Source organism: Clostridium frigidicarnis (genome assembly GCF_900111985.1).
GTDB lineage: Bacteria > Bacillota > Clostridia > Clostridiales > Clostridiaceae > Clostridium_Z > Clostridium_Z frigidicarnis.
This window is the reverse complement of record NZ_FOKI01000008.1, coordinates 115344-173014: the sequence shown is the minus strand read 5'-3', so window position 1 is coordinate 173014 and position 57671 is coordinate 115344. Positions and strand designations below refer to the sequence as shown.

Here is a 57671-nt window from a genome sequence, read left to right as displayed (position 1 = left end):
AAGCTTAGGAATAAATAAAGACAAGCTAGTTGTCTTTTATTCAGATGCATTTAAAGGACCAGGAGCAGATGGAAGGGCAGTTTGGCAACTTAAAATGGCAGGATTAGATAATGTAAGAATTTTAGCTGGTGGTCTTACAAATTGGAAAGAACTTGGATATGATGTAAGCAAAGAACCTATTGAAGCAACTCCAACAAATGAGATAGTTGATTTAAAAGAATACGATGAGACTTACTATACTACAAAAGAAAGAGTAGAAGAAAATTTAGGAAAAGAAGTATTAATAGATGTTAGAACTAAAAAAGAGTTTGAGGGTTCTCAAAATGCTGGAGAACCAAGAGGAGGACATATAGAAGGAGCTGTTCATATAGAATGGTTAGAGCTTTTAAATAAAAATGGTACTCCTAAATCTCCAGATGAAATTAAATCTATTATGAAGGAAAAGGCTGGAGTTACTGTTGATGATGACTTTACAGTATACTGAACTATGGGTATAAGATCTGGATATGCATCCATGATACTCAGAGCAGTTGGCTTTGATAAAGTTAGAAATTACGAAGGTTCTATTTACGAATGGAGCGGAGATTCTAATATGCCTATGGAAAAATAAATTTCAAATATTAAATCTAATATAAAACGTAAAAGCTATAAAATTTAGGCTCTGCCTTATTTTATAGCTTTTTTTACTTTATAAAAATTTTAAAGTCTAAAAGATTGATGAAATAAGGGCTAAGAGCGATCTGGAATTGAAAATTAATGATAAACTCTTTTTAGAAAGATTTCTAAAATAAAATGTTTTTAAAGAAAATCTAAGATTTTCAATCCTAAATTTTTATCCTGGAAATCTATAATTTTCAACCAAAATTGTAAATTATTAATCTGTAATTATTTTTGTGATTTTAGCTTGTTAAACATAAATGTAATATATGTGGAAAAATGTTATAATTTTATAGAGACGTATTTATCAATGCAAAATTTATAACATGGGGAAGATATTGCGAAAAAATAATGACTTAAAAAAGGCCAAGCAATAAGTATTTGTAGAACAGTTTAGAAATGCTTAGGACACTTTTTAATATTAAGTTTCATTAGTTATTCATAAATTGTAGAAGTTTAAAAATTAAAAAGATTATGGTCGCATTATATTAGAATACTCAATTAAATAATTAGGAATCCATTAATAAAGCTAAGTTACCCTGGGTCTCCTGCACAAGAGTGGTTTTCCTCACACAAAAGAAAGCATATTACAGATATGTTTCCATTTCAATAAAATCTTCATATACAGTTTTTTCTTTAAAACCGACAGATTTGTACAGTTTCTGAGCTGTAACGTTAAAGCGGTTAACTCCAATTGTAAGATACTTACACCCCTGAGATTTCAAATATTCAAGACCCTTCATCATCATAATCTTGCCAAAACCTCGGTGCTGATATTTTTTGTCGATTAGTACACTTTCTATGTAGTAATTTTCATTCTTCTTATCGATTTTAAATGCCACCAAGCCGATAGAACGCATACCTTCCATGAGTACAAACAGCTTCTGTTTGTATGCATAAGCGATACAAATGGCCTGCTGCGCATTTCTCATATATTCCAGTTGTTCATCGTCTATGGATAAGTCCATTGCATCCCACAGGTTCGTTTTACCGTAAGGAACCAGTTTCGTATTTTTGGGATAGACAAATGTCGCGGTTGCCTCTTTGCGAAATTCTTTGCGGAACTGGCTTAACCTATCTCCGTTTGCGCAACGTACAATAAGTTCGCTGTTGGTCAGATGAAGAAGCCCTATCTTCGCTTCCCAATCCAGATAAAGGTAACAACTCCAACCGAGATTACCATAACAGAAATCACGCGCACTGAGCAATCCAGACACAGAATTAAATGCAATGCTCTGCTCAAAAGTAGCTGTGGTAGTAATGGCTTTCCAGGCTTTTTCAGACAGCAGCTTTTTTTCCAAAACAGTAACAAGCAATTTCTCAGCCTCAGCATAATTCATTGCGAATGTATATTTCACATCTGCTTCGTATTCACTATTCATGTAGATAGTCATGTGATGGACTGCATACGGTTTTGTGTTGACTTTTAAATATTCGCCGCTAATGTCGAGTGGAGCAAAGATCGCAGTCCTCACATAGTTTGGCAAGTTTTTCCCTGAAGCCCGCTCAATAACTTCGCGGATGAAAACCGTTTCTGTCATGTTATCAAGATCGTCTGTTGGCTCAGTTCCTGGTATACAGGTTAGTTCTTTTCCGTTTACGTAATCAATTGCATCTCCAAATGTCCATGGATGCGTAAAAATCTTACGATCTACAAGGTTACGCTTTTGGTCACTTAAAGCTTGATATGCATCATCTGTCTGTTGCACTTTCATGATTCCACCGTTAAAAAAATCTGGAATGCCACTCTGCTTTAAGCAAAGTTGCTTGAGTGTAATTTCGGAAGCGTGAGTATATTCAGGAATATACTTGTCCAGCTTATCCATAAGATTAAGCTTTTTATCATCGATTAACTTCCCGATACACAACCCCATTAAAAATCGACTGTTAAAAGATAGCAGATAAGTACTTTTCTCTGTAATGGGTAACTTTTTCTCTCTATCTGCAAGACCGTAGAAATTCTTGTGATAACATTTACCATTTTTATAAACAGCGACTGCTCCAGCGGCCCCCCATACTTTAGCACATTTATCTATTCCTTCACTTAATTCTATTTTATTAACCATCTGATATAACCTCCTCGCTAAGTTCCTGTTTATATATATTAGTTAAGTAAAAATCTAATGCACGATATAATACAAATATTGTGGGATTGTGATGAGTTCAATGAAGCTTCAAAAAAGACTGCACAAAGTCAAAATCTAGTATTTGATTATAAATACAAAGTTTCCTGGTTTGAGATATAGATATATTGGATTTGAAATATTTAATTATGCAAGAGGGGATATAATAAAAAAATAATAATTTAAAAAGGTCTAAGTAATAAAAAATAACTATTCAATTATTTGTAGAATAGTTTAGAAATGCTTAGGTTATTTTTCATATAAAGTTTTATTGACAATTAACATATTATAGGAAAAAAGAATGAAAGACATATTATAAAATTTGAATAACTTATTAATGTTCGTTATATAACGAACATTAAATTAAAATAAACAAATAACGTTGACAATAAACTTGGCGTATGTTACCTTATAAGTGAAGAAAGAACATTTAGAATATTAAATGTTCAAATGGTTACATAATAATATTACCTAAGATTAGGAGAATTTAAAATCTCCTAGCAACTCTTAGATTGGTGGGAGGTTTAACATGGATAAAAGGGTTTTTTATGTTGAAAAGAAACATGGTTTTACAGTTGAGGCAGATGAGTTAAAAAATGATTTTATTGAAAATCTCAGTGTTAATTTGGATAAAGTTAGAATTATAAATAGGTATGTGATATATGGGGTAGACAAAGATGCTTTAGATAAAGCTAAATTTACTATTTTATCAGAAAAGACAGTAGACAACCTATATGAGGATAGCATAGAGTTAAACGGATGTGAACATTTTGCAGTAGAATATCTTCCAGGTCAATATGATCAAAGGGCAGAGGCAGCTAGAGAATGTATAGAATTAATAACAGAGGGTATAAAACCTGAAGTGAAATATTCAAAGATAATAGTATTGAATGGAAATTTAAATGAGAAAACAATAGATGAAATAAAGAAATACTACATAAATCCAGTTGATTCAAGAGAAGCATCATTAGATATAGAGGATATAGAAAAAGAAAATATAAATGTAAAACAAGAAGAAAAAATAGAAAAATTTATAGATTTAAATGAAGCACAATTAAAAGCAATTCACAAAGACTTTTCATTAGCAATGACCATAGAAGATTTAAAACTTTGCCAAAGTTACTTTAAGGATGAGAGAAGAAATCCGTCAGTAACAGAAATCAAAGTAATAGACACCTACTGGTCAGATCATTGCAGACATACAACATTTTTAACATCAATAAAAAATATAGAAATTGAAAATAATAAATTATCAAAACCTATAAAAATTGCATTAGAAGAATATATGAAGTCAAGAGACTTTGTTTATGATAAAGATAGAGATATTACATTAATGGATATTGCAACTATAGCAGCTAAAGAACTTAAGAAAAAGGGAATTCTTAATGATTTGGATGAAAGTGATGAAATTAATGCCTGTACAATAAAAGCAAATGTAGAAACAAATAAGGGAATTGAGGAGTATTTAATATTATTTAAAAATGAAACTCACAATCATCCAACAGAGATAGAACCTTTTGGAGGAGCTGCAACCTGTCTTGGAGGAGCTATAAGAGATCCCCTTTCAGGAAGATCATATGTATACCAAGCTATGAGGGTAACTGGATGTAAAGACCCAAGAACATCTATTGAGGACACAATCAAAGGAAAACTTCCTCAAAGGGTTATTACAAAGAGGGCTGCTAAAGGATACTCATCATATGGAAATGAGATAGGATTAGCTACGGGAATGGTTTCAGAAGTTTATCACGATGGATTTGTAGCTAAAAGAATGGAGATAGGTGCTGTTATAGGTGCAACTCCAAGAGAAAATGTAAGAAGAGAAGAACCAAAATCTGGGGACATAGTTATTCTTTTAGGTGGAAGAACTGGAAGAGATGGATGTGGTGGGGCAACAGGATCTTCAAAGGAACACACAGAGGAGTCTATAAATATATGTGGTTCTGAAGTTCAAAAGGGTAATCCGGTAGTAGAAAGAAAAATTCAAAGATTTTTTAGAAATCCTAATGTATCTAAAATGATAAAAAGGTGTAATGATTTTGGAGCAGGTGGGGTATCAGTGGCAATAGGGGAACTTGCAGATGGTCTTGATATAAATCTAGATGTGATTCCTAAAAAATATGAAGGATTAAATGGAACAGAGCTTGCAATTTCAGAGTCCCAGGAAAGAATGGCAGCTGTAATTGAAGAGAAAGATTACAAAAGATTTATAGCTTTAGCATTAGAGGAAAATCTTGAAGCAACTAAGGTAGCTGTAGTAACAGATTTAAACAGAATGAGAATGTTTTTTAATAGAAATACAATAGTAGATTTATCTAGAGATTTTTTAAACTCTAATGGAGCAAAAAGTTATATAGATGTAGTAGTTAAAGAACCTAAAAATGAGGGAAATTACTTTAAAAACAGTATGTATAAAGGCAATTTTAAAGAGTCTTTAGAAAATATGTTAGGTGATTTAAATATATGTAGTAAAAAAGCTTTAAGTCAAAGGTTTGATTCTACCATAGGAAGAGGATCAGTGCTTATGCCATTTGGAGGGAAATATCAATTAACTCCATCAGAAGGAATGGCAGGGAAAATTCCAGTATTAAATGGAGAGGTTTATGATTGCACATTGATGACCTATGGGTACAATCCTAATATTGGAGTGTTTAGTCCATTTCATGGAGCATTTTATGCAGTTATAGAAAGCGTTGCAAAAATAGTTTCAATGGGAGGAGATTATAAAAAAATTCATTTAACATTCCAAGAGTATTTTGAGAAGTTAGGAAAGAATAAAGAAAAATGGGGTAAGCCTTTTGCAGCCTTACTAGGAGCATTTTATGCTCAGAAAAGTTTAAATATTGCTGCAATAGGTGGAAAAGATTCAATGTCGGGAACATTTGAAGATCTTACAGTACCACCTACATTAGTATCCTTTGCTGTAGCATTAGAAAAGGTCAAAAATGTAATAAGTCCAGAATTTAAAACTTCAGGAAATATGATAGTTAAAATAAATACTAAAAAAGATGATGAAGAAATAATAGATATAAAGGAATTTAAGAAGAATTTAAGTGCTATTACTAAGCTTATACATGAAGGAAAAATAATATCATCCTTTGCATTAAGACATGGTGGAATAATGGAAGGAATATGTAACATGGCTTTTGGTAATAAACTAGGAATAAAAATAGAAGATAGCATAGAAGAAAAAGAGTTATTTAGAGAAGAATATGGTTCATTTTTAGTAGAGATGCCTAAGGAGTTTATAAAAGCCTTAGATTCCTTAGACATTACAGTAGTAGGAGAAATAAAAGATTCTAAGGCTATAGAATATAAAGACTTTAACATTGATATAGATGAACTTTTAAATATATATGAGAAGCCATTAGAAACAGTATTTAAACTTAAGACAAAAGATAATAATGAAATTATAGAGAATAAATATTTTAAGAAAGATAAGAAATATTCAGTATTTATAGATAAGGCTAAGCCAAGAGTATTTATACCAGTATTCCCAGGAACGAACTGTGAATATGACTCTCAATATGCCTTTGAAAAGCAAGGAGCAAAAGTTAATACTGTTGTATTCAAAAATATCACAGGTGATGCACTTAAAGAATCAATAGAAGAGTTTAGAAGAGAGATTTCAAAATCACAAATAATAATGCTTCCAGGAGGATTTAGTGCAGGAGATGAGCCTGAAGGTTCAGGTAAATTTATAGCTACAGTTTTTAGAAATCCTAAAATAAAAGAAGAGATAATGAATCTTTTAAATAATAGAGATGGATTAATATTAGGTATATGCAATGGATTTCAAAGTCTTATTAAATTAGGTCTTGTACCTTATGGAGAAATAAGAGATATAGAAGAAAACATGGCAACATTAACTTATAACAAAATAGGTAATCATATGAGTTCAATAGTAAGGACTAAAGTAGTATCAAAATTATCTCCTTGGTTTAACGAAGTAGAAATTGGAGATGTTCATAATATTCCAATATCACATGGAGAAGGTAGATTTGTTTGCTCAGAAGAAATGGCTAAAAAATTAATAGAACATGGACAGGTAGCTACTCAATATGTGGATTTAAATGGAAATATAACTTTAGATATGCCATACAATCCTAATGGATCAGTACTTGGAATAGAAGGAATAACCAGTATTGACGGTAGAATACTTGGAAAAATGGCTCATAGTGAGAGAATAGGAGAAAGTCTTTATAAGAATGTACAAGGAAATTATGATCAAAAGATATTTAAATCAGGAGTAAGTTATTTTACTAAATAGATTTTGAATTTGTGGAAAACCTAGAAAAACTTAAAATCACATAGTGCTTTTTAGTTGAAAGTTAAATGTAGAAAGTTGAGAGTTAAGGATGAAATCTTCTTAGGAATATTTCTAAAAAAAATGTTATTAAAGAAAAGCTGAGATTTTCAACCATCACTTTCAACCTTCAACTTAATATTTAGAAAGTCAGTGTTTTTAATTAATATTTTCAATTTTTAAATGTCAATTCTCAATTTAAAGGAGTGGTTTTATAATGAAGGTAGCAATATTCTTTGGTAGTAAGTCAGATATAGATGTTATGAAGGGAGCTAAAAAAGCTTTAGATGAATTTAATATAGAGAGCAAAGCTTTTATATTATCAGCCCATAGAGTACCAGAAAAACTTATGGAAACTTTACACAAAATTGAAGATGAAGGATTTGAAGTGATAATAGCAGGAGCAGGACTTGCAGCTCACTTACCAGGGGTAATAGCATCACATACAACAATGCCAGTTATAGGAGTTCCAATAAATGCAGCATTAAATGGACAAGATGCATTATATTCAATAGTTCAAATGCCAAAATCTATTCCAGTAGCTACTGTTGGAATAAATAATAGTTATAATGCAGGAATGCTTGCAGTAGAAATACTTTCTATAAAATATCCACAATTAAAAGATAGTTTAAAAGATTTTAGAAAAAACATGAAAAAGAATTTTATAAAAGATAATGAAGAGTTTGAATTTTAATTAGGAATATTATTAATTTAGAATACACTAATCATTAAATGATCCTAAAAGTATAGATAAACAAAGTTTAAAAATAACGAATGGAGTGAATTTTATTATGGAAAAAAGAGAAATGTTATATGAAGGAAAAGCAAAAAAAATATATGGAACTGACTGTGAAGATAAGGTGGTAGTTTATTATAAAGATGATGCTACAGCTTTTAATGGAGAGAAAAAAGGTCAAATAGAAAGTAAAGGTATATTAAATAATGCAATAACATCAAAATTGTTTGAACTTTTAGAAAGTAAAGGAATACCTACTCATTTTATAAAAAAATTAAATGATAGAGAACAACTTTGTAAGAAAGTAGAAATAGTTCCTGTGGAGGTTATTGTAAGAAATGTAGCAGCTGGAAGTATGGCTAAAAGATTAGGAATTGAAGAGGGGACAAAGCTTAAAACAACAGTTCTTGAAATAAGCTATAAAAACGATGATTTAGGAGATCCTCTAATAAATGATTATCATGCTGTTGCTATAGGAGCTACAACTTTTGATGAATTAGAAAAGATATATGGAATTACAAGAAAAATAAATGAAATATTAAAAGAGTTTTTCTTAAATCAGGGAATAAATCTTATAGATTTTAAGATAGAGTTTGGAAGATATAATGGAGAGGTAGTTCTTGCAGATGAAATTTCTCCAGATACATGTAGATTCTGGGATGCTAAAACTAATGAAAAACTAGATAAAGATAGATTTAGAAGAGATATGGGAAATGTTAAAGGGGCATACGAAGAAATATTAAATAGAATGAGTTAATTTGCATAAGAAAGGAATTGAATTTTATGAGACCACCTATACTTGATATGGAAATGGATAAATTTAAAGAAGAATGTGGTGTCTTTGGAGCATATTCAAAGGATGGTATGGATGTTTCTGCATTAACCTATTACGGATTATATGCACTTCAACATAGAGGAGAAGAAAGCTGTGGTATAGCTGTTCTAAATAATAAGGAAATACAATGTACCAAGGGAATGGGACTTGTTACAGAAGTATTTAAAGATAAAGGGAAACTGGACAAGTTAAAAGGAGAGGCAGCAATAGGACATGTAAGATATTCTACATCAGGAGATAGCTGTGAATGTAATGCCCAACCACTTTTAACTCAAGGGAAACTAGGAAGCATGTCTATAGCTCATAATGGAAATTTAACTAATGCAAATGTAATAAAAGAACTTTTAGAAGATTCAGGGTTTATATTTCAAACATCTATAGATTCAGAGGTTATACTAGGGCTTATAGCAAGATATGCAAAAAAAGGAATAGAAAAAGCTATATTTAGTACAATGCAAGCAATAAAGGGATCATTTGCAATTGTACTTTTAACAGACACTCAACTTATAGGAGTTAGAGATCATAATGGCATAAGACCTCTTTGCATAGGTAAAATAAATGAAACATTTATTTTATCATCAGAAAGTGCAGCACTAGATTCTGTAGGAGCTGAATTTATAAGAGATGTTGAGCCTGGAGAAATAGTAATAATAGATGAAAATGGATTAAGAAGTTTAAGCTATTGCGAAAGGACAAGTTGTGAAACATGTTCCTTTGAGTATATATATTTTGCAAGACCGGATTCAGTTATAGATGGGATAAGTGTTTATGAATCCAGATTAAGAGCAGGTGAAATTCTTTATGATGAATGTCCAGTTGATGCGGATATAGTAATTGGAGTTCCAGACTCAGGTATAGCAGCAGCAGTAGGCTTTTCAAAGGCATCTGGAATACCATATGAAATAGGTTTTGTTAAGAATAAATATGTTGGAAGAACATTTATAGCTCCCTCTCAAGAATTAAGGGAAACTTTAGTAGGGGTAAAGTTAAATCCACTTAAACATGTTATTGAAGGGAAAAGAGTTGTAGTAATTGATGATTCAATAGTAAGGGGTACAACTTCAAAAAGACTTGTTGATGTTTTGAAAAAAGCAGGGGCTAAAGAAGTTCACTTTAGGGTGTCTTCACCAGCAGTAAAGTATCCATGCTATTTCGGAATAGACACACCTTATAGAAGCCAGCTCATAGGAGCAAATCAAGATGTAGAAGAAATAAAAGAATCCATAGGAGCAGACAGTCTTCAATATATAACTATGGAGGGGCTTTTAAAATCATTAAAAAAACATAGAGGTTTTTGTCTTGGATGCTTTAATGGAGAATATCCATTAGCACCTCCAACTGAGGAGTTCTGATTAATATAGTTGAAAGTTGAAAGCGGAGTGTTGAGAGTGAAGGATGTTTTTCACTTTGTTTAAAAAACTAATAATTAAATTTTAGATTCTATGTAAAAAATCAACTATAATTTGTAATTTTCTATTTTAAATTATAAAAATAGTTCAAAAAGGCTCTATAAGGGTTTTAAGTTATAAGTTTTGAAGGCATGTGTTAGTTCAAAAATTAGAGATTATAAGAGGTGGAAGTTGAATATTGATAGTGAAAGGTGCTTTTTATTTTGTTCAAAAAACCAACCATAATTTTCAATTTTCAATTCTCCACTTTCAACTCAATGAAAGGTGTGATATATATGATTAGCTATAAAGATTCAGGAGTTAATATAGAAGAAGGTTATAAATCAGTACAACTTATAAAAGAGTATGCAGGTAAGACAATGACGGATTTAGTTTTAAATGGTATAGGATCTTTTGCAGGAATGGTGGAATTACCAAAAGGATATAATGAACCAGTTTTAGTATCAGGAACTGATGGAGTTGGAACTAAGCTTGAAATAGCATTTAAAACTAAGAAATATGACACTGTTGGAATAGATTGTGTTGCAATGTGTGTAAATGATATTTTATGTCATGGAGCTAAACCATTATTTTTCCTTGATTACATCGCTTGTGGAAAATTAGATGCTAATGTTTCTGCTGATTTAGTTAAAGGTGTATCAGAAGGATGTATTAAGTGTGGAGCTGCATTAATTGGAGGAGAAACTGCTGAAATGCCAGGGTTTTATGGTGAAGGTGAGTATGATATAGCAGGATTCACTGTTGGAATAGTTGAAAAGAGTAAAATAATCGATGGAAAAAATGTTCAAGATGGAGATATAATAATAGGATTAAAATCATCAGGAATACATTCTAATGGATATTCATTAGTTAGAAAGTTAGTTAAAGATTATAATGTGGAGTTTAATGGAAAAACCTTAGGAGAACATTTATTAACTCCAACAAAAATATATGTAAAACCTATATTAAATCTTTTAGAGAAATATGAAATAAAGGCAATGAGTCATATTACTGGAGGCGGATTTATAGAAAATATCCCAAGAATGCTTCCAAAGGGAAAAACTGCTGTTATTGATATAAATTCTTATGAAAGAAATGAAATTTATGATTACTTAATAAGCCTTGGAGCTGATGAAAAACACATGTACAATACCTTCAATATGGGAATAGGATTTGTAATTTGCATAGATAAAGGTATTAAAAATCAGGTGATGGATTCGCTTAGAGAAAGTGGAGAAGAATCTTATGAAATTGGATATATAACCTCAGGGGAGGAAGGAATATGCTTAAAATAGCTGTACTTATATCTGGAGGTGGAAGTAATCTTCAATCAATAATAGATAATGTTAATAGTGGAAAAATAAATGGAAATATAGAAATGGTAATAAGTGATAGTGAAAATGCTTATGGAATTGAAAGGGCAAAGAAGTTTGATATTAAAACTTATGTTCTTGATAAGAATAAATATGGGAAAAATCTTTGTGATGAAATATTGAAGATTACTAAAGGAAATGTAGATTTAATAGTACTGGCTGGTTTTTTATCTATCCTAAAAGGAGACATCCTTAAAGAGTTCAAAAATAGAATAATAAATATTCATCCTTCCTTAATACCAAGCTTTTGTGGAAAAGGCATGTATGGCATTAAAGTACATGAGGCTGCTATAGAGTCAGGAGTTAAGGTAAGTGGATGTACTGTACATTTTGTTAATGAAAAAATAGATCACGGAGCTATACTTCTTCAAGAAGTGGTTCCAGTATATTTCGAAGATACAAAAGAAAGTCTTCAAAAAAGAGTTTTAGAAAAAGAACACATATTACTACCAAAGGCTATAAGTCTTATATCAGAAGGAAGAGTTAAAATTGTAGATGGTCATGGAAAAATAGATTAATTAGTATGTGTAAAAATTTTAGGAGGTTCAAAGATATGAAAAAAAGAGCTTTAATAAGCCTTTATGATAAAGAGGGAATATTAGAATTTGCAAAGTTTTTAGAAGAGAGAAATGTTGAAATAGTGTCCACTGGAGGAACCTTTAAATATTTGAAGGAAAATGGAATAAGTGTTATAGATGTAAGTAGTGTAACCAATTTTCCTGAAATGTTAGACGGACGAGTAAAAACTCTTCATCCTAATATTCATGGAGGAATACTAGCTTTGAGGGATAACGAAAATCATATGGCTACTCTTAAAGAGCATAATATAAACATAATAGATTATGTTATAGTAAATCTTTATCCATTCTTTAAAAAGGTAAAAGAAGATTTAACCTTTGATGAAAAGGTTGAGTTTATTGATATTGGCGGACCAACTATGATAAGATCTGCTGCTAAAAACTTTAAACAAGTTACTGTTATAACTGATAAAAATGATTATAAAGTAGTAATGAAAGAAATTGAAGAACAGGAGAACTTATCACTTAAGACCAGAAAATATTTAGCTTCTAAGGTGTTTAATCTAATGGGAGCATATGATTCTTGTATAGCAAATTTTTTAATGGAAGATAGTGAAGAATATCCAGAGTATTTAACTTTATCATATAAAAAATCTAAAGATTTAAGATATGGAGAAAATCCACATCAAAAGGCAGTATACTATGTGGATACAGTGAAAAATTCAGCAATGAATAGGTTGGAAATTCTTAGCGGAAAAGAACTTTCATACAATAATATAAAAGATTTAGATATAGCTTGGAAGGTTGTATGTGAATTTCATGATGAAGTGGCATGCTGTGCCTTAAAGCATAATACACCATGTGGAGTAGCAATAGGAAATGATGTATATGATAGCTATATGAAAGCTTATGAATGTGATAAAATGTCTATATTTGGTGGAATAGTTGCATTAAATAGAACTGTAGACGAAAAAACAGCAAGAGAAATGAATAAGATTTTTTTAGAAATAGTTGCAGCACCAGATTTTACAGATGAGGCATTAAAGGTCTTAAAAGAAAAGAAAAATTTAAGAATTATAAAATGTTTAGAAACTCCAAAAGGTGAAAATGGCCTTGTAAGTGTTGATGGTGGAATACTTATGCAGAATGAAGATAGAGAATTTGTAAAAGAATTAAAGGTTGTAACGGAAAAATCCCCAACTGAAGAGGAATTTGATGAATTGAGGTTTGCAATGAAGGTTTGCAAATACGTTAAATCTAATGCTATAGTAGTATCAAGAAATAAAATGGCAGTAGGCATAGGGGGAGGACAAGTTAATAGAATATGGGCAGCTAAAGAAGCATTAGAAAGAGGAGAGAATGCAGTGGTTTTAGCATCAGATGCATATTTTCCATTTTCAGATGTGGTTGAAGAATGTAGTAAATACAACATAAAATCTATAATTCAGCCAGGTGGATCTATACATGATGAAGATTCAATTAAAGCTTGTAATAAACTTGGAATATCTATGGTCTTTACGTCTATGAGACATTTTAAACACTAAGGGGGATTTTTTATGAAAGTATTAGTTATCGGTGGTGGGGGAAGAGAACATGCAATAGCCTGGAAATTAGCAAGTGATAGAGAAATAGAGAAAGTATATGTAGCGCCAGGTAATGGAGGAACAGCACTTGAAGATAAGTGTGAAAATGTAGATCTTTCAACTACAGAAGAACTAATAAATTTTGCAAAGAATAATGATGTATACTACACTGTTGTAGGACCAGAAGATCCACTTACTAAAGGTATCGTAGATGATTTTGAAAAAGAAAATTTAAAGATATTTGGACCATGTAAAAAAGGGGCTATTTTAGAAGGTAGCAAAGCTTATTCAAAAGAATTTATGAAAAAATATAATGTGAAAACTGCAGAATATGAAATATTTAATGATATAAAAAGAGCAGTTGAACATTTGAAAAATTGTGAATATCCAGTAGTAATTAAAGCAGATGGGTTAGCAGCGGGTAAAGGTGTTGTCATATGCAATAATTATGAAGAAGGAAAATATGTATTAGAAGACTTTATGGTTTTAGGCTCTCTAAATAAAGCAGGAAAAACAATTGTTATAGAGGAGTTTTTAGAAGGGATTGAAGCATCAATTCTTTCAGTTACAGATGGTAATACAATAATACCTTTTATTTCAGCAAAAGATCATAAACAAGTTTTAGATGGAGATAAAGGATTGAATACAGGTGGAATGGGAGTAATAGCTCCTAATCCATACGTTACAGAGGACGTTTTCAAGTCATTTGAGGAAGAAATAATGTATCCAACTCTTAAAGGATTAAAAAGTGAAAAAATAGATTTTAAGGGGATAATTTTCTTTGGAATAATGATTACTAAAAAGGGAATTTATCTTTTAGAATATAATGTGAGAATGGGAGATCCTGAAACACAGGCAGTATTAAGTCTTATGGAAACTAGTCTTCATGAAGTAATAAAAAATACGTTGGATGGCAACTTACATAAAACAAAGATCCTATGGAAAAATAAAGTAGCAACCTGCGTGGTTATATGTTCAGGTGGCTATCCACTTCAATATAAAAAAAATAAGAAGATATTAATTACAAAACCTAAAGAAAAGGTATTTATAGCAGGAGCTATACTAAAAGAAAATTCTTTATACACAAGCGGAGGAAGGGTATTATCTGTTGTAGCTGTAGATGATACAATAGATAAGTCTAGAAAAAAAGCATATGCTGCAATAGAACACATAGATTTCCATGATATGTTTTACAGAAAAGATATAGGGAAATTTAAATAAATTTTTTATATGAAAATAAGGTATGTGTTAAAAATTTAGTTTGTGAAAAGAGCAACATCTGAAAGAAAATTTGTTTTATAAGGCCATGAATTTAAGGGATTTAAACTTTAATTTCATGGTCTTTATCTATTTTGAAATAAAATAAACTATATATGTTATATGAATAATATTTAAAGTTATAAATGTTCTTATAAAAATCAATTATTATTTAATCTTATGTAAGAATTGTAATATAACCTATATAAAAAATAAATTATATTACATAAGAGAGTAAATAAATATATACCTGATACATAAATAGGTATATTATATAATTGTACAACTTATAAAAATTTATTCAATGTCTAACATTATTATGAAACTAATTCTTAAGTTAGGCATAAGCATTGCTATAGGCACAAATGAGTTATTTTAAAACTCAAAATAAAGTAAAACATTCTTTTTAAGAAAAATCTTATGAATCTAAGGATCATTTAAAGTAAAATGGGGTGGAGTATTGTATATAGAATTTAAAAACATTAAAAGCGTAATGAAATTTTTAAAAGAACATACCTATGGTCATGTAAGCAAGGACATATGGGATTGTAATTTGTGGTTTTATGGAAAGGTAGAAAATTTAAATAATAAGATATTTTATACTGATAAGATAAAAAATATAAAACTTTATAAATTTGAAGATGTCAGTGGAGTTTTACAAGGGGTTGCAGTAGTTTCTTATAATAGATTTTGTGTAAACGTATATTTAGATGTATTAAACACTATAGATTTAAATGAATTTTTTCATAGTTTATTAAATGAAAGTGAAAACAAACCTATATGGGTAAATTGTTGCAGAGATTATGTGGCAAATACTGTTATTAAAGAATTCAATGGAAAAGTAAATGAAACCTTATCAATGCAATACTATTTTAAGGAGGATTTTAAAGAAGACAAATTTTATAATGCTAGAGAATTAACAATAGCTGATAAAGATTACTTTGATTATAATTGGCATCACATGAAAGCATCCATGGAGCAAGGAATAAGATTTTTTGCCATAATAGAAAATAATAAAATAATATCTTTAGCGGGGCTAGCTCCTTTTTCAACTACTAGAGCAGAGATTGTATGTGTTAAAACAAAGGAACAATATAGAAATAAGGGATTCAGTAAAGCTTTATGCAATTATGTTATCAATGAAGGATTTCAAGAGTACTCTGTGTTAACTTGGACAACTCATTGTAATAATAACAAAAGTATTAGTTTAAGTAATGCATTAAACTTTAAACACCTTATCAACACCTATCAAATTATTATAAATAGAAGTAAATCAGTCTAAATTATCATTATTTTTTTTATCATCGTATAGTATGCTTTTACAGAAAGTAAATATTAAATTTAATGTTGAGCTAGTAAAAGCAAAAAGTAACAAACCAGTTCTATATAAAGTTATATCAGTAAGATTATATGACTTTAAAAAAGTATAACCTATTAAAATAGCTACAATTTCTGATAAAAGTTTAATTATGAATCCTAAAAATTCGTTATTCCTTAGCATATTAGATATTACTTTATGATTAAATCCAATGAATATTAAAAATATTTCTATAACCAATGCAGAGATAGTTAATGTAAAGGATAACACTAGTATTGATGAAAATCTACAGTGAGATATTTCATGAGGAATAATATATTTAACAAATAAAATTCCTAATACATTAAATAATGTAGGTGCAATGAAAGGGACTAGCAAAACTAAAACTAAAAATATTATTAGTAGAAATTGAAAAAATATGTTCATAGTAATCTCCTTAAAAATAGTTTTATGTTTCTATATAAAATACATATGATGCAGAATAATAAAGTATTACAAAAGATTAATCTGTATTTGGAATTTGAAAAAGAGTACATAACTTGTATATAATACATATAATGGTATTAATGAAACTATATAATATAAACTAATTAGTACTATGCTAAAAAAATTTTTAGGAGGAAATCATATGTATACTAGGAATTCTTCAGACTTAAAGAAAGATTCAATAAAGAAATTAGCTAACAATTGGCCTATGGCAATATTAGTTAGCTTTCTTACCTATTCATTATTAGGAGGGATAAATTTTAATAATGGGCTTAGAAAGGCTGATATTAAGATATTTTCATTTCAATTTCAACAAAACATAGATTATAATTTTGGACGGGGAATAACATCAATAGTTTTATCAATATTATTAATGATAGTTATAGGATCACTATATAAGGGTGCTAGTTTTTTCTTTTTAAACATTGTAAGAGGGAAAAAAGGAACTTTTGGTCAATTTTTAACTGGGTTTAATGGATGGGGAAGAGCATTTCTTGCTAATTTATTAATTGCAATCTTTGTTATGTTTCTTACCATACTTTTAATAATACCAGGGATAATAGCTATATATAGATATTCAATGACTTTTTATATATTAAATGATTATGATGATATATCAGCATTAGATGCAATAGAGTTAAGTTCAGATATGATGAGGGGGCATAAATTTGATTTGTTTTGTGTACAGTTAAGTCTAATAGGATGGGCTATACTTTCAGTTGTTACTTTGGGAGTGGGAGGTATATTCCTTTCACCATATTATAGAACTATTGTAGCTGAATTTTACGAAGATGTTAAATTTGATTATGAAAAAAATAAGTAGAATTAAAATTATTAGTATGTAGAATTTTTATAAGACTATAAAGCATGAGGTACATAAAAAATAACAAGTCAAAGATGTGATGTATATTGACTTATTGTTTTTGAATGTGCCTAAATAAAACAAAGTATAAATAGGGAATATGTAATAAAAAAATTACATACTCCCTAAGTTATTATTAAAGGGTATATTAAACTTGTATAGTTTTACCATTTGATTTTTTATTATAAATACCTGCCAAATAAATACTCAATTCTTCGATTTTCATGAAATTAATACAATTATTTGTGTGGTAACATAATATAGAAACTTTAGCCAATCATTATAAATAAAAAAATATGATAAAAATAAAAAATTGCAATAAAATCTTTGAAAATTTTAAAAAATAATGTTAAGATAAGTATAGAATATGTTTTTGTGTCAATAATATAGTTTGATATGAAAGATTATTCTAATCTTTACTTAATATTAGGAGGTAAGATCTTTTGGATAGAGATAGACTATTGGAAATGGATCCCTATGTTTTATTAAGTCTAATCAATATGAAATTAAGAGATGAATTTACTTCCCTAAGGGATTTTTGTACATTTAATGACATTAATTCGGAGTGTATTATTAAAAAATTAATGAAATTAGGATATGTTTACGATGAATTATTAAATCAATTTAAAGTAGCTTAAAGCATCATATTTTTGATGCTTTTTTTATTTTTAAAATTATTATAAAATATTATAATAATTTTTTTTGCTTAAATTGAACATTTTACATATAAAATTAGTCTAATATATGAATGGCTTAGCTAAGGGATAAGAGAAGAGGGGTGATGATTTGGAAATAGGATCTAAAGTAAGGTCTAAGATTAGGAAGGAATCTACTATATCTTTAGCAAAAAAAGGTGATAAAGAAGCATTTTTAGTTTTAATTCAAGACAACAAGGTATCACTTTACAGAATTGCTAAAGGTATATTAAAAAGTGAAAATGATATAGAAGATGCATTCCAAAACACAATTATAAAGGCATATGAAAAAATTCATACATTAAAAAATGATAACTATTTTAAAACATGGATTATAAGGATTCTTATTAATGAATGCAATAATATTATAAAATTAAATACTAGGGTTATACCTATGGAAAAATTAAGAGAAAATGTTTATGAAGATAGTTATTGTAGTAGTGACATACGAGAAGCAGTTGATTTATTAGATGAAGATTTAAGAATTGTTATATTACTTTTTTATTATGAAGATATTCCTCAAAAAGAAATTGCGAAAATTCTAAACCTTAAGCATGGAACTGTGAGATCTAGGATTTCAAGAGCTAAAGAAAAGCTTTACGAAATTATAAAAGAAAGTTAAGGAGGGGTTATCTATGGAAAAAGATTTAATGGAGAAAATTTTAAAAGATAATGTTAAAAAAGATGATTTGAAAATTCCTGAAACTTTAGATAAGCTTATAAACCAAACCATAGAAAAATTGCCAGTTAAAAAGTATAAAAATTATTATATAGCAAAAAGAACAGCCACTATAGCAGCTGTTTTAATAATAGGTATAAGTATATTTGGAATAACAATGCCAAGCTATGCTGAGAATATACCATTTATAGGATCTATATTTAAAAAATTAAGTTATGAAAACTCATATAAATATTCTTCTGAAATAAATAAAAGTCAGATAAGTAATGATACAAAGGTAACAATAAATGAAGTGATTTATGATGGATTAGATATAAGTTTAGCATATACAGTAGAAACTAAAGAGCCTATGGAATATGCTCCCCGTATTATGGAAAAAGATTTAAAGATAAATGGTAATTTAACTACATTTAGTTCAGGAGGAAGAGGAAGTTTTTTAAATGACAGAACAACTTATATAGGTGTTGAAAACTTTAGAGTATCTAGAAATGGAATGCCAAAAGAACTTCAAGAAGAAGTCTTTTTAGGTGGATATGTAGAAATACCAGATGAATTTGAGTTTGAGATAAATATAAAAGAGTTGTGGGGTATAGAGAACGGTACTTGGAATTTTAAATTTAATGTTACCAATGAAAAACTTAAAGGAAATTATAAAGAAATAGATATTAATGTAAATCTAGATAATATTGAGGAGGGTATGAATATTAATAAGCTTATATTGACGCCTATAAATACATCTATCCAAGGAAATCACAAAACAATAAATACAAATGAAGAAAAAGAAAAAAATATTTCCTTTGTGGCAATAGATAATATGGATAGAATTCTATTACCAAAGGATAGTAGTGGTTCAGCTGGGGGTTCAGGATTAAGTTATTTTGGGAATAAGTTTACTAATCCATATAAGGATACAAAATCAATAACTTTTATACCATATGAAATGATACAAGATGTTAATATAATAAATGAGGTTAATAGCTATGATTTAAAGAATAGTATAGATAAGAAGCTTGAACTTGATAGTTCTGGAGAGTTAGTAATAGATAAAATAGAATTTCTAGATAATGAAACAAAAATATATTGTAAGACAGCTAATCCTTATCTTATGGGCTTTATGCCAATATATGTTGAGGATAAGGAAACAGGAGAGGCAATTAACATAGATAAAATGCCTCAGATAACTGAAGACGGGTATTATGTATTAAGTTTAGAAAAAATGTATGAAGATAAAGAATATACATTAAAAGTAACTAAAAATCTAGACTGTAATTATAAGATACACAAAGAGTCAAGTTTTACTGTAGATATTAAATAAACTAAATTTTAATAAAATGATTTATATAAGTTTTAATAAAGTCCATACATTAAATTTGCTTGAGATTTTAGGTTACACTAAGTAATATTAATGAATTTTATTTGAACTTTTATGTATAGGCATTTAAAGGTTTATACAAAGTTAAATAATATAATGTTTTTAAACTTATCATATAAAAGCAGGACTTCACATATGCTGAATGTCCTGTTTTTTAATAAATAGATTTAAAGTATAAAATTATTATAAGTGAGACTTTGGTTATGTTTAGGCACATGAAAGAAAATAACAATTCAAAGATACCATGTATATTGACTTTCTATTTTTTTGAATGCGCCTTAATAGAAATACAAATGAGATTTATCTATGAGTTAAGTTGTAACAACGTTAGGATTCCTAAAACAATTTTTTGTTATTATATTTAATATTATTATCAATACAAGAAAAGACTTTTATTGATAACATCTATACTTTTCTATGGTTATATAAAGAACATCTATTTCCCAATATATAGATTATATGGTATATTTAACTCGAATAACCGTTAATATTAAAAACTTAGGGGGGGATAGTTTTGTTTAAAGAAAATAAAGGAATTATATTAACTGGACTTATAATAGGAATTATATCTGTACTTTTAGTTCATTTTGGTAATCCAGGTAATATGGGAGTATGTATCGCATGTTTTCTAAGAGATATGGCAGGAGCTTTTGGATTACATAGTGCAGAAACAGTTCAATATTTAAGACCAGAAATCATAGGTATTGTTTTAGGAGCATTTTTAATGGGGGTGCTTTCTAAAGAATTTAGCCCTAGAGGGGGATCATCACCATTTATAAGATTTATACTAGGCTTTATAATTTTAGTTGGAGCTTTAATGTTCTTAGGATGTCCAACTAGACTTATATTTAGACTTGCAGGTGGAGATTTAAATGCAATTCTTGGACTTGTAGGATATGCTGTAGGAATAATTATAGGTATATTCTTTTTAAATAAAGGATTTTCTTTAAAAAGAAGCTATAAGGTTACTAAAGTAGAGGGATACAGTTTTCCAGTACTTAATATATGCTTAATAATACTTTTGGTAGCAGTACCATCAATTTTATTATTTAGTTCAGAGGGACCAGGATCTAAACATGCTCCATTGATGTTTTCTCTTGTATTAGGAGGAATTGTAGGAGTTTTATGTCAAAAAACAAGATTATGTACTGCTGGAGGAATAAGAGACTTAATAATGTTTAAAGATACCTATTTATTTAGTGGATTTATAGCAATATTTATAGGAGCTTTAGCATTAAACTTAGTATTTGGAACATTTAATTTAGGGTTTGTAAATCAACCTATAGCACATACTGATGGTTTGTGGAATTTCTTGGGTATGGTAGTTGTAGGTTGGGGATCTATACTTTTAGGAGGATGTCCTTTAAGGCAGCTTATATTATCAGGAGAAGGAAATGGAGATTCTATGATTACTGTTATGGGAATGGTAGCAGGAGCAGCTTTTGCCCATAATTTTAAATTAGCTTCAAGTCCTAAAGGACCAACAACTAATGGAATGATAGCAGTTGCTATATGTTTAGTTCTTTTATGTGTAATATCTTTTATGGCTATAGAAATAAAAGCTAAAGTTAAAATGAAAGGAGATGTGTCTGTATAATGAAAGTAGATGCTAGGGGAATGTCATGTCCAACTCCAGTTCTTATGACTAAAAATGCCACAAAGAACAATCCAAATGAATTAGAAATATTAGTGGATACTAAGGTAGCCATTGATAATGTAACAAGGTTTTTAAATCATTCAGGTTATAGTACATCTTGTGAAGATAATGAAGAGTATTTTACAATAAAGGCTAAGAAATAGTGGAATATATAGCTATATTTTATAACCATGCAGGTGCTATTAAGTTTTCAAGAATAATAGATGAAAATAAAATAAAAGGACAATTAATTCCAGCACCAAGAAAACTAAGCTCAAATTGTAACGTGGCATGCAAATTTTACATTAATGATCATGATATGTCTTCATTGATTTTTAATGAAGTAGAAAAAATCTTTAAAATAGAAAACAAAAACTTTAGTTTAATATATGAAGATGAACTTTAAAAGACATTAGGTGAATTTGTGTAAAACCAAATTTGCCTAATGTCTTTTTATTAATGGTAAACAATATAGAAGAATTATTTGGGAAAATTTCCAAGGAAATAAACAATGTATTAAAGCAAGCTGTAGAAGCAAATAAAAGAGTTATAGAAGAAAAAGATACAGTAGAAGAATTTATATAAGATGTAATATAATTATAGTGTGAATTTTTTTAGTAAAGAGAGGAAGTTTATAATATGGAGATATTAAATAACTGCAATTTATGTGGTAGGAAATGTGGAATAAATAGAAATTTACATAAAGGACCATGTAATAGTGATAGTAAAATAAACATAGCAAGAGCTGAACTTCATTTTTGGGAGGAACCATGTATTTCAGGAGATAATGGTTCAGGAACAGTATTTTTCTCTAATTGCAATTTAAGGTGTGTTTTTTGTCAAAATCATTGTATAAGCCAAGAGGGAAAAGGTAAGGAGGTGTCTATTAAAAGGTTAAGTGAAATATTCTTAGAGCTACAAACTAAAGGAGCTAATAACATAAACCTTGTAACACCAACTCATTATGTTCCTCAAATAATAGAAGCATTAAAAATTGCAAAGAAAAAAAAATTGAAATTACCAGTGGTATATAACTCTAACGGATATGATTCAATAGAAACAATAAAAAGTTTAGAGGGATTTATTGATATATATATACCTGATTTAAAATATTTTGATAATAAATATGCAAACAAGTATTCTAATGCCAAGGATTATTTTAGTGTGGCAACAAAGGCTATAGAAGAGATGTACAATCAAGTTGGTAAAGCTAAATTTTATAGTAATGGAATAATGAAAAAAGGAGTTATAATACGACATTTAATGTTACCAGGTCTATTATTTGATTCTAAGAAAGTTATAGATTACATATATAAAACATATAAGGATAAGGTTTTTATAAGTATTATGAATCAATATACTCCAATGCATAGAGCTAAAGAATTTAGTGAAATAAATAAGCCATTAAATCCTAAACATTATGATTCGCTAATACAATATGCATTAGATATAGGTGTTACTAATGCATTTATACAAGAAAATGGCACAAATTCACAATGCTTTGTACCAGACTTTAACTTCCAAGGACTATAATATAACCAAAAACTTTCTAGATTGTATGTAGATATATATAATAATTAAATACATATACTAAAGAATATATATGTTGCAATCTAATAGGAGGAGTTGTCAATGAAAATTAAAGCTGCAGAGAGAGAATATGAAAAGCTACAAAGTCAGTTAAATCATATTAATGAGATAGTGAGAAATAGCAAAATAGAATCATTTTATGACCATGATAAAATGATTAGAAATAAGTTGGTCTTATTATTTCAAATAAAAACAGCTATAAAAAAGGCGAAAAATAATAAAAGACTTCTTCAAATAGATAATACAATAGAAAAATTTCAAGATCTGTTAGATTATATATCAGAGGAATTAATAAATGATTACAATAATACCCATAATACTGAGTTTTCATTTTTAGTATTAAGAGATTTATATTATGACAGTTATACATCCTCGGGAATAATTTCAGTACTGGTAAATAGGTATATTCCTAATACTGTAAACAAAAAGATAGAATTAATTTTTAAGGAAAATCCAAAGGATGAGTACACAGAAATAAGAAAAATAAAAAGAAAGTTCTATTTGCATTTAGGAGAAACCAATACGGGTAAAACATATAGAGCTATGGAATGCTTGAAACAGTGTAAAAAGGGTGTATATCTTGCACCACTAAGAATTTTAGCATTAGAAAACTATGAAAAGCTTAAAGGAGAAAATATAAAGTGTAGTCTACTAACTGGAGAAGAGGAAATAAAGACCCCAGAAAGTACTCACGTATGTTCTACAATAGAAAAACTTAATTTAAAAGAAGAATATGATGTGGGGGTAATTGATGAAATTCAGATGATAGGAGATCCAAGAAGAGGGGCCTCATGGACAAGGGCTTTATTAGGATTAAATGCAAAAGAAATTCATATATGTGGAGCATTAAATGCAAAGGACATAATTATAAAACTCTTAGATGATTTAGAAGAAGAGTATGAATTAAAAGAATATAAAAGAGATATACCACTAATAGTGGAAGAAAAGTCATTTATATTAAAAAATATTAGAGAAAAAGATGCTCTTATTGTTTTTTCTAAACGAAGAGTATTGGAACTTGCAAGTTATTGTATAGAGCAAGGAATTTCTTGTTCTTTAATATATGGTGATTTACCTCCAGAGGTTAGAAGAAATCAATATGAAGAGTTTTTAAGAGGAGATAGCAAGATAGTTATATCAACGGATGCAATAGGGATGGGTGTTAATTTACCAATACAAAGAATAGTATTTATGGATATAAGAAAATTTGATGGGGAAGAAGTAAGAATTTTAAACTCTCAAGAAATAAAACAAATATGTGGAAGAGCAGGACGTAAAGGTGTATACAACAAAGGATATGTGAGTGCTTATGGTGGAAATATAGATTTTATAAAAGAAGGTTTAAATATTAAAGATACAATTCTAAAGAGAGCTATATTAGGTCCAAGTGAGGACATATTACAAATAAAAGAAGCTTCATTAATTGATAAATTAAAAATTTGGAGTGAGAAACCTGTATCGAATGGATTATATAAAAAAATGGATATAAGTGAAAAGATAGAAATATTAGAAATTATAAAAAAATACAAATTAAAAGAAGAAGATCAGTGGAAAATATTATGGATACCTTTAGATATAGAAGATGAAAGTATTATTAATGAATTAAAAAGACATATAGAAGATAAATTTATTTATGAAAAACAAGAAATATTGAAGCCTAAATATAGAGGAGAAACATTAGGACAAATGGAGCTTTATTATAAAAAAATAAATTTATATTATTCTTTTAATAAGGCATTTAAATTATCCTTTGATAATCAGTGGGTGAATAAGGAAAGACAAAAAGTAGCTACAATAATAAATTATTTACTAATAAACATACAATAAATTTAAGTGAAAACTTTATGATAATTAAACTTAAGGAAGATGCTCTTAATGATATATCTGGAAATATAGTTTACGATAAAGGATTCTTTGAACAAATTTAATTAATTATGAACTTAAAAGGATACCCAGCTGGGTATCCTTTTAAGTTAGCTGCATTTACAAAAGAGCCAATAAATATGGATTCTCTAGCTTTAATCCTTTGAGTCTTGTGTCATTTATTTTGCATATCCAATATATTTTTTCATAGGTAAAATTAATTTACATATAAAATATTATGTAAATTAATTTTAAAAGTAAACTAAAGTTCAGTGGCAATTAATAAATTATCAAAGGAAATTAACATAGAAAAGTTTTTAGTATGAAATAAATTGAACTTTATAGTATAATTAACGTATTAAGACACATGTATGCAAAATTATATTTATTTACACATAAAATTATTAAAAATCTTACATAGTATTAATAGTACAAAGTCCTATTAGGAATACTAAATATGAGTTAATGTTTTTAAATAATAGAACATCAGATAAATAATAGAATTTAGAAATTTGTAAGGAGGAATAAATTATGGAATTTTACAACAATTTGGGGATGGCAATGGAAAATTTAATAAAAAGAGGGGCTTTTTTAACATGTAAAACAGGTGAAAAAATAAATACAATGACAATATCATGGGGATATGTTGGATTTAGTTGGAGGAAGCCGTACTTTGTTGCAATGGTAAGACCAGAAAGATATACAAATAAATTTATGAATGAGGGGGAAGATTTTACGATAAGTATTCCATATAGTGATGATATGAAAAATGCACTAATGATTTGTGGTACTAAATCGGGAAGGAATATAGATAAAGAAAAAGAAGCTAATATAGAATTTATATCTTCAAAAAGTGTAAAATCACCTATAATAAATAATTGTAATATGTATTACGAGTGTAAAGTATCATATGTAGACCCTTTAAAAAGTGATAACTTACCAAAGGATATAAAAGAGAAATTTTATAACGGTGATGGAGATCACATAATGTATTATGGTGAAATTGTAAATAGCTACGAAAAATAGTCTTTTAATTTGTAGGAGTTTTGAATTATAAGGAAGAACTATCATATAAATTATAATGCCAAATGGGGAGTAATATATATTACTTTCCATTTGGCATTGTTATTATATAAAATTAATTTCAAAATATAGGAAAATTTACAAGACTATTAGCAATTTTTTAGCACATTATTATATTCATATGATATAATAAATATGTCTATTAAAAAACATCCAAAATTTACTAAAATTACATTATATATTATTTTTTATTATTATTTATATATGTATGTTTTGGAAATGTTTTTATTATTATGTATAACTTATAAAGTGCTTTCTAGCTTCAAATGATGTTTATTTAAGAATAATATATTACTTTATTTTGAAGATTAGGAAAACTTGTTTTAAAAGTAATTAGATTATTTAAAAGCAAAAAGGGAAAGTTAGATTTAATTAACAATGGACAAGTCATCAGTGATAAGTAAGGGGCCAACTGTATGAGGTGTAATTATTTATGGATGAGTATATCTTAATTTAGAGGTGTAAGTATTAGAAATGATAGACAAAGAGTTTAAATAAGCAGTTAAGGAGAGAAGTATATGCAAGAGAGCATTAAGATAAAGAATATATTTCAGTATATGCTAGCATTAAAAAAGCTAAATGAAAAGACAATATATAATATTAAAGATTACAATGGTAAGGGTGAAAACATAATATTTTTAAATAAATACCCTAAGTTTAATAAAGGAATTGTAATAAATAAGAATAAAGAAGATGACCAGTGGATAGAAGTATATAAAAGTGTTTTAGATGACTTTCCTACGATAGATCCTACTTTATCAGAGTACCTAAAACTAGATTTAGAGAATCCTTTAAATAAACCAGAGATAACTAATGAGGGAAAAAAACAAAAGCATATAATAGAATTATATAAAGACCTTGAATTAGCTTGGGATTCTTTTGGTAAAAATAATTTTAAAAAACAATTGTCAAATGAATTATACTCAAAATTATTTGATGTCTATCAGCTTTTTAAAGCTTCAGGGGAAGAATACGAAATTTTGTTTAGTGATGTACTTTTAGCTATAAATATAGATGAAAGCCAAATACTACATCCTATGATAACTAACAAGATGGAACTAATTTTTGATGGAGTTTTAAATAAGTTTACTCTTCTTCCAAGCGAAGAATTTTCAAGAATAGAATATGATTATTTAGATAATATATATGTGGAAGGATTTCAAAGACTTTTAGATTTTAAAAAATCTAAAGAAAATGAAGTTTTTCAAAGTGTTGACTGTAAAGATGAGGAAACTTATAAGGTTTTAGGAGAGATACTTTCAATTATAAATCCTATGGAAAATGTTGAAAATATTAAAATACTTAATGATGATATATTAAATGTAGACATATCAAAAGAACCTAAAATATATAATATTCCAATAATATTAGTAAGAAAAAAGGGAACAAAAACTCAAATAGAAGACTTAAAAGATATAATAAATTATATTGATGACAATAAAGATATTCCAGATGTAATTACTAATCTTGTGGCGTCAACTAATAAAAATATAATTAAAGTAAATGATAAATGGACAAGTGTTGGAAAGGACTTGTTATTTCCTTTACCAGCAAATGAAGATCAAAGAGATATTGCAAGAAGATTAAGTAGTAATAGTGGAATAGTAGTACAAGGACCTCCTGGAACAGGAAAAAGTCATACAATTGTAAATTTAATATGTCATTTATTGGCACATGGAAAAAGAGTTCTTGTTACAAGTCAAACAGAAAAAGCATTATCTGTTTTAAGAGATAAAATTCCTGGAGAAATAAGAGATTTATGTATAAGTCTTTTAGGTAGTGATAGAGATGCATTAAAAGATTTGGATAATTCAATAAGAATTATAACAGATAATTTATCAATAAATAAAAATACTCTAAAAAAAGAGATTGATGAAGTAAGATTTAAATTAGATAAATCTAGAAAAACTCAACAAGAAATAATAGAGAAATTAAAGGACAATGAGGAAAGAAATAATTCTCCTATAATGGAAAAGGGAAAAGAATATTCTAAATTAGACATAGCAAAGTGGTTAAAAGAAAATGAAGATAGCTTAGGATATATAAAGGATAAAGTTTCTCCTTATGAAATTCAGCCTATAAGTGAAGATGAGTTTGAAGAAATAGTAGAAATATTAAAAGAAAATTCATTGATTGATTTATTAAGAGCTAAGGATATTGTTGAAATAAAAGAAAAAATGCCTGATTTGGATGAATTAAAGACTGTGTTAAAAGAATACAAATCCTTAAGTGAAAAATATAAAGAGTTAAGAAAAAGTACTGAAGATTTAACTTATGACAATAATACTGATTTAGATAATATATTAAGTAATCTTTTAATATATGAAAAATCTCTCTTAGAAATACAGGATTTGGGATATGATAAGTTTTTTAAAGAACATAATTCAACTCCAATAGTGGAAGAACTTACAAGACAATTTGTAAACAAGGTATCTCCTATGATAAAGGAGATAAAAATGCTATCTAAAGACTTGCAATTTGCAGAAATGCAAATCCCAAATGGAAATATAGCTGAAATCAAGGCGGATTTTGAAAGAGTCTATGAAGAAATGTCTTCTAAAGGCAAACTAGGAATGATATTTAAACTTAAAAATAGTAAGGTTAAGTATATAATTGAAAATTGCAAAATTAATGGACAGGTTCTTAACAATGAGTCACAATGGAAATTATCTAAAAAGTATATTGATAAAATTTCAAAAGAAAATGAACTTTTATTAGTATGGAATAATTTTTCCAAAGAATTTAAGTTAAAAAAGTTTGAAGATGCTAGTATTTTAAATATTGGGGCAATGGGAGATGCATTAGATAAAATAAACAAAATAAATAAATTCAAGGCTATAACTTTAGCAGCTTTAATAAGAAATACACCATTTAAACTAGATGATTATGATTTATATAATCTTAGTGATATTAAAAAGCTGAAACATAAAGTTAATGATTTAATAGAACTTAGAAATTATGAGGAATTAAAAAAATATTTAAATAAAATTAAAGAAAAACTTCACGGAAACAAGATTACAAGTAATATACATGAAATAATAAATGAAATTGATATAAAGAAACTAGAAAATCTTTATAAGGAGATAGATAAACTAATTTCTATAAATTTAATTTCAAAGAAGTTTAATAATACAATTTATAGATTGAAAAAGACACTTCCAAATCTTGCGAAAGATATGGTTGAGAATAAGGATTTATCTAAATACACTAGTTTTACTAACGCATTTAAATGGATTAGATGGAATAATCTTTTGAATGATTTAAGTGATGAGAATAAAGCAAATTATGAAAATAAGTTAAAAAATCAAAAGGAATTAGAAAGTACGTTAATTCTAGAACTTGTTTCTAAACAAACATGGTTTAATCAAATATCTAGAATAAACGATGAAAATAAAAGAAGTCTTTATGCATGGATGGAAGCAATAAAGAAAATAGGAAAAGGGACAAGTAAGTACGCCAATTATTATAAGAAAATAGCGCAGAAAGAAATGGATAAATGTAAAAATTCCATTCCTGTTTGGATTATGCCTATTAACAAGGTAATTGAGAATATAAAAGTAAACAAAGAGGCTTTTGACGTAATTATTTTTGATGAAAGTAGTCAAAGTGATATATTTGCACTTCAAGTTTTATTTAGGGGTGAAAAAGCCGTTATAGTTGGAGATGATAAACAAATAAGTCCAACTCAAATAGGAATAGAAAAAACTGAAGTTATAAGATTAATTAATGAATATTTAAAATATGTTCCAAATAAAGAATGGTTTGATTTGGATACAAGCTTTTATAATACTGCTTTAAGAGTATTTCCAGATAAACTTATGTTAAAGGAACACTTTAGATGTGTACCAGAAATAATAGAATTTAATAATGAGTTTAGCTATAATAATGAGATTATTCCATTAAGATATCCAACACCTAGGGAAAGGTTTGAGCACCCAGTAGTTTGTGTTCATGTAGAAGATGGCGAAAGACATAAAACAAAAAAGGAAAATATTAAAGAAGCCAAAGCTATTGTAAATACAATAGTTAAATGTTGTAAAGATCCTAAGTATGACAACATGACCATGGGAGTTATTTCACTTCTTGGTAAGGAGCAAGGACAACTTATAGAAAAACTTCTTAAAAATGAGCTAGGTGAAGAGGAAATTGTAAAAAGAAAAATAATTTGTGGAGATGCATATTCATTCCAAGGGGATGAAAGAGATGTGATATTCTTAACTATGGTAGTAGCTAATAATGCTAGGTTTGCATCTCTAACAAAAGATGATGACAAAAAAAGATTTAATGTGGCGGTAAGTAGAGCTAGAAATCAAGCATGGCTTTTTTATTCAGTAGATTTAGATGATTTAAATCCGGCATGTGTTAGACATAATTTATTATCATATTTCTTAAATCCTAAAGAGGAAATAAAAGAAGATGAAGTTAAAATATTTGAAGATTCCTTTGAGGAAGAAATATATAATAAAATAGTTGAAAAAGGCTATATAGTTAACACGAAAGTTAAAGCTGGTAAACATATTATAGATTTAGTTGTTGAAGGCAAGAACAATAGATTAGCAATAGATTGTGAAAGTAAAACATGGAAAGGCATAGAAAAGTGGCAAGAAGATATGGAAAGAATTAATCAACTTGAAAGAGTTGGTTGGGAATTTGTTAAGATTAGAGGATTTCAATTCTATAGAAATCCAGATGAAGCTATGAAAGATGTTTGGGAAAAATTAAATAAGTTAAAAATAGAACACAATAATTAGTCAACTTTATTAATACCACTAAGTAAAATAACTTAGTGGTATTTTTAAAAAGAAGCTTTAAAAAGAAGCTTTATTTAGAAGAATTCATTTAGAATAACTATGTATGTTATGAAGTTATTTAGAAGTGATTATAGGGGAAGATTATCAATGGTAATGGTGGGATAAATACAAAGGAGGTAGATCTTATATGAGAAGTGAGATTTCAATAGATGATATTGTTAATGGTATTAGTGAAAGATGTACAGGATTAAAGGATTTATTAAAAAGTTTAGATCCTATTGTATTGGCTCAGCTAAGAGAGAGTAAGAAAAAAGAAGATAGAATTTTAAAAAGATATAATCATATGAAAAGAGTAGCCTTAATATCAAAAGAAATAATATTTGAATTAGAAAAAATAGGTTATAAATTTAGTCAGGATGAAATAAAAGCAACTATACTAGGAGCATATGTACATGATATAAAGAAATTTCATAATGATAATAGTCATAGTTACCTTGGAGCTGAATTTATAAAAAGTGATGAAAAGGTTGGGAAAATATTAGGATCATATAAGGATTTAGTATCAGATATAGTAATGTACCATAAAGAGGGAGAAAAGAAGAAAAAGGGAAATATGAAAGTAATTAATGAGAAAAACTCCATGAGAAGAATTGAAATAAGAATAGTACAAGATGCAGATAAGATAAGCAGCATTTATAAGGAAAATAAAAATATTGAAGAAGAGATGTTTAGTATTCTAAATGGAAGAGGCTTGAACTTTAAGGAGTCTAAGAAATATTTAAGATTAAAAGTTTGTAGTATGTTAGATAAATAACAAATGTATTATTTTTTCAATTTAAAAAGGGTACTTATTATTTAGAAACAAATAAACTGAAAAGTAATGTATTGATAATAGTGAAATATTTTTATATGATGGCTATCACTTGTAATATCATCATAATTAAGATTTGTTCTATTTGAGGGCTTGAAAAGGCAATACAATTGGTATATGAATTAGAATATAATGATATAAGATAAAAAATGAATATAATAGATTATGTGATAAATAATCTTTAGGAAACTAAATGTTTTAGTTAATGTAACAATATAATAAATAATATCTTAAAGGTGCTTTTCCCAAGAAATAGTGTGAAGTTTTATATAAAAGATAATATATTAGAGTATAAGGACTTGCATTATGTTTTACACAAAGGAGGAAACCTTTATGGATAGAAATTATGATTTGAGAAAAGATGAGATTGATGAAAGAGATTATAAATTAGAGTTATTAACTCAATCAAATACAAATTTACCACAAGGTATAGATATAAGAAGTTTATGCCCCTTAGTATGTGATCAAGGAAAGGAAGGATCATGTACTGCAAATGCTGGGTGTGCTGAAAGAGTAATGCTGCTTGGTAATCCTAGGTTAGATCTTTCAAGGGCTTTCTTATATTATGAGGAAAGAAATTTAGAAGGCACTACAAATAAAGATTCAGGAGCAAGTATAAGAGATGTATGTAAAGCAGTTAAAAATTACGGAATTTGTGAAGAAGAATTCATGCCTTATACTGATAAAGATTATAGATCACAGCCCTCTAAGGAAGCTTTGATTAATGCAGAAAAATATAAAATTAATTCATATAAAAGTTTAAATTCATTAGATGATATTAAAAACTATTTATACTATAATAAAAAACCTGTATTAATAGGAATGACTGTATTTGAGAGTATGGAGTCACTAAAAGTTGCAAAAACAGGTGAATTACCTATGCCATTACCTTCTGAACCACAATTAGGAGAGCATGCTGTTTTAGTAGTAGGATATAGGGATGCAGATAGTAAGAATTTAGTTAAAACTTTTATTGAAAAGTTTATATGGAGGAAATCTCAACCATCTGGATATTTAATTATAAGGAATTCATGGGGGTGTTCATGGGGTGAGGGAGGATATTTTTATATGCCTTATGAATACTTCCAAAAATATACTTTTGATTATTGGGTAATGGAATAATTAAAACCACTTAGGCATATGAAAATAAATAACAAGTCAAAGATGCGACGGATATTTGATTAGTTATTTATTTGAATGTGCCTTATATTAGAGTAGTTAAGTAAAATTAACTGCTCTATTTTTATGAAATAAGAATAAAGTATTGACAATGATAACTATTATCAGTATTATATAGATGATAACAGTTATCAATAACTTTTCTAATGGAATATAAGTAGTAATAATTAAGGGAGAAACAGATGAAAAAAAGATATCTACTACCAGTACTTATAGTTTTATCTATAATATCTTTATTTATTGGGGTACATGACATATCAATAATGGATCTAATAAATAGAGATACAGAGAAAATACATATTATGGCTATCAGTAGATTGCCAAGGCTTTTAAGTATAATAGTTGCAGGCGTAGCCATGAGTATTAGTGGAGTTATAATGCAACAAATAAGTAATAATAAATTTGTATCACCTACAACAGCTGCAACAATGGATTCCGCTAAATTAGGGGTTTTAGTATCCATAATGATATTTTCATCAGCAACCACTATGGAGAAAATATTAACTGCATTTATATTTTCGCTTTTAGGAACTTTTGTTTTTATGAAGCTTTTGAAGAAAATTAAGTTTAAGAACGTTGTTTTCATACCTTTAGTAGGAATTATGGTTGGAAACGTTATTGGATCAATTACAGATTTTTTTGCGTATAAATATAATCTTATTCAAAATATGAGTTCTTTCTTACAGGGGAATTTTTCAATGATTATAAAGGGTAATTATGAAATTATACTTTTAACAATTCCACTTTTACTAGTGTCATTTTTATACGCCAACAAATTCACAATAATTGGAATGGGAGAAGATGTATCAAAAAATTTAGGACTTAATTTTAATAAAGTTGCAAACATAGGAGTAACTCTTGTGGCATTAATGTCAGCATTGGTATTAATAACAGTAGGAAACATACCTTTTGTTGGACTTGTTGTTCCTAATATAGTGTCTATCTTTAGAGGGGACAACCTTAGTAAAAATATAGGTATAACAGCTTTATTTGGAGCTATCTTTGTTTTAGCTTGTGACATAGTTGGTAGAGTTATAATTTTTCCATATGAGATACCTATAAGTTTAACTGTAGGTGTTATTGGAAGTGTTATTTTTCTATACCTAATTTTTAGGAGGACTACAAATGAAGGATAAAAAGAAGATATACATACTTTTATTTATTGCAATATTTGTGATACTTTTGTTTTTATTTCAGGGATTAAATGAAAACAATTTTAAATACAACCTTTACAAGAGAATACCAAAGGTATTGGCAATAATATTAACAGGAGGAGCTATAGCATTTTCCTCTATTATATTTCAAACAATTACAAATAATAGAATATTAACTCCAAGCATTTTAGGGTTAGATGCTCTCTATGGATTTCTTCAAACTCTTGCTGTATTTATTTTTGGAGCATCAAGTATTGTAATGACTAGTCATAAGGTGAATTTTATTATTACTATGACACTTATGATTTTAAGTACACTAATTTTGTATAAAGTAATGTTTAAGAATGGGAAAAACAATATATTCTTTCTTCTACTAGTAGGTACAGTACTAGGAACTTTATTTAAGAGTTTATCTACTTTTATGCAAGTGCTTATTGATCCAAATGAATTTGAGGCATTACAAGGAAAATTATTCGCAAGTTTTTCTAATGTAAATACAGATATACTTTTAGTAGTAGTAATAATTATGCTTTTAGTATTTGCATTTATATATGATGATCTGAAAAAATTAGATGTTATGTTGCTTGGAAGAGATACATCTATAAACTTAGGAATTGACTACAATAAACTTTCAAAAAAAATATTATTAGTAGTTTCAGTATTGGTATCTATTTCTACTGCTTTAGTCGGTTCTATAACATTTTTAGGGTTAATAGTAGTTAATGTTTCCTATGAAATGTTTAAGACATTTAAGCATAGTTATTTAATATTAGGAGCAATGCTAATAAGCATAATAGCCTTAGTTGGAGGGCAGTTTTTTGTAGAAAGAATTTTAAATTACAATAGTACAGTAAGTATAATAATAAACTTTATTGGAGGAATTTATTTTATATATCTTTTACTAAAGGAGAACAAGAGATGATTGAAATAAAAAATCTAACAAAACAATATGGAAACAAAAATGTTGTAGACAATGTGTCTTTCAATATTGAAAGAGGTAAAATAACATCATTAATTGGACCTAATGGGGCAGGGAAAAGTACATTATTATCAATGATAGCACCAATCCTAGAAAGAGATTGGGGACAAGTATTAATTGATGGAAAAGAGATGAAGGAATGGGATAGCAAAGAATTTGCAAAAAAGGTAGCTATTTTGAAGCAATCTAACAATATAAATATAAGATTAACAATAAAGGAATTAGTTGAATTTGGTCGCTACCCCCATTGTGAAGGAAAGTTAACAAAGGAGGACAAAATACATGTAAACAAAGCAATTGAATATATGAAAATTAAGGATATTGAAAATAAATATCTAGATGAATTAAGTGGTGGACAAAGACAAAGAGCTTATATAGCTATGGTTATAGCTCAAAATACAGAATATATTCTTTTAGATGAACCATTAAACAATTTAGATATGAAACATTCTGTTCAAATGATGAAAGTATTAAGAAATCTTGTAGATGAATTACAAAAAACTGTTGTAATAGTGATGCATGATATTAATTTTGCATCATGCTATTCAGATAATATAGTAATACTTAAAGATGGTAAACTTATAAAAAACTCAGATACTGATTCAATAATAAACAAAGAATTATTGGAAGAAATTTATGAAATTGACTTTGATATAAAAAATATTAATGGAAACAAAATATGTGTATATTTTTGTAATGAATACTGTAAGAGGAGAGAGATTTAAATGAATAAAAAAATAGGAACAATTGTTATAGCTATTATAGTTATATTATTAGGAGCAACATATTTTATAAAGAATAAAACCAGTAATGAAAATACTACAAGTAAGGAAAGTACAATTAATATAACCCATAGATATGGAGAAACTACGGTACCTAAAAATCCTAAAAGAGTTGTTGTTTTAGATTATGGCAGCGTAGATATATTAGATAATATGGGGATAGATATAGTAGGATTACCAAAATCCAGTATCCCAAATTACTTAGAAAAGTTTAAGGATGATAAATATACAGATCTTGGTGCGTTATTAGAGTTTAGCTTAGAAAAAATAAATGAGCTTAAACCAGATTTAATAATAATAGAGGGTAGACAAGAGAAATATTATGATGAACTATCTAAAATAGCACCAACCATAGGATTAGGAACAGAAAAAAATGATCATTTTGGTTCGCTTAAGAAAAATGTAAACATATTGGGTAGTATTTTTGAAAAAGAAGATTTTGCAAAAAATCAGCTAGAGAATATAGATAAAGAAGTTAAAGAGTTAAATGAACAGATAAAAAGAGAAAATAAAAATGCTTTAGTAGCAATGGTTAATGAAGGAACTATTAGTGTATTTGGGCAAGGATCTAGATTTACAACTATATACGATGAGTTTGGTTTTAATTTAGCAGATGATAAAATTAGCGACGCTAAGCATGGACAAAATATAACATATGAATATCTATTAGATAAAAATCCTGGCTATTTATTTGTAATTGATAAAGGGGTTATAGTTGGAAATAATCAAGAAAGTGCTAAAGATGTAATAGAAAAAGATATAGTAAAGGGTACTAATGCATATACAAACAATAAAATAATATACCTTACTCCAGAAACTTGGTACTTAGGAGGAAGTGGTATTACGGCAACAAATAACATGATAAAGGAAATAAGCAATGCAATAAAATAATTTTTATATTTGTATCTTAAGTATTAGAATTTTATCTAATAGTTACCGCAAGAATAAAGATTCATTCTATTTAAAAGAAACACTATCTATACTATTAAAATTTAATAATGTAGGTAGTGTTTAATTTTTTAGGTTATGTAAATCTTAGTTTTTATGTAGGAATATATTTATATTCAAATGGAGAAAATATAATAAACTTAAAAAAGGAGGAAGAAGAATGGAAAATTTTAAAGATAGCTATTCAATAGCAAATATAGGTGAAAAAGAAAAAGAGACAATAAAAAAATGTGAAGAAATAATGAAAGAAGAAACAGGCAAGAATTTTGTTATGATTGCTTGGGAAAAAGCAACAAAATAAAATGTCAGTAAATTCTAGATTGCTTAAGGGTTATGTTACAAATTTAGTTACAAAATTATTTTGTCTATCAATTATCTTAAAATAATTCTATATATTGACATAAAAAATCTATTGGTATATTATAAGAATGAACAAAATAATCTAAATATTATCGGTTATAGCTATGTATTAAAAGGGAATGTGGTGAAAATCCACAACAGCTCACTCTACTGTAAAAGTTACGAAACCTTTATTACCACTGAATGATTTTGGGAAGGAAAGGGATTAGGTATGAAACTTTAAGTCAGGAGACCTGCCGGTAATAGAATATTTGTCTTTCGGTGGGGAATGATGAGTATAACATTAAGGTATGCTTTTATTTGTATGCTTTAGTATTATACCCAAGAAACCTTACTAAATAGGTTTCTTTTTTTATTGTTATTTTCTCACTAAATAAAAAAAGGGGGAAAGAAAAATGAACAAAATTTTTAAGAAAAGTAGGTTGTTGGCATTAATTATAGCAATGATAATTGTGTTTACAAATGGTTCAACAGCATTTGCTATGGGCGCAAGTGGACAACCTGCAAAAGTAAAATTCTCTGTAGAGAGAAGAGTAATTGGACAGCTGGATATAATACCAATGAAAGAGTTATCCATAGAACAAGGTGAACCTACATCTGTAGTTTTAGACAGAGTTCTAAAAGATTCTGGAATAAAATATAAAAGCACAGGTGATATAATTAACTCATTTTATTTATCTAAAATAAAGGTAGATGGACAATGGCTTGGAGAATTTGATCATGGATTTTTAAGTGGTTGGATGTATAGTGTAAACGGTTCTAAACCTGGTGTTGGTATGAGTGGATATAATTTACATGATGGTGATGTAGTAAGAATACACTACACAGCTAAAGAATTTGGACAAGATGTAGATTGTGTAGATAAAATTTTTGCATTAAGAGAAAAAATAAGTCAAGGTAAAAATTATAAAGAAGAAAATTATACAAAAGAAACATTTGAAAATTTAAAATCTTCTATAGCTGAAGCTGAAGCAAATATGTTATCAAATGAAGAAATAGGAAAAGGCATGTCAACTAAATTAGGCAAAGGAGATGCTGATTTAAAAGTATTATCAAATAAAATGGAACAGCATATAAAATCCATAGATAATGATATAAATAATTTGAAAAATAAATAGTGAATTTTTTACTGAACAAAAAGGGGGCAGAATAGTGAAAAAAACTTTTAAAAACAATAGTTTAATTGCTTTAATTATTTCCATAGTATTTATTTTCACTAATTTTTCAACTGCTTTTGCAAAAGTTGAAAATAAAACAAATAATACTAATTTATCAGCAATTTCAAGAAGTTCTAACATTGATTTAAAAGAAGCAATAAATAAAACTTCACAATATATGCTTAAAGATTGTGCAGAGTTAAAATATGGCAGAGAGTGGTATGCTATAGGGCTTTCTAGAGCAGGAATTAAAGTATCAGATGGATATTATGAAAATTATTATAAAAGTGTAGTTGAAGAAGTAAGTTATGAGGAGGGGGATTTTTCAAAGGTAACAGATTTAGAAAGAATAATTTTAGCATTAAATTCAATTGGAAAAAATCCTGAAAAGATTGGAGATTATAATTTAATAGGTCTTTTGTGGAATTATGAAAACATAACAAAACAAGGATTAAATGGGCCTGTATTTGCATTATTAGCATTAGATTCAAAAAAATATGAAGAACCCAAAAATGCAGTAAATACTAGAGAAAGTTTAATAAAGAATGTCTTAGAATTTAAAACAGAAGATGGAGGATTTTCATTATTTAAAAATTCTAAAAATGCTGATGTAGATATGACAGCAATGACATTACAAGCATTATCAAATTATATGGATAATGAAGAGGTTAAAAAAGTTGTAGAATCATCATTAAAAGTTTTATCTAAGAATCAATTAGATAACGGAGGATATAAGTCAGAGTGGTCAGGAGAAAATGTACAAAGTCCTGCACAAGTAATAGTAGCATTAACAGCTTTAGGAAAAGACATAATGGATCCATCTAATGGATTTGTAAAGAAAGATGGAAACTTATTGTCTTATGTTATAACTTATCAAGATAAAAATGGAGGATTTGAACATCCAAAGGGAACAGTAAATTCAATGGCTACAGAACAAGCTATGTATACATTAGTATCATATGATAGATTTATTAATAAAAAAAATAAACTATATGATATGAATGATGAAAAAACTAGTAATCCTAGTATTGATGTAAAAGATGCAATAAATAAAACTGCACAATATATGGTTAAGGATTGTGCAGAATTAAAATGTGGTAAAGAATGGTATACTATAGGGCTTTCTAGATCAGGAATTAAGATACCTGATGGATACTATGAAAATTATTACAACAGTGTAGTTGAAGAAGTAAATGATGAGGATGGAGAGTTTTCAAAGGTAACAGATTTAGAAAGAATAATTCTAGCATTAAATTCTATTGGAAAAGATCCTACAAGTGTTAGAGAATATAATTTAATAGATAAATTATGGAACTATGAAAACATAACAAAACAAGGCTTAAATGGACCTGTGTTTGCATTATTAGCATTAGATTCAAAAAAATATGAAGAACCCAAAAATGCAGTAAATACTAGAGAAAGTTTAATGAAAAGTATCTTAGAGTTTAAAACAGAGGATGGAGGATTTTCATTATTTAAAAATTCTAAAAATGCAGATGTAGATATGACAGCAATGACATTACAAGCATTATCAAATTATATGGATAATGAAGAAGTTAAAGAAGTTGTAGAATCATCATTAAAAGTGTTATCTAAAAATCAATTAGATAACGGAGGATATAAGTCAGAATGGTCAGGAGAAAATGTACAAAGTCCTGCACAAGTAATAGTAGCATTAACAGCTTTAGGAAAAGATATACTGGATCCATCTAATGGATTTGTAAAGAAAGATGGAAATTTATTATCTTATGTTATGACTTATCAAAATAAAAATGGAGGATTTGAACATCCAAAGGGAACAGTAAATTCAATGGCTACAGAACAAGCTATGTATACACTAGTAGCATATGATAGATTTATTAATAATCAAAGTAAGTTATATGATATGAGATAAAATTCATAACAATTACACAAAAATATAGTCTTATTATAGAAAACATATTTAGAATGTGTAAAAAAATAAAAGCATTCTAGAATTAAATTTTAGAATGCTTTTTATACATAATATTATCAGTTAAGGGAATGTGGTGAAAATCCACAACAGCTCACTCTACTGTAAAAGTTACAAAACCTTTATTACCACTGAATTTATTTTGGGAAGGAAAGGGAGTAGATATGAAACTTTAAGTCAGGAAACCTGATGATGATAAAATATTTATCTTTCGGTGAGGAATGATGAGTATAAAATTAATGTATATTTTTAATATATTAATTTTATACCCAAGAAACCTTATTAGCTACAGGTTTCTTTTTTATTGTTCTTTTTTCACTGAATAAAAAGGGGGAAAAAGTATGAAAAAACTTTCTAAAAGTAAGAGTTTAATTGCTTTTATTATGACTATAGTATTTATTTTTACTAATTTTTCAACTGCTTTTGCACAAGTAGAAAGTAAAAAAAATTCTATAAATTCATCAATAGTTTTGGAAAACTCGCAGATTAATATAAAAGAAGCAATAAGTAATACTGCTCAATATATGATTAATCAAGATAAAGATTTAACATATGGAAAAGAATGGTGTATAATGGGCCTTTCTAGAGCAGGAATTAAACTGCTTGATGAATACTATGAAAATTATTATAACAGTGTAGTTAAAGAAGTAAATGATGAGGATGGAGAGTTTTCAAAGGTAACAGATTTAGAAAGAATAATTCTAGCATTAAATTCTATTGGAAAAGATCCTACAAGTGTTAGAGAATATAATTTAATAGATAAATTATGGAACTATGAAAACATAACAAAACAAGGCTTAAATGGACCTGTGTTTGCATTATTAGCATTAGATTCAAAAAAATATAAAGAACCCAAAAATGCAGTAAATACTAGAGAAAGTTTAATAAAAAGTATATTAGAGTTTAAAACAGAGGATGGAGGATTTTCATTATTTAAAAATTCTAAAAATGCAGATGTAGATATGACAGCAATAACATTACAAGCATTATCAAATTATATGGATAATGAAGAGGTTAAAGAAGTTGTAGAATCATCATTAAAAGTGTTATCTGAAAATCAATTAGATAACGGAGGATACAAGTCAGAGTGGTCAGGGGAAAATGTACAAAGTTCTGCACAGGTAATAGTTGCATTAACAGCTTTAGGAAAAGATATACTAGATTCATCTAATGGATTTGTAAAGAAAGATGGAAACTTATTATCTTATGTTATGACTTATCAAAATGAAAATGGAGGATTTGAGTATCCAAAGGGAACAATAAATTCAATGGCTACAGAACAAACCATGTATGGGTTGGTATCATATGATAGATTTGCTGATGGAAAAAATAAATTATATGATATGAGCTGTGAAGAAACTAGTGATATTAATGAAAATATAGATTTGAAAATTCAATATTTATATACTAGTACATTTCTTAAAAATAAGATAAATAAAGCAAAAGATTATAATAAAGAAAATTATACAGAAGATAGTTTTAATTTATTAGAAAGTGCAATAAGCAAAGGAGAAGAAACTAAAGATAATATAGAAAGTAAACAGGAAAACTTAAGTGATGAGGAAAATAAAGATTTAATAGAAACAGCTGAAGAAAATATAAAAAATATAGATAATGCTGAAAATAATTTAGAAGAAAATAAGGATGAGATAAAAAAACAATGCTCAGAAAAAGCTCAATCACTTAAAGAAAAAATAACGGAAGCGGAAAACTATAAGGAAGGAGATTATACAAAAGATAGTTTCAGTGCATTAACTGAAGCAATAACAAAAGGTAAAGAAATAGCAAGTAAGTTAGAAAATGATGCCATAGAAAATTCAAGTGAAGAAGAGTTACAAAGTTTAATAAATGATTCTGAAAAGATTAAAGAAGATATAAATTCAGCTATAAGCAAATTAGAAAAAAACAAACAAAGTAATTTGGAAGAAAATAAGAATGAGCTAAAAAAACAATGCTCAGAAAAACTTGAAGAATTCAAAGAAATAATAAAAAAAGCAGAAAACTATAATAAAAAAGATTATACAGAAGATAGTTTCACGGCATTAACTGAAGTAATAACAAATAGTAACGAAATAATAGGGAATATAAAAGAAGATGAAATAGAAAAATTAAGTGCTGAAGATATACAGGACTTAATAGAAAAACTTGAAGTAAGTATATTATCAATAGATAATGCTATAAAATCTTTAAATGCAAAATCTGAAGAAGCAAAAATTACTTTTTCAGTAGAAATAAGGACACTTGGACAACCAGATATTATATCTCCAACAGAAGTAAATATAAATGAAGGGGAAACTGTATCTGAAGTTTTAGAGAGAGTTTTAGAAGAGGAAGATATAAAATTAAGATATTCTGATGAAGGTTATATTAGGATTAAAGCCCCTAATATAAATGGATTTGTTGACCAAGGTAAGTACAACGGATATTGTGGTTGGATGCATAGCATTAATGGATTAAGAAGTAATGCAAAAGTTGAAAAAAATATGTTAATACTTGATGATGAAATTAAAGAAAAAACAGTAAAAAGTGGTGATGTAGTTAGAGTTTATTATACATGTAGAGGCTGTGGACAGGATATAGATTGTTTAGATAACATGGAAAAACTTAAAGAAACTATAAAAAAAACAGAAGAATATAATGAGGTAGATTATACCAATAGATCTTTTGAGGCTTTAGTTAAAGCAGCAGAAAGTTCAAAAGCAGATATAGTATCTGATGAAAAAATAAATGAAATGATGACACATGAAGGCAAGCAGGGTTTTGACTCAAAAATTGATGAAGATAAAGAATTAACAGATTTAGCAAAGAAGTTTGATGACCATATAGAAGAAATTGAAAATGCTATAAAAGATTTAGTTAAAGTAAATATGGCTGACAATGAGTTAAAAGACCAATGTATAAAATATCTTCAAACACTTAGGGAGAAGATTAAAGAAAGAAAAACTTATAAAGAAGAAGATTATACAGAGGATAGTTTTAATTTATTAAAAGATGCAATAACAAATAGTGAAAAAACAATAAGTGATACAGATGAAGACAAAATAAAAGATTTAAGCAAGGATGAGTTACAAAATCTCTTAGATGCATTTGAAAATAATCTAGGAAATATAGATAAAGCTATAAATAATTTAAAAGAAACTAATACTGAATTAAAGAAACAATGTATAGAAGAAGCTAAATCACTTAAACAAAAAATAGAAGAAGGGAAAAAATATAATAAAGACAATTATACAGAAGATAGTTTTAAAGTGTTAAAAGATACAATAGCAAATGGTGAAAAAACATTAGGCGATTTAGAAGAAGATAAAATAGAAAATTTAAATAAAGAGCAATTGCAAAGTTTAATAAAAACAGCTGAAGAAAACATAGAAGGTATAGGGAATGCTATAAATAATTTAAAAGAAACTAGTATTGAATTAAAGAATCAATGTCTAGAAAAGGCTAAATCACTTAAACAAAAAATAGAAGAAGGAAAAAAATATAAAATACAAAATTATACAGAAGATAGTTTCAAAGCATTAGAAGGTGCAATAATAAATGGCGAAAAAACAATAAGTAATATAAATGATGATAGATTAAAAAATCTAAGTACAGATGAATTACAAAGTTTAATAAAAACAGTTGGGGAAAACAAAGATGATATAGATGCTGTTATAAATAGTTTAAAAGAAACTAATATTGAATTAAAGAATAAATGCTTGGAAGAAGCTAAATCACTTAAACAAGAAATAGAAAAAGGAAAACAATATAACAAAGAAGATTATACAGAAAATAGTTTCAATTCATTAAAAGATGCAATAGCAAATGCTAAGGTAATATCAGCTAATATATATGAAGATAAGTTAAAGAATTTAGACACGAAAGAATTACAAAGCTTAATAGATAAAATTCAACTTAGCATTGAATCAATAGAGAATGCTATTAAAGCTTTAGAGGTACAAACTAAAGTTGAAAAAGTTACATTTTCTATAGAAAGAAGAGTGCTTGGACAACCTGATATTATGGCACCAACAGAAGTAAATATAAAACATGGAGAACTTACATCTGTAGTTTTAGATAGAATTTTAAAAGAAAAAAATATAAAGTATAAAAAAACTGGAGAGATACGAGACAATTTTTATTTAGCTTCCATGAAAGTTGATGGAGAATGGCTTGGGGAGTTTGATCATGGTTATTTAAGTGGATGGATGTATAGTCTTAATGGGTCAAGGCCTAATGTTGGAATGGCTGGAAGAACATTAAAAGATGGAGATGTAGTTAGAATTTATTATACTTGTAAAGCTTTTGGACAAGATATAGATTGTGTAGATACGATATTTAATCTTAGAGATAAGGTAAAAGAGGCAAAGAAATATAAAGAAGAAGATTACACTAGTGAATCTTTTAATGATTTAAAAAAAGTAATAAAAAGTGCAGAAGCTGACATACCATCAGATGAAGAAATAGGAAGAATGATGTCAACTACATTAGCTAAGAATTATAATAGTAAATCTAATTTAATAACTAAAAACATTATTGCTATTGCTAATGCTATTGCAAAAGAAGGAGATTCAGGTACATGGGTACCCGAGCTAGATGAAGAATTATCAGCATTATCACGTAATTTTGAAAAGCATATAAAAGAAATTGATAATGCTATAAAAGCATTAGTTAAAGAAGATAATGAAAACAAAGATTTAAAAACTCAATGCTTAGATAAGATTAAAGTACTTGAAAATAAAATAATTGAAGGGAAAAGATATGTTAAAGTAACTTACACAGAAGATAGCTTCAAAGCTTTACAAGAAGCAATATCTAAAGGAGAAGAGACAGTAGGAAATATAGATAAAGAAACAATAAAAGATTTAAGTGATGAAAAATTAAAAAGTTTGCTAGAAACAGTTAAAAATAACATAAAAGATATAGATAAAGCTATAAGTGATTTGGAAAAAAATAACAATAAGCTTAAAAAGCAATGTTTTAATAGAATTAATTTACTTAAAGATTCAATTAAGAAAGCAGAAAAATATAATAAAGAAAACTATACAGCAGAAACTTTTAAAGTATTGCAAGAGTCTATTGATAATGGAAAAAAAGAAATGGATAAAGTAGGAGAAGAAATAGATTCTTATAATAAAAAACAGTTAACAGATTTACTAGAAACTTTAGAAAAAGCTATAAGAAATATAGATAATAGTATAAGTAATTTAGAAAAAAACAGCGAAGATTTAAAAAAACAATGTGAAGAAAAGTTAAATGATTTAAAAGAAAAAATAAAATCAGCAAAGGAATTTGAAGAAGAAAAATACACAGAAGAAACATTTAAAAATTTAAAGGATGCTATAGAAGAAGGAGAAAAAGAATCACAGGATATAGATAAAGATATAAACAAAGTTGATAATGATAAATTAAAAGAATTTATAAAGAATATTGAAAAGAAAATAAGTTCTATAGATGATGCAATAGAGAAAATAGAAGAAAAACCAGTAATGCCAAGTGTTAATGTTGATGAAGCTATTGATGGTGCTTCTAAATGGATATTAAAAAGTTGCCCAAATCCAACATATTCAAATGAATGGTATATATTGGGTCTTGCAAGAAGTGGATATAGTGTGCCTAGTGGTTATTATGAAAAATATTATGAAAGTGTTGAAAAAGAAGTACAAAAACAAAAGGGTAATTTTAGAAAAGTTACAGATTTAGAAAGAATAATATTGGCAGTAACATCTATAGGAAAAGATCCTACTAATGTTGGAGGATATAATTTAATAAATATTTTATTTAACTACGAAGACGTAAATAAACAAGGATTAAACGGACCAGTTTTTGCATTAATAGCTTTAGATACAAATGAATATTCAGAACCAAAAAATGCAATAAATACTAGAGAGAGTTTAATAAAAGAAATAATGAAATATAAAACAAAAGATGGTGGATTTTCATTATTTGAAAATGCAAAGAATGCAGATGTGGATATGACAGCAATGACTTTACAAGCTTTATCAAATTATACTCATCGTAGTGATGTAAAAAATGCAGTAGATTCATCATTAAAAATACTATCTAAAATTCAGCTTGATAATGGAGGATATAAATCAGATTGGTCAGGAGAAAATGTTCAAAGTCCTGCTCAAGTAATAGTTGCATTAACAGCTTTAGGTAAAGATATAATGGATAAAGAAAACGGATTTGTAAAAGAAAATGGAGATTTATTATCAACCGTTATGGAATATAAAAATAGTAATGGAGCATTTGAACATCCTAAAAATGTACCTAATGGAATGGCAACAGAACAATCTTTATATACATTAGTAGCTTATAAAAGATTTTGTGAAGGTAAAAAGAAACTATATGATATGAGTGACGTATCTTCAGAGAGTAAAAATAAAGAAGAAATGAAAGAGCAATGTAATAAAAAAATTAAAACTTTAAAAGATAAAATAAAAAGTGGAAATGAGTATAAAGAAAGTGATTATACAAAAGACAGTTTTAAAAAATTAAAAGATTTAGTTAAGGATGCTGAAAAAGATTTAGATAAGTTACAAAAAGAAATAGACAATGGAGATTTAAAAGGTTTAGATAAAACATTAGAAAAGATAGAAAAATATATAAATGATATTGATAAAGCAATTAATGGATTAGAAGAAGAAATAAAAGTTAAATGTTCAAATAAACTTAAAGAATTAAAAGATTGTTTAAAAGAAGTAAAAGAATATAAAGATGTAGATTATACTGAGGAAAGTCATAATAAGTTAAAAACTGTAATCCAAAAGATGGAAAAATATATGGGAGCAAATGAAAAAGACATAGAAAAAGAAACAAATAAAGATAAACTTAAAAAGTATTTTAAAACAATGGAAGATTATTTGAACGAACTTGATGATGCTGTAAAGAATTTAAAGAAAAGACCTTCAGAAAATTTAGAGATAAAAAATAATGACAATAACATAAAAGTTAATTTCAACAAAGGAATTTTACCAGAAAACAGTATATTAAATGTAAAAAATATAATAAAAGATGATGAGTCAAAGTATACAAGTGCAAAACAAATATTAAGCAAAATTAACAGTACCTCTAATCTTATTTCTTTATATGACATTAAAATAGAAGCTGATGGTAAAGTAATAGAGCCTAAGGATTATGTAAGTGTATCTATAACATTACCAGAGGATTATGTTATTAAGGATAATAAAATAATAAAAGTAGTAAAACTGTTTGAAGATGGAAGTGTAAAAGAACTTGATTTTAAAGTGGATGGTAAGAATGTAGTATTTAAAACTAAAGATTTTTCTTTATATAGCATTATAGAAATAGATAAAGAAGACAAGCCATCTACCGAAAATAAACCAGATAATGATAATAAAGATGACAACAATGTAGAAGTAAATGATAACGACAATATCAATAAAGAGTCTAATACTAATTCTAATAGTGAGGATAGTGGAAGTAATTCTAATAGAAAGGGCTTAAAAAATATAAATAGAGGTAGCTCAAATAGTGTAAATTCTGAGGATTCAAATGGGGAAGATGAAGATGAGGATGAAGATTCAGATGAAGAATCTTCAGAGGATATTAATTATGACAAGGAAATGATAGATGCTTTAAAAGAAAATAATGGAGATTTAAGAGAAGCTATAGGTGAATTTAAAAATCTTTATAGTAGCAATATGAATAAGGCAATAGGAGGGCTCGTAGGTTTAACTTTAATTTCTAATATAGGTATTGTATTGTTTATGAAAAAGAAAAAATAATGTGATTATTTATTGGTAATGTTTAGCGTTTATCAATTAATTAAGTGATTCAAAGCTTCAGATTAAGTTTGTTTAAATAAACTTAATCTGAAATTTTGAAAAGCTTAATTTAAAGTTTGCTGATTATCTTTTAAATTATAATAAGTTAGAGTATTGGTAATGAAATGAATTGAATGAAAAATTGGGAGTGATATAAGTGAAAAAGAAAATAGTCAATGTTTTATTGATAGTTATATTTATGTTTTCATTTGTTGGATGCGGTTTAAATAAAGTAGAAATACCAGAGCTTAATGTACCAGAAAGTTCTGATGTAGCTAGTGATTCAACAAATGCAGATTCAGATAAGAGTAATGTTGAAGAAAATAGTTCTGGTGAAGGTGAGTCAGAGAAAGAATCTGTAGACAACTCTACTGAGGATAAATCACCTGCAAAGGAAACATCAAATTCTAAAAATAAGAAAACATCATCTAAAAAAAATAGTACAAGTAACTCTAAATCAAATGATGAATCTAAAAAATCATCTGATGATAACACATGTACAATTACAATTAGATGTGATACAGCTATAAATACAGGAGTAAATAAGAAACCTGAATTTAGTCATTTACCTTCAGATGGAGTTATTTTACCAGTTACTACTATGAAAATTAAAAAGGGAGATACTGTATATGATATTCTTCAAAGAATTGTTAAAAGTAAAAAGATACATATGGAGTATAATGGTGTCGCAACTACTATATATATTCAAGGTATTGATAACTTATATGAATTTGACGGTGGAAGATGGAGTGGATGGATGTATTGTGTAAATGATTGGTATCCAAACTATGGATGTGGATCATATAAAGTTAAACCAGGAGATGTTATTCAATGGAATTATACCTGTGATTTAGGGGAGGACCTTGGACAGCATTGGCTAGGAGAAGATATAAGAGAGAAGGAAAAGTAATGGAAAAAGCATTTTCAAATTATCATCCAATAGTTAGTTTTTCGTACTTTACCATTATATTAATTTTTTCAATGCTTTTTATGCATCCAATATTTGTAGGTATATCTCTTATTAGTTCTATAATATATGCGCTACTTATAAATGGAGAAAAAGCATTAAAACTTAACATTCTATTTGGTATTCCAATGTTTATATTCATAGCATTAGCTAATCCTATATTTACTCATAGGGGAGCAACTTTATTATTTTATTTTAGGGGAAACCCTATAACATATGAGTCAATAAAATACGGAATAATGTCTGCTGCAATGATGCTATCGGTTATAATGTGGTTTAGTTGTTATAACACTATAATAACATCTGATGAGGTAATATATATTTTTGGAAAGTTTATACCATCTATTGCATTGATGATAAGTATGACTTTGAAATTAATACCAAAGCTTATAAATCAAACAAAAATTATAGCAGCAGCACAAAGAACAATAGGGTTTGATTGTACTAGTGGAAATTTAATAGCTAGAATAAAAGGTTCTATGAGAATATTATCTATATTGGTTACATGGGCACTAGAGGAAGGTGTTGAAACATCAGATTCAATGAGGGCTAGAGGATATGGAGTAAAAAAAAGAACTACCTTTTCAATTTTCATTTTTAACAGACAAGATTTTATTATGTTAATTTTCATAATTATATGCTTTATAGTATGTTTTATTGGATATGGTTTAGGTTTTGGAAAATTATCTTTTTATCCAAGAGTAGCAAAAATAAACTTTAGTATAAAGGCAATTTTTATATATACTACATTTTTAGTATTAAACACAACACCTATTTTTTTAGAGATTATGGAGGCAATAAAATGGAAATCATTAAAATAGAAAAACTCAATTTTTCATATCCTAAACAAAATAGAAAGGTGTTAAGCAATATAAACATAGAAATCAATGAAGGAGAGTTTATATTAGTATGTGGAAAATCGGGATGTGGAAAAACAACTTTATTAAAACATATGAAACCAGAAATAACTCCCCATGGAAATAGGTCTGGCATAATTAAATATTGTGGAATAGATTTAAATCTCCATAGAGAGGTTACAACAGCTTCTGAAATAGGATATGTAATGCAGGATTGTAATGCTCAAATAGTTACGGATAAAGTTTGGCATGAACTAGCTTTTGGATTAGAAAATATGGGCGTTGATACAGAAACCATAAGAAGAAAAGTTGCAGAAATGGCAAGTTTTTTTGGAATACAAGGATGGTTTAGAAAAAACACAAGTGAATTATCAGGAGGGCAAAAGCAATTATTAAATTTAGCATCAATAATGGTGATGGAACCTAAAGTTATTATATTGGATGAACCAACATCACAGCTAGATCCTATAGCATCAAGAGATTTTATTCACACTATAACAAAGATAAATAAAGAGCTTGGAACAACCATTATAATGACGGAGCATGAATTAGAAGAGGTATTTTCGTTGGCTGACAGGATATTGGTTATGGATAATTCAGAGATTTTATGTTTTGATACATGCCAAAGTGTAGTAAGAGAATTAATTGAAACAAAACATTCAATGTTTAATTCGTTGCCAACTCCAACAAGAATATATAAAGAAATACAAGTTGGAAACAAGTGTCCACTAACAGTAAAAGAGGGTAGAGCTTGGATAGATAACTTTATAAATATAAATACACTTAATGAGATAACTGCAACAATAGATAAAAGTACTTTAAAGAACCATGAAAACTCTGTCATTGAACTTAAAGATGTGTGGTTTAAGTATGATAAAAATCAGGAACCCGTATTAAGAAATGTTTCATTAAAAGTATCAAAAGGAGAAATATATTGCATACTTGGCGGGAATGGAGCAGGAAAAACAACAACCCTTTCAGTTATATCTTATGAAAAAAAGCCTTTAAAGGGAAAGGTTTTAGTAAATGGCATAGATATAAAAAAATATAAGAATGGTTCTTTATTTAAAGAAAACATGGCAGTTTTGCCTCAAAACCCTGAAAGTTTATTTCTATTTAATACATTAAGAGAAGATCTTTTAGATGTATATTATAATTCTAATATAGATAAAAAAGAGGCTTTAGAGAATGTTATAGAAATATCAAAAATATTTGATATAGATACCTTTTTAGATCAACATCCTTATGATTTAAGTGGTGGAGAGATGCAAAAGGCTGCAATGGCTAAAATAATGTTATTAAAGCCTAAAATAATTCTTTTAGATGAACCTACAAAGGGACTAGATATTTATGCAAGAGAAGAGCTTGGGAACATATTAATAGGTTTAAAAAAACAAGGGATTACAATTATAATGGTAACCCATGATATAGAGTTTAGTGCAATATACTCTGATAGATGTGCATTGTTCTTTGATGGCAATATTGTATCAGAAGGAGCGCCAAAAACTTTTTTTGCAAATAATAGATTTTATACAACTGCAGCCAATAGAATGGCAAGGCATATTAATGTCAATGCAGTTACATGTAAGGATGTGATAGATATATGCAAATCAGCAATAGAAGTAAAAGAATAAAATTAGCTGCATTGTTTATAACAATTATATTTCCAGTTACTTTAATGATTTATACTATAGTTGATAATAGAAATTATGGTGTAATAAGTGTAATATTTATTGTCCTTGCAATGATACCATTTTTAATGATGTATGAAATGAAAAAGCCAAAAGCAAGAGAATGGATACCTCTAGCAATAATGGCTGCTATAGCGTGTATTGGGAGAGTAGCTTTTGCTCCCATACCAAGCTTTAAGCCTACATCAGCTATTATTATTATTACTGCTATGGTTTTTGGTCCAGAAGCAGGATTTGTAACTGGGGCTGTAGCTGCAATATCTTCAAATTTATTTTTTGGACAAGGGCCATGGACACCTTGGCAAATGTTTTGTTGGGGTGCAATAGGTTTTATTGCAGGAATTTTATCTAAACATAATTTTTTAAATGAAAAGTGGAAGTTATGTACATTTGGAATGTTATGTGGATTTTTCTTTGGGTGGATAATGAACATTTGGGCTGCAACAGGATTTATTAATGAGTTTTCATGGAAGGCATTTGGCTCATTATACATATCAAGTTTTTGGTTTGATTTTACCCATGGATTATGCACAGTTATATTTTTATATTTATTATCAGACTCATGGGGAAGTAAGCTTCAACGAGTAAAAGTAAAGTATGGATTAATGGAACGATAAACTTGTTTAAGTGAGAAATTATCAATCAAGTTTTCTTAGAGTAAAAGTGAAGATGCTATATTAATTGATAATTGAGAAGTGACAATTAAGGAAAATTTTCTTTACGTTACTTAGAAAAATTAACTACACTTTACATTAAGTTTTATTTCATATGAAGATTCTCATAACAATAATAGAATGATAAGCGTTAGTAAACTATCACATAGAACGAATTCTCATTTGATAGTCATCAGATAAATTATAAGTATTCTTAGTAAAAAATATTATATCTGTTAAAATTTTAAAGGGCATTTTTTTAATATAAAGAATTCTTTAAAGAAAAGTGAGGTCTAAGCGAGAGTAAACTATCTGACAAACAGCTAGTTTATGTTGATTAGGCCTCACTTACCCCTTAATGACCAAGCAAATACTCTCTAATAGTATCTACTACTAAATTATGATCATCTTCTTGAGCAAGTCCGGATACTGTAATTGTACCTATAACTCCTACATTTTCTAAAGTTAAAGGAAATGCTCCACCATAAGGGGCATATTCATTAGGTGAAAGCAAATATTTCTCTTCTAAAGTTTTATTGGATATTTTAAGTTTTAAACCAATATAAAGAGAACTTTTATAAAATCTATTTACAATATTATTTTTTCTAGTAATCCAACTATCGTTGTCAGGAGAGGTACCATCAAAGGAGTAATGAAAAATTTCATGACCATTTTTAGATATGTCTATAGTAATAGGCTTATCTAAACTTCTGCCTTTTTCAATAAGTTTTAGTCCAATATCCAAGGCTGTTTCATTAGTAAATTCCTTGAAAATAAGCTCTCTTTCATCTGCTTCTATTATTCTTAGTTTATACTCTAAAGTTTCCATAAAGCCTCCCGGTGATTAATGCACTTCTTCTCTTTATTAAATACTTTATACAATATAAAAAGTATTTACATATAAAAAAGAAAAAATATTTTATATTTATATTACTTTAACTAATAAATAAAATCAATATAAGATTATATTAAATAATAATGAATAAAAGTTTAAAAAAGTAGAAATTTCTATGAAAATATTTACATAAGTTGTGAAGCTTAATACATATAGGATATAATCTAAAGTATATAAACATATAGTCAGGGAGGAGAGAGTTATGAAATTAATATCATGGAATGTCAATGGGATTAGAGCTTGTGTAACAAAAGGATTTTTAGATTACTTCAAAGAAGTAGATGCAGATATATTTTGTATCCAAGAAAGTAAATTACAACAAGGTCAAATAGATTTAAATCTTGAGGGATATTACGATTATTGGAACTATGCAGAAAAAAAAGGTTACTCAGGAACAGCAATCTTTACAAAAAAACAGCCTTTAAGTGTAGCCTATGGAATAAATATAGAAGAACACGATAAAGAAGGAAGAGTTATAACTTTAGAATTTGAAGATTTTTATATGATAACAGTATATACTCCTAATTCAAAACAGGAGTTAGCTAGACTAGAGTATAGAATGAAGTGGGAAGATGACTTTAGACTTTATTTAAAATCCTTAGAGAAAAATAAGCCTGTTATTGTATGTGGAGATTTAAATGTCGCTCATATAGAAATAGATTTAAAAAACCCTAAAACCAATAGAAAAAATGCAGGATTTAGTGATGAAGAAAGATCAAAATTCACAGAGCTTTTAAATGCAGGCTTCATAGATACATATCGTTATTTTAATTCAGATAAAGAAGGCACTTATTCATGGTGGTCATATAGATTTAATGCAAGAAAAAATAATGCAGGGTGGCGTATAGATTATTTCTGCGTTTCTAAAGACTTAGAAGATAGATTAGTTAGTGCAGATATTCATACAGAAGTCTTAGGATCTGATCATTGTCCAGTTGAGCTTGTAATTAAGTAAATCTAAAAAAATTTTAAGATTAAAATATAAGGTTAAACCCATGTATTTTGGATTTAACCTTGTGTTTTTATTAAAATTATAGTTTAAAGCTTATCTATAGCATTTTTTATTCTGTTTAAACCATTACATAAAAGTTCTCTTGGACAACCTATATTTAATCTCATAAATCCAATACCATCTTCTCCAAAAGTAGATCCATCATTTAATAATACTTTTGCATTATTATTTATAAGATTAACAAGATCACTTTGAGATAAATTAAGTTCTCTAAAGTCAAGCCAAACTAAATAAGTACCCTGGGATGGTGTAGCTTTAACAATTGGAAGATTTTCTTTTAAGAATGTATCCAAATAATTAAAATTGTTTTCTAGGTAAATCATTAAATCATTAAGCCAATATTCACAATGGTTATAAGATGCTATAAGCGCTGGCACAGAAAATATGTTTGGATGATTTAAGCCACAGCAAGTAAGAGATCTTACAAATTGTTCACGTAAATTGTTATTAGGAATTATTATGTTTGAACACTGAATTCCAGCTATATTAAAAGTTTTACTTGGAGAAGTACATATAATACAATTGTTATTTATTTCTTGGGAAATTTTAGAAAAAACAGTATGGGTTTTTCCGTTAAAAGTTAAATCATTATGTATTTCATCTGATATAACTAAAACATTATACTTTACACAAAGATTTCCTAAGGTTTCTAGCTCTTCTTTAGACCAAACTCTACCTATTGGGTTATGAGGACTACAAAGCATTAATGCTTTGACACCATTTTTAAAGTTTTCTTCTAGTGAGTTAAAGTCCATAGAATAAATGCCATCTTTTAATATTAGTTCATTTTCTACTAATTCACGTCCGTTATTTTTAACGGCTGAGAAGAATGGAGGGTATACAGGTGTTTGGATAGCTATCTTATCTCCCTTTTTAGTGAAGGTTTGAATAGCTATATTAAAAGCGGTGACAATTCCAGGCGTTGTTACTATCCAATGTTTTTGTATTTCCCAGTTATGGCGATTTTTCATCCAATTTATGATACTATCATAATAAGAATTTTGAATAGCTAAATAGCCATAGATTCCATGATCAACTCTAGATTTTAAAGCCTCGATTATTTCATCAGCACATTTAAAATCCATATCAGCAACCCACATAGGTAGTTGATCTGTAGGAACTGTATCCCATTTAACACTCATTGTGTTTTGTCTGTTGATTAAAGTATCAAAATTATTCATATGTGAACCCCCTAAATATTAAATAAACTTCTTTATATCTTAAAATTTATCATATGATCTTATAATATATAAGGTAAACTGAAGAATAGTATAGAAATATTAAAGAAACTATAAAAGCTTTTATTTGTATTTGAAATCTAAATTTTAATAATTTGGAATAGGCTTTTATAATATTGTATATTGGGTATTTCGATAGAGGTTTCAAAGGTTATTATTTAAGATTTATTGAATAATAATCTTAAAGCAAGGTTTAAAGGAGACAACTATAATGAAGGCAACAGGAAGATTAAACCAACTTACTTTCATAGGACTTTTAGTTATGTTTTCATCTCAAATATACATAAAGTTATTTGTTAATTATTTCAATATATCCTTTGGTATTATAGTATTAATAATCCTAATTTATATGATGGAAATAGAAAATAAAATTATAGTAGCTCTTATTTCATCTTTACTAGTTTACGTTATAAGAATAGTTATATATTTCTTGGAAAATAATGATATGAACTTTAGTTTTAAACTTGGTGCTATTAATTATTTCCCAGAATTTATATTTTATTTGGTTTACATAACTATATATTTTCTTGTTACAATAAGAAATAAGAATTTAAATACTTTATTATTTAAGCTTATTATTTGTGATTTTTTTGCTAATTCTATTGAAATATATATTCGTCATACTGTATATTTAGAAAATTTTAATCTTTATATTATTGTTGGATTAATGTGTGTTGCATTTTTAAGGTCTACATTAATATGGGTTATGATAAATTTAATGATTAGATATAATACTAGTCTTTTAAAAAAGGAACACACAGAAAGATACATAAAATTGTTAGCATCAAATTCTAGATTAAAAAGTGAAGTATATCTTATGGAGAAATCTATGGATAATATAGAAAAGGTAATGGGAAAGTCTTATAGATTATATATGAATGTACGCGAAAAAAAAATGGATGAAAATTTAGAAATAGAGGTTATGGATATCACAAAAGATATACATGAGATAAAAAAAGAGTTTAATTTAATAGTTATGGGTATTAATGAATTAACAAATACAAAAGAACTTAAGGATAATATGAATTATTATGAAATAGTAGATATCTTAAGACATATGATTAATATAAAACTTAAAAACACTAACATAAAGCTTAAAATACAAAAAGGAGAAAATTTTAATACAACACATCACTATTATATGATATCTATATTTAGAAATCTTATTATGAATAGTATTGATGCTGTAAAAGATAAGGAATATGGACTAATATCTTTAATTCATGGCGAAATGAAAATAGACAATGTTAAAGGTCATTATTTTGAAATTAGGGATAATGGATATGGAATGGAAGAAGAAGACAAAAAATATGTATTTAATCCAGGCTTTTCCACAAAAATTAATTTTGAAACTGGAGATGTTAATAGAGGGTTGGGGCTTAGTATAGTAAAAGATATAGTGGAAAATAAGTTGAATGGATTTGTAAGGTTAACATCCTCAAAAGAAAAAGGTACAGAATTTATGATTTTTATACCAAAAGATACACTAGAGGGGGAAAGAGTTTGAGAATATTGATAATAGATGATGATATAAATGTTCATAGGATTCTTAATAAAATAATAAATCATGAATGCCTAGGAGAGGTAATAGAAGGAAACACTTTAAATGGATATGATGGAGGTGATATAATAAGTAAAGAAAAACCAGACATTGTTATTGTAGATCTTTTAATGCCTGGAAAGGATGGGTTACATCTAGTAAAAGAATATAAGGATAAATACCCCAATATTCAATACATAATGCTTTCTCAAGTGTCCTCTAAAGACATGATAGCTAAAGCATACGAAAATGGAGTTGAATTCTATATAAGTAAGCCTATAAATGCAGTTGAAGTTAGAGCAGTTTTGAAAAAAATAATTAACAGTCAACTCATGAAGAAGAAATTAGGAAATATAGATTCTATATTAAAAAAAGAAGATGAGGATGATTGTATATATAAAATTAAAAATATAATGAAGAAGCTAGGTATATTAGGAGAGGTAGGATGTGAAGATATAATAAAAAGTATAGAGTATATCTTAGAAAATACATCAAGAGACTCATATACACTTAAGGAATTATTTCAGGGCATATCAGACAAACCTAAATCAATAGAA

The 57671-nt window shown here is 27.6% G+C and carries 44 protein-coding genes and 2 riboswitches (2 of these 46 cut by a window edge); of the genes, 40 read left to right on the top strand and 4 right to left on the bottom strand.

Annotation, left to right across the window (positions count from 1 at the left end; genetic code table 11):
- Both BM119_RS07100 and BM119_RS20195 read left to right on the top strand, forming a co-directional pair.
- On the top strand, window positions 1-484 hold the 3' portion of the coding sequence (locus BM119_RS07100; protein WP_090040126.1) for a sulfurtransferase. 353 nt of this gene lie to the left of the window's left edge; only the last 484 of its 837 coding nucleotides appear in the window; its start codon lies off the left edge, out of view; the stop codon is at window positions 482-484.
- Between the two features lie 3 nt (window positions 485-487).
- Window positions 488-610 carry a rhodanese-like domain-containing protein gene (locus BM119_RS20195; RefSeq protein WP_242948349.1) on the top strand — a complete coding sequence of 41 codons (123 nt, stop codon included), beginning with the start codon at window positions 488-490 and terminating at the stop codon, window positions 608-610.
- A 634-nt stretch (window positions 611-1244) separates the two neighbouring features.
- Here BM119_RS20195 and BM119_RS07095 read toward each other — a convergent pair.
- Entirely contained in the window at window positions 1245-2723 is a 1479-nt protein-coding gene (locus tag BM119_RS07095) for a GNAT family N-acetyltransferase (protein WP_090040124.1), read from the bottom strand.
- A 586-nt stretch (window positions 2724-3309) separates the two neighbouring features.
- Between BM119_RS07095 and BM119_RS07090 the strand changes: the two genes are divergently transcribed.
- The 9 genes from BM119_RS07090 to BM119_RS07050 all read left to right on the top strand — a co-directional run bounded on the left by BM119_RS07090 (window position 3310) and on the right by BM119_RS07050 (window position 16058).
- On the top strand, window positions 3310-7050 hold the full coding sequence (locus tag BM119_RS07090) for a phosphoribosylformylglycinamidine synthase (protein ID WP_090040123.1): 3741 nt from the start codon (window positions 3310-3312) through the stop codon (window positions 7048-7050).
- A 253-nt stretch (window positions 7051-7303) separates the two neighbouring features.
- Window positions 7304-7780, top strand: coding sequence for a 5-(carboxyamino)imidazole ribonucleotide mutase (gene purE / locus BM119_RS07085; protein ID WP_090040121.1), 477 nt, complete (start codon window positions 7304-7306; stop codon window positions 7778-7780).
- A gap of 97 nt (window positions 7781-7877) precedes the next feature.
- Window positions 7878-8579: a phosphoribosylaminoimidazolesuccinocarboxamide synthase gene (gene purC / locus BM119_RS07080; RefSeq protein ID WP_090040119.1), complete on the top strand. Its 702-nt coding sequence runs from the start codon at window positions 7878-7880 to the stop codon at window positions 8577-8579.
- Between the two features lie 26 nt (window positions 8580-8605).
- Window positions 8606-10009 (top strand): amidophosphoribosyltransferase, encoded by a 1404-nt coding sequence (gene purF / locus BM119_RS07075; RefSeq protein WP_090040118.1) that lies wholly within the window; start codon window positions 8606-8608, stop codon window positions 10007-10009.
- Between the two features lie 332 nt (window positions 10010-10341).
- Window positions 10342-11340 (top strand): phosphoribosylformylglycinamidine cyclo-ligase, encoded by a 999-nt coding sequence (gene purM, locus BM119_RS07070; protein WP_090040116.1) that lies wholly within the window; start codon window positions 10342-10344, stop codon window positions 11338-11340.
- Window positions 11328-11936, top strand: coding sequence for a phosphoribosylglycinamide formyltransferase (purN, locus tag BM119_RS07065; RefSeq protein WP_090040114.1), 609 nt, complete (start codon window positions 11328-11330; stop codon window positions 11934-11936). Before purM ends, purN begins: the two co-directional genes overlap by 13 nt.
- Before the next feature lie 35 nt (window positions 11937-11971).
- Window positions 11972-13480 (top strand): bifunctional phosphoribosylaminoimidazolecarboxamide formyltransferase/IMP cyclohydrolase, encoded by a 1509-nt coding sequence (purH, locus tag BM119_RS07060; protein ID WP_090040113.1) that lies wholly within the window; start codon window positions 11972-11974, stop codon window positions 13478-13480.
- A 12-nt stretch (window positions 13481-13492) separates the two neighbouring features.
- The gene (gene purD / locus BM119_RS07055; protein ID WP_090040111.1) at window positions 13493-14740 is read left to right on the top strand and encodes a phosphoribosylamine--glycine ligase; all 1248 of its coding nucleotides are present in this window, start codon (window positions 13493-13495) and stop codon (window positions 14738-14740) included.
- A 529-nt stretch (window positions 14741-15269) separates the two neighbouring features.
- Window positions 15270-16058: a GNAT family N-acetyltransferase gene (locus BM119_RS07050; protein ID WP_177199333.1), complete on the top strand. Its 789-nt coding sequence runs from the start codon at window positions 15270-15272 to the stop codon at window positions 16056-16058.
- On the opposite strand, the gene BM119_RS07045 is transcribed toward BM119_RS07050, so the two are convergent.
- Window positions 16050-16520, bottom strand: a complete 471-nt coding sequence (locus BM119_RS07045) for a hypothetical protein (RefSeq protein WP_090040107.1) — start codon at window positions 16518-16520, stop codon at window positions 16050-16052. The two genes, BM119_RS07050 and BM119_RS07045, sit on opposite strands and share 9 nt — an antisense overlap.
- A 202-nt stretch (window positions 16521-16722) precedes the next feature.
- Between BM119_RS07045 and BM119_RS07040 the strand changes: the two genes are divergently transcribed.
- The 26 genes from BM119_RS07040 to BM119_RS06925 all read left to right on the top strand — a co-directional run bounded on the left by BM119_RS07040 (window position 16723) and on the right by BM119_RS06925 (window position 52393).
- Window positions 16723-17403: a DUF975 family protein gene (locus tag BM119_RS07040; RefSeq protein WP_177199332.1), complete on the top strand. Its 681-nt coding sequence runs from the start codon at window positions 16723-16725 to the stop codon at window positions 17401-17403.
- 482 nt (window positions 17404-17885) lie between these two features.
- Complete coding sequence (locus tag BM119_RS07035) at window positions 17886-18080, top strand: DUF4250 domain-containing protein (protein ID WP_242948348.1); 195 nt, start codon at window positions 17886-17888, stop codon at window positions 18078-18080.
- Between the two features lie 148 nt (window positions 18081-18228).
- The gene (locus BM119_RS07030; RefSeq protein ID WP_177199331.1) at window positions 18229-18759 is read left to right on the top strand and encodes an RNA polymerase sigma factor; all 531 of its coding nucleotides are present in this window, start codon (window positions 18229-18231) and stop codon (window positions 18757-18759) included.
- A 13-nt stretch (window positions 18760-18772) separates the two neighbouring features.
- Window positions 18773-20131: a DUF4179 domain-containing protein gene (locus tag BM119_RS07025; protein ID WP_090040103.1), complete on the top strand. Its 1359-nt coding sequence runs from the start codon at window positions 18773-18775 to the stop codon at window positions 20129-20131.
- Window positions 20132-20702: 571 nt separating this feature from the next.
- The gene (yedE, locus tag BM119_RS07020) at window positions 20703-21785 is read left to right on the top strand and encodes a YedE family putative selenium transporter (RefSeq protein WP_090040102.1); all 1083 of its coding nucleotides are present in this window, start codon (window positions 20703-20705) and stop codon (window positions 21783-21785) included.
- Window positions 21785-21988: a sulfurtransferase TusA family protein gene (locus BM119_RS07015; protein ID WP_242948345.1), complete on the top strand. Its 204-nt coding sequence runs from the start codon at window positions 21785-21787 to the stop codon at window positions 21986-21988. Before yedE ends, BM119_RS07015 begins: the two co-directional genes overlap by 1 nt.
- Window positions 21988-22230 (top strand): putative Se/S carrier protein, encoded by a 243-nt coding sequence (locus tag BM119_RS07010; protein WP_177199330.1) that lies wholly within the window; start codon window positions 21988-21990, stop codon window positions 22228-22230. The genes BM119_RS07015 and BM119_RS07010 overlap by 1 nt, the downstream gene beginning before the upstream one ends.
- A gap of 53 nt (window positions 22231-22283) precedes the next feature.
- Window positions 22284-22409, top strand: a complete 126-nt coding sequence (locus BM119_RS20385; RefSeq protein WP_278336784.1) for a hypothetical protein — start codon at window positions 22284-22286, stop codon at window positions 22407-22409.
- Between the two features lie 54 nt (window positions 22410-22463).
- The gene (locus BM119_RS07005) at window positions 22464-23357 is read left to right on the top strand and encodes a radical SAM protein (protein ID WP_090040097.1); all 894 of its coding nucleotides are present in this window, start codon (window positions 22464-22466) and stop codon (window positions 23355-23357) included.
- 99 nt (window positions 23358-23456) lie between these two features.
- Window positions 23457-25241: a helicase-related protein gene (locus BM119_RS07000; RefSeq protein WP_090040095.1), complete on the top strand. Its 1785-nt coding sequence runs from the start codon at window positions 23457-23459 to the stop codon at window positions 25239-25241.
- Between the two features lie 567 nt (window positions 25242-25808).
- Window positions 25809-26303, top strand: a complete 495-nt coding sequence (locus BM119_RS06995) for a flavin reductase family protein (RefSeq protein ID WP_090040093.1) — start codon at window positions 25809-25811, stop codon at window positions 26301-26303.
- Window positions 26304-26878: 575 nt separating this feature from the next.
- A complete protein-coding gene (locus tag BM119_RS06990) occupies window positions 26879-31111 on the top strand; it encodes an AAA domain-containing protein (RefSeq protein WP_090040091.1) in 4233 nt (1410 codons plus the stop codon).
- 187 nt (window positions 31112-31298) lie between these two features.
- A complete protein-coding gene (locus BM119_RS06985) occupies window positions 31299-31925 on the top strand; it encodes an HD domain-containing protein (protein ID WP_090040090.1) in 627 nt (208 codons plus the stop codon).
- Window positions 31926-32315: 390 nt separating this feature from the next.
- Window positions 32316-33104: a C1 family peptidase gene (locus BM119_RS06980; protein WP_090040088.1), complete on the top strand. Its 789-nt coding sequence runs from the start codon at window positions 32316-32318 to the stop codon at window positions 33102-33104.
- A gap of 239 nt (window positions 33105-33343) precedes the next feature.
- Window positions 33344-34297, top strand: coding sequence for an ABC transporter permease (locus BM119_RS06975; protein WP_090040087.1), 954 nt, complete (start codon window positions 33344-33346; stop codon window positions 34295-34297).
- Window positions 34287-35237, top strand: a complete 951-nt coding sequence (locus tag BM119_RS06970) for an iron chelate uptake ABC transporter family permease subunit (protein ID WP_090040085.1) — start codon at window positions 34287-34289, stop codon at window positions 35235-35237. Before BM119_RS06975 ends, BM119_RS06970 begins: the two co-directional genes overlap by 11 nt.
- Entirely contained in the window at window positions 35234-36019 is a 786-nt protein-coding gene (locus BM119_RS06965; RefSeq protein WP_090040083.1) for an iron ABC transporter ATP-binding protein, read from the top strand. The genes BM119_RS06970 and BM119_RS06965 overlap by 4 nt, the downstream gene beginning before the upstream one ends.
- Window positions 36020-36967, top strand: coding sequence for a siderophore ABC transporter substrate-binding protein (locus BM119_RS06960; protein WP_090040082.1), 948 nt, complete (start codon window positions 36020-36022; stop codon window positions 36965-36967).
- Window positions 36968-37184: 217 nt separating this feature from the next.
- Window positions 37185-37325: a hypothetical protein gene (locus tag BM119_RS19780; protein WP_177199329.1), complete on the top strand. Its 141-nt coding sequence runs from the start codon at window positions 37185-37187 to the stop codon at window positions 37323-37325.
- Window positions 37326-37460: 135 nt separating this feature from the next.
- A riboswitch (cobalamin riboswitch) is annotated at window positions 37461-37639 on the top strand.
- A 140-nt stretch (window positions 37640-37779) separates the two neighbouring features.
- The gene (locus BM119_RS06955; protein ID WP_090040080.1) at window positions 37780-38502 is read left to right on the top strand and encodes a DUF4430 domain-containing protein; all 723 of its coding nucleotides are present in this window, start codon (window positions 37780-37782) and stop codon (window positions 38500-38502) included.
- 34 nt (window positions 38503-38536) lie between these two features.
- The gene (locus BM119_RS06950; RefSeq protein ID WP_090040078.1) at window positions 38537-40435 is read left to right on the top strand and encodes a prenyltransferase/squalene oxidase repeat-containing protein; all 1899 of its coding nucleotides are present in this window, start codon (window positions 38537-38539) and stop codon (window positions 40433-40435) included.
- Between the two features lie 100 nt (window positions 40436-40535).
- Window positions 40536-40700, top strand: a riboswitch (cobalamin riboswitch).
- A 133-nt stretch (window positions 40701-40833) separates the two neighbouring features.
- Window positions 40834-48222, top strand: coding sequence for a prenyltransferase/squalene oxidase repeat-containing protein (locus BM119_RS06945; protein WP_090040077.1), 7389 nt, complete (start codon window positions 40834-40836; stop codon window positions 48220-48222).
- A 196-nt stretch (window positions 48223-48418) separates the two neighbouring features.
- A complete protein-coding gene (locus BM119_RS06940; protein WP_090040075.1) occupies window positions 48419-49171 on the top strand; it encodes a DUF4430 domain-containing protein in 753 nt (250 codons plus the stop codon).
- Window positions 49135-50049, top strand: coding sequence for an energy-coupling factor transporter transmembrane component T (locus BM119_RS06935; RefSeq protein ID WP_242948343.1), 915 nt, complete (start codon window positions 49135-49137; stop codon window positions 50047-50049). The genes BM119_RS06940 and BM119_RS06935 overlap by 37 nt, the downstream gene beginning before the upstream one ends.
- On the top strand, window positions 50031-51719 hold the full coding sequence (locus tag BM119_RS06930; protein WP_090040074.1) for an ABC transporter ATP-binding protein: 1689 nt from the start codon (window positions 50031-50033) through the stop codon (window positions 51717-51719). The genes BM119_RS06935 and BM119_RS06930 overlap by 19 nt, the downstream gene beginning before the upstream one ends.
- A complete protein-coding gene (locus tag BM119_RS06925; RefSeq protein ID WP_177199328.1) occupies window positions 51689-52393 on the top strand; it encodes an ECF transporter S component in 705 nt (234 codons plus the stop codon). The genes BM119_RS06930 and BM119_RS06925 overlap by 31 nt, the downstream gene beginning before the upstream one ends.
- Window positions 52394-52784: 391 nt before the next feature.
- Here the strand turns inward: BM119_RS06925 and BM119_RS06920 are convergent, their stop codons facing one another.
- Complete coding sequence (locus tag BM119_RS06920; protein WP_090040072.1) at window positions 52785-53258, bottom strand: heme-degrading domain-containing protein; 474 nt, start codon at window positions 53256-53258, stop codon at window positions 52785-52787.
- A 268-nt stretch (window positions 53259-53526) separates the two neighbouring features.
- On the opposite strand from BM119_RS06920, the gene BM119_RS06915 reads away from it, so the two are divergent.
- Window positions 53527-54279 (top strand): exodeoxyribonuclease III, encoded by a 753-nt coding sequence (locus BM119_RS06915; protein WP_090040070.1) that lies wholly within the window; start codon window positions 53527-53529, stop codon window positions 54277-54279.
- An 83-nt stretch (window positions 54280-54362) separates the two neighbouring features.
- Here BM119_RS06915 and BM119_RS06910 read toward each other — a convergent pair whose 3' ends face one another.
- Window positions 54363-55517 (bottom strand): MalY/PatB family protein, encoded by a 1155-nt coding sequence (locus BM119_RS06910; RefSeq protein WP_090040068.1) that lies wholly within the window; start codon window positions 55515-55517, stop codon window positions 54363-54365.
- A 268-nt stretch (window positions 55518-55785) separates the two neighbouring features.
- Here BM119_RS06910 and BM119_RS06905 point away from each other — a divergent pair, with 268 nt between their 5' ends.
- Together BM119_RS06905 and BM119_RS06900 are read left to right on the top strand one after the other, a co-directional pair.
- The gene (locus BM119_RS06905; protein WP_090040066.1) at window positions 55786-57081 is read left to right on the top strand and encodes an ATP-binding protein; all 1296 of its coding nucleotides are present in this window, start codon (window positions 55786-55788) and stop codon (window positions 57079-57081) included.
- Window positions 57078-57671 carry the 5' portion of a response regulator gene (locus BM119_RS06900; RefSeq protein WP_090040065.1) on the top strand. Its footprint extends 219 nt past the window's final position, so 594 of the gene's 813 nt are visible here — the first part of the coding sequence; its start codon is at window positions 57078-57080; the stop codon falls past the right edge of the window. The genes BM119_RS06905 and BM119_RS06900 overlap by 4 nt, the downstream gene beginning before the upstream one ends.

What these genes read in the sequence shown, in the direction of transcription:
- BM119_RS07005 (WP_090040097.1), top strand. Translation starts at nt 22,464, where the DNA reads ATGGAGATATTAAATAACTGCAATTTATGTGGTAGGAAATGTGGAATA.
- purH (WP_090040113.1), top strand. Translation starts at nt 11,972, where the DNA reads ATGAAAAAAAGAGCTTTAATAAGCCTTTATGATAAAGAGGGAATATTA.
- BM119_RS20385 (WP_278336784.1), top strand. Translation starts at nt 22,284, where the DNA reads ATGGTAAACAATATAGAAGAATTATTTGGGAAAATTTCCAAGGAAATA.
- BM119_RS06930 (WP_090040074.1), top strand. Translation starts at nt 50,031, where the DNA reads ATGGAAATCATTAAAATAGAAAAACTCAATTTTTCATATCCTAAACAA.
- BM119_RS20195 (WP_242948349.1), top strand. Translation starts at nt 488, where the DNA reads ATGGGTATAAGATCTGGATATGCATCCATGATACTCAGAGCAGTTGGC.
- BM119_RS07025 (WP_090040103.1), top strand. Translation starts at nt 18,773, where the DNA reads ATGGAAAAAGATTTAATGGAGAAAATTTTAAAAGATAATGTTAAAAAA.
- BM119_RS07045 (WP_090040107.1), bottom strand. Translation starts at nt 16,520, where the DNA reads ATGAACATATTTTTTCAATTTCTACTAATAATATTTTTAGTTTTAGTT.
- BM119_RS06955 (WP_090040080.1), top strand. Translation starts at nt 37,780, where the DNA reads ATGAACAAAATTTTTAAGAAAAGTAGGTTGTTGGCATTAATTATAGCA.
- BM119_RS06915 (WP_090040070.1), top strand. Translation starts at nt 53,527, where the DNA reads ATGAAATTAATATCATGGAATGTCAATGGGATTAGAGCTTGTGTAACA.
- BM119_RS06945 (WP_090040077.1), top strand. Translation starts at nt 40,834, where the DNA reads ATGAAAAAACTTTCTAAAAGTAAGAGTTTAATTGCTTTTATTATGACT.
- BM119_RS06980 (WP_090040088.1), top strand. Translation starts at nt 32,316, where the DNA reads ATGGATAGAAATTATGATTTGAGAAAAGATGAGATTGATGAAAGAGAT.
- BM119_RS06970 (WP_090040085.1), top strand. Translation starts at nt 34,287, where the DNA reads ATGAAGGATAAAAAGAAGATATACATACTTTTATTTATTGCAATATTT.
- BM119_RS06910 (WP_090040068.1), bottom strand. Translation starts at nt 55,517, where the DNA reads ATGAATAATTTTGATACTTTAATCAACAGACAAAACACAATGAGTGTT.
- BM119_RS06920 (WP_090040072.1), bottom strand. Translation starts at nt 53,258, where the DNA reads ATGGAAACTTTAGAGTATAAACTAAGAATAATAGAAGCAGATGAAAGA.
- purD (WP_090040111.1), top strand. Translation starts at nt 13,493, where the DNA reads ATGAAAGTATTAGTTATCGGTGGTGGGGGAAGAGAACATGCAATAGCC.
- BM119_RS19780 (WP_177199329.1), top strand. Translation starts at nt 37,185, where the DNA reads ATGGAAAATTTTAAAGATAGCTATTCAATAGCAAATATAGGTGAAAAA.
- BM119_RS07090 (WP_090040123.1), top strand. Translation starts at nt 3,310, where the DNA reads ATGGATAAAAGGGTTTTTTATGTTGAAAAGAAACATGGTTTTACAGTT.
- BM119_RS06925 (WP_177199328.1), top strand. Translation starts at nt 51,689, where the DNA reads ATGCAAATCAGCAATAGAAGTAAAAGAATAAAATTAGCTGCATTGTTT.
- BM119_RS07015 (WP_242948345.1), top strand. Translation starts at nt 21,785, where the DNA reads ATGAAAGTAGATGCTAGGGGAATGTCATGTCCAACTCCAGTTCTTATG.
- BM119_RS06905 (WP_090040066.1), top strand. Translation starts at nt 55,786, where the DNA reads ATGAAGGCAACAGGAAGATTAAACCAACTTACTTTCATAGGACTTTTA.
- BM119_RS07095 (WP_090040124.1), bottom strand. Translation starts at nt 2,723, where the DNA reads ATGGTTAATAAAATAGAATTAAGTGAAGGAATAGATAAATGTGCTAAA.
- purF (WP_090040118.1), top strand. Translation starts at nt 8,606, where the DNA reads ATGAGACCACCTATACTTGATATGGAAATGGATAAATTTAAAGAAGAA.
- BM119_RS06985 (WP_090040090.1), top strand. Translation starts at nt 31,299, where the DNA reads ATGAGAAGTGAGATTTCAATAGATGATATTGTTAATGGTATTAGTGAA.
- BM119_RS06995 (WP_090040093.1), top strand. Translation starts at nt 25,809, where the DNA reads ATGGAATTTTACAACAATTTGGGGATGGCAATGGAAAATTTAATAAAA.
- BM119_RS06975 (WP_090040087.1), top strand. Translation starts at nt 33,344, where the DNA reads ATGAAAAAAAGATATCTACTACCAGTACTTATAGTTTTATCTATAATA.
- BM119_RS07050 (WP_177199333.1), top strand. Translation starts at nt 15,270, where the DNA reads ATGAAATTTTTAAAAGAACATACCTATGGTCATGTAAGCAAGGACATA.
- BM119_RS06965 (WP_090040083.1), top strand. Translation starts at nt 35,234, where the DNA reads ATGATTGAAATAAAAAATCTAACAAAACAATATGGAAACAAAAATGTT.
- purC (WP_090040119.1), top strand. Translation starts at nt 7,878, where the DNA reads ATGGAAAAAAGAGAAATGTTATATGAAGGAAAAGCAAAAAAAATATAT.
- BM119_RS07000 (WP_090040095.1), top strand. Translation starts at nt 23,457, where the DNA reads ATGAAAATTAAAGCTGCAGAGAGAGAATATGAAAAGCTACAAAGTCAG.
- purE (WP_090040121.1), top strand. Translation starts at nt 7,304, where the DNA reads ATGAAGGTAGCAATATTCTTTGGTAGTAAGTCAGATATAGATGTTATG.
- purM (WP_090040116.1), top strand. Translation starts at nt 10,342, where the DNA reads ATGATTAGCTATAAAGATTCAGGAGTTAATATAGAAGAAGGTTATAAA.
- purN (WP_090040114.1), top strand. Translation starts at nt 11,328, where the DNA reads ATGCTTAAAATAGCTGTACTTATATCTGGAGGTGGAAGTAATCTTCAA.
- BM119_RS06960 (WP_090040082.1), top strand. Translation starts at nt 36,020, where the DNA reads ATGAATAAAAAAATAGGAACAATTGTTATAGCTATTATAGTTATATTA.
- BM119_RS06990 (WP_090040091.1), top strand. Translation starts at nt 26,879, where the DNA reads ATGCAAGAGAGCATTAAGATAAAGAATATATTTCAGTATATGCTAGCA.
- BM119_RS07040 (WP_177199332.1), top strand. Translation starts at nt 16,723, where the DNA reads ATGTATACTAGGAATTCTTCAGACTTAAAGAAAGATTCAATAAAGAAA.